Raw genomic sequence first — 42,626 nt, forward strand, 5'->3', positions numbered from 1 at the left:
AGTTCTCCCTGTTCGAAGGTTGATGTGCTCTGTTGCGTTTGATGTTGCTGGAGACCCCTCCCCTTTCATTCCTCCGGCGTTACCACAGGTACACGTAGCCGGGGATCCAGCCGAAACCCCAGGCCGCAGACTTGATCGCGGTGACGAGGCGGGTACCGCGGCCGACCAAGGTGTGGACTGAATAGCACGCCAGGTCCGTGATGGCCAGCCTCACCTGTCGCTACTCCCACCGAAGAGTGGCTGCGCTCACGGCGCTAAGCACGGCGGAAGCCGACAGATATCGCTTGAAAAGGACCTGCGCATATCGTCAGCGCAGCGGCTTGGGCACGGTCCACACCAACGAATCCCGGTTGTGGCAACCGCGTCCAATGACAAGACAGGAATACGCGCACAATGATCAAGAATCTGTTCGCCAAAGACTCGGCGCTCGTGGTGTTCGCCGCCGTCCCGCAGGGTGCGCCGGCCGATGACGCGTCGTCGCCAGGAAACACGGTGTGGGAGTAGCCGGGGAGGCGGCCCGGCCGACCTTCCGCCGCCAGCGAATCAATATCCTTGCCTCAGACAGGGGGACGCCATCCATAAGGACCCAGACCCGCATGCCAAAATGGCGATCTCGGTGCACATCTGTGATAGCACGATGTGCACGCCGGCGGCCGATCTGGGGGTCCGCCTCCGGCGCCGGATCGAGAACTGCCCGGATGAGTCATACGAGGGGCGCACCGACTCAGACGGCTTCCTGCGATTCGTCGTAGAGCCGGCCTCGTGGTCCCGTCTCTACCAGATCGAAGCCGATCTGGCGGCTTACTACGTGATCGCGGGCGTCATGCCGAGCCTTACGGCGGCGGCTGTAGAGCTCAGCGTGATGGGCTCGTCAGAGCCCTTGCACCTGTCACTACTGATCTCCCCCAGCTCGTTCATCGTCTACACGGCGAACCTCGTACAACAGTGATCGAAAATAGCAAGCCAGTCCCAACCTCCCGACTAACCATCACTGAAGGCTGTGCAGCGAATCAGGAGCGAGTAGATGCCGGTTGTCGCCCAAGATGAAGCACCTGTCCAGGCTGCGGCGCCGGTCGCGACTTCCGCACAACGGGCAGTGTGGCTTCTCGATCGAGTACATCCGGGCTCTTCGCTGTACAACGTGCCGTTCGCTGTGCACCTGATCGGCCCGCTGGATCTGGCGCGCCTGCGTAGCGCGCTCACGGATATCGCCGCACGCCACGCGGTGCTGCGAACCGTTTTTCCGGCCCCCGAAGGTATCCCGCAGCCTGTTGTGCAGACGGTTGCCGACGTGCCGATGCTCCATCACGATCTACGCGCGCTGCCACCAGGGGACCGTATGCCGGCGGCGATGCGTGTGTTGCGTGCGTGCGCCGAGGAGTCCTTCGATCTGGCTGTGGGACCCCTGTTTCGCGCCTGCGTCGTGAAGCTGGACGACCAGGAGCACATTCTCGGAGTCTTCCTGCACCACATCATCTGCGACGGGCCGTCGATCCAGCTGCTGTTCGACGAACTCGCCGTGTTGTACGCGGGCGGCGAGCTCCCGGCGTTGCCAGCGCAGTTCGCGGATTTCGCGGCCGGACAGAGCAGCCGTGTCGAACTCGGACTCGATCGCGGCGTGGCGTGGTGGCGCGAGCACCTTGCCGATGCGCCGACGAAACTCACTCTGCCCACCAGGCCGGCACCTGCCCGGCGCTCCTGGGCCGGAGCGACCCATACGAGCCGCCTTCCGGCTCAGCTTGTGCGCGCGGCGGGCGAGCTCGCGCGCGGGAGCAGGGCCACGCCGTTCATGGTCATGGCCACGGCGTACGCGGCGCTGCTCGGCAAGCTGACCGACACGGGTGAGTTGTTGCTGGGCACGCCGGTATCCCAGCGCTCAGCCGTGGAGTACGAGCCGCTGATCGGCTTCTTCGTCAACACTGTGCCGCTACGGATCACCATCGATCAATCGGGGTCGTTTCGGGAGCTGCTTCAACAGGTGCGTTCGGAGACCCTGAACGCCGCCGGGCACGCGGACACGCCTTTCGAGTCGCTGGTCGACGCGCTGGGGATCGACCATGACCCGGCGACGACCCCGCTGGTGCAGACGATGTTGACCTTCGAGCCGCGGCCGCTGGCCGAACCGCGGCTGGAAGGTCTCCAAGCTCGACTGCTGACACTGCTCCCGGACGCCGCCAAGTTCGACCTCGACGTCATGATCGTGCGCGCACCCGGCTCGGACGACTTCGATCTGCACATCACATACGCGACCGCGTTGTACGACGCCGAGACCGTGGCGCGCCTCGCGCAACGCTTCGAGGCTCTGCTCACCGCCGGTCTCGCGGACGCCGACACGCCCTTGCACCGCCTCCCGCTGCTCACCGAGGACGAGAGGCGCGACGCCGTCGAGCGGTGGAACGGCAGAGGAGGGGAATCAGCGGGGAAGACGGAGAAGCCGGTCTTCGTCCACGAGTGGGTGGCCCGGCACGCGCAGGCCCGTCCGACAGCCCCGGCCCTGTCCGTGCCAGGACGCAGCGTCTGTTATGCGGAGCTCGAGGAGGCCGCGGGCCTGGTCGCGGCGCAGCTCGTGGCGGCCGGGGTGGTGCCCGGCGACACCGTCGCGATCCTGCTGCCCCGAGGCCTGGATCTGGTCGCCGCCCTACTCGGCGTCCTCAAGTCGGGCGCGGCATATCTGCCGCTCGACCCGACCCATCCGCCGCGGCAGCACTCTCGCGTTATCGAGATGGCGGGAGCGCGCGTAGGTCTCGCGGACGCACGAACGGCCGCTCAGCTCTCAGAAGCCAGCGATATGAGTGTTCTGATAGTTGACCGCGGGCACCGGGAGCGCCGGGGAACAACCCGCCCGGGCCCGAGCCCGTCTCGTGCGATGTCTGCCCGCCCGGCGGCGGAGGATCTCGCGTACGTCATCCCCACCTCGGGGTCCACCGGGGAGCCGAAAGGCGTGGGTGTGCCGCACAGCGCGCTCGCCAACCATGCCGAAGCGGCGCGCGGCCGGTTCGAGCTCGGCCCGAACGACCGGGTCCTGCAATTCGCCACCATCGGTTTCGATGTCGCGGCCGAGGAGCTGTATCCGACCTGGGCCGCGGGCGGCTGCGTGGTGCTCGCGCCCGAACCGGTGCCCGCCCCGGAGGAGCTGGGTGCGGTCCTGAAGGCGGCAGCGGTCACCGTGGTGAACCTTCCGGCGAGTTACTGGCAGCAGTGGGTACGCGCCATCGAGACGGGCGCCGAGGTACCCGACTCCCTGCGGCTGCTCGTGGTCGGCAGCGAGAGCGTCGACCCGGGAGCGCTGGCCAGCTGGTCCGCTCGCACCGGGGTGCGGGCGATCAACGCTTACGGCCTGACCGAGACCGCCATCACGGCCTTGACGTATGACGCCGGTACTGCCTTCGCGCAAGGTTTCGTTCCGGTGGGCACGCCACTGCCGGGAGTCCGCGCGTACGTTCTCGACACCCACCTCGGCCAGACTCCCCCCGCGGTGATCGGCGAGTTGTTCATCGGGGGCGCCGGGCTCGCCCGGGGATATCTGGGCCGACCGGATTTGACGGCGGCGCGGTTCCTGCCCGACCCCTACGCCGAAGTTCCCGGCGCCCGAATGCACCGCACCGGGGACATCGCGCGGCGCGGCCGAGACGGCACGATCGAAGTGCTCGGCCGCGGCGACGACCAGATCAAGATCCGCGGCTATCGGATCGAGCCCGGCGCGGTCGAGGCGGCGATCTGCCTGCATCCCGGCGTCGCGCAGGCTGTTGTGGCGGCCAAGCCGGGGCCGGGCGGCGCACCGCGGCTCATCGGGTACGTGGTGCCGAGGACTGGAAGTGCGGTACCGCCCGATCTGCGTGCGCACCTCGCGGCCCGGCTTCCCGCCTATCTCGTGCCCTCGGGTTTTGTCCCCGTCACGGAACTCCCTCGCGCGGCGAGCGGGAAAGCCGACCGTCGCGCACTGCCGGACCCGCCCGCAGTCGAGCCACCGACCGCGGGCACGCCGCCGAGCACGCCGACGCAACGCTCTCTCGTCGAGATCTGGAGTTCGGTGCTCGCGCGCCGGCAGGTCGGCATCCACGAGAACTTTTTCGATCTTGGCGCCACGTCCCTGGGGCTGGCCGCTGTGCATCAACGGATCGCCGAATCTCTGAGCCGGAGGCTGCCGCTCGTCGCGCTGTACGAGTACCCGACGGTGGCGGCACTGGCCACGCATCTCGACGGCGATGGCGACGAGGACGGCGACGCCTTCGGCCGCGTCGCGGCAACGCCCCGTGCCGCGTCCGAAATCGCCGCGCGCGAGGCCGGCCTGGTGCGCTTGAGCCGCAGGCGTCGCAGCCGCGCCGTCCCAACGCCCAGACCCTCGAACGACCGGACGGAACACACGAAGACGACGCCATCTGGAGAAGGCCCCCATGTTCGATGACAGACATGCAGAGCATTGATATGGCAGCGAGCAACCTGTGGCGGCACCGGGACTTCCGCTCGCTCTGGGCGGCCATGACCGTGAGCCTGATCGGCACTCAGGTCACTGTGCTCGCCTTTCCGCTGATCGCCCTGATCGTGCTGCACGCCTCGGTCGAGGATGTGAGCCTGCTCTCGGCGGCCGAGTTCCTGCCTTCCCTGCTGCTGGGCCTGCCCGTCGGCGCATGGGTTGATCGGCTGCCGCGCCGTCGGACACTCCTCGCGTGCGATCTGGTGCGGGCGCTGGCCGTGCTGTCCATACCGATCGCACACTCGGCCGGCGTGCTCAGGCTCCCGCAGCTTTTCGTCGTCGCGTTCGTCATCGGCCTCGGCACGCTGTTCTTCGACGTGGCGCAGATGTCGTATCTGCCGGCTCTGATCGAGCGGGAGCACCTCGCCGACGGCAACGGGAAGATCGAGGGCTCACGGGCTTTCGCGCAGTTCTCCGGCCCGGGCCTCGGTGGCTTGCTGGCCCAAGTCTCCACCGCGACCGTCGCGATCAGTGTGAACGTCGGGACGTACGTCATCTCCGCGCTCTTCCTGTCCCGTATCCGGGTCCAGGGCACGCCGGCGAAGCGTGTCGAAAAACTCAGCCTCCGCAGGGACATCGCCGAAGGCGTGCACTTCGTGTTCCGGCATCCGCTGGTGCGTCCGCTGGCGCTGTGCGCAGGCGCCGCGGACCTTGCCTTCGCGATCGTGCTCGCGCTCCAGGTGCCGTTCGGCGTGCAGACGCTGCGCCTGGGCTCTGCCGCGGTCGGCCTGGCACTCGCCGTCGGCAGCCTCGGTGGCCTCGTCGGCGCGATGGCCGGTACCAAGGTCGAGCAGCGGCTGGGCACCGGCCCGGCGTTGCTGGTCGGCGTGGCGCTGTTCACCGTCGGCGCGGTCATCATCCCGATCTCCGGCAGCGGCGCGGTGTTCGCGATCGGTCTCTTCGTGGTCTACATCGGCGTGGTGATGTTCAACGTCGTGCAGACCACGCTCTGCCAGACGGTCACCGCGGCCCATCTGCTCGGCCGGATGAACGCGACGCTGCGCTTCATCTCCTGGGGCGCGGTGCCGATCGGTGCGACACTCGGCGCTCTGCTGGTCGCTCCGCTCGGACTGCGCGCGGTGATGTGGGTCGCGGCGGCCGTGTGCGCCGTGTCGATCCTGCCGCTGGCCTTCTCCGGCCTACCGTCCCTCACGCGCGACGCACCGTTGCCCAAGCCCCCGCCCGCAGTCCGACCTGAAGGATCGGCGTCATGACGACGTTTGCAGAGTCTGAGAGTGTTTCGCATCAGGGCGAGGCAGCCGACACCGGCGGCTTCGTCGCCGTCATCGGCATGGCTCTGCGGACGCCCGGTGCGCCGGACGTGGAGAGCTTCTGGAAGTTGGTGACCTCCGGGGCCGACTCGATCACCCGTGCGCCGCACGAGGGCCCCGGCAGTGCGCGTGGTCTGCTCGAAGGAGCGGACGCGTTCGACGCGTCCTTCTTCGGTTATTCCCCGCTCGAAGCGGTGATGCTCGACCCTCAGCACCGGGTCTTCCTGGAATGCTCGTGGGAGGCACTGGAGAATGCCGGTTACGACCCGGCGCACCAGCCCGGCCCGATCGGCGTGTTCGGTGGCAGTGGCGACAGCGACCACTTGCTGGCTCTGGAGAGGAACGCGGCACGCCTGCCCGGCGTCACCCGCTGGCAACTGCGCTTGTCGACCGGCGCGGCTTTCCTCACCAGCCGGGTTTCCTACAAGCTCGGGCTGACCGGGCCCGCGGTGACCGTGCAGACCGCATGCTCCACCTCGCTCGTCGCGGTCCATACCGCCGTACAGGCGTTGATCGCCGGCGAATGCGATCTCGCGCTGGCCGGCGGGGTGACGATACGGCCGTCGCCGGAAGGCGAGGACAGCGTGCTCTCGCCTTCCGGCCGGTGCCGGCCGTTCGACGCGGCAGCCGATGGGACCGTCTCGAGCGAAGGCGCCGGCGTCGTCGTCCTCAAGCGCTACGACGACGCCGTGGCCGACGGAGACCGCGTACGCGCGGTGATCCGCGGCTCGGCGGTCAACAACGACGGATCAGGCAAGGCGGGCTTCACGACCCCGAGTGTGCGCGGCCAGAGCGCGGCGGTGCAGGCGGCACTGTCGGTCGCGGGCGTCGATCCGGCGTCGATCGGTTACGTCGAGGCGCACGGCACCGGCACCGTGGTCGGCGACCCCATCGAGGTCGCGGCTCTGGCCAAGGCGTTCGGCATCGCGGCCGGTCCGGCGTCGTGCGTGCTGGGCTCGGTCAAAGGCAACATCGGGCACACCGACGCGGCCTCCGGAGTCCTGGGGCTGATCAAGGCGATACTCGCCGTCGAAACCGGATTGATCCCCGGCACCGCGCACTACACCACGCCCAATCCGGAGCTCGACCTCGACCGCACCCCGTTCGTCGTCGACAGCCGGGCGCGGGCCTGGCGGCGCGGTGTACAGCCCCGGCGGGCCTCGGTGAACTCGCTCGGGATCGGCGGTACCAACGCCCATGTCGTGCTCGAACAGGCCCCGGTGGCCGCGTCGCCCGATCCCGGCCGGCCCTACCAGCTGCTTCCCCTTTCCGCACGCACCCGCGCCGCGCTCGGCGCGGCCGCCGGACGCCTCGCCACGGCTTTGGACGGCAGCGCGGAGCCGTTGGAGGACGTGGCTTGGACGCTACAGACCGGGCGCGCCGAGTTCCCCCTCCGCGGCTTCGTCGTCGCGCGCGACCGGCGGGAGGCGATCAGTGCCCTCACCGACGCGACACCCGAGGCGTTCCCCGTCGTCCGGCACGGCGGCACCACGCGCCCGGTGGTCTTCCTCTATCCCGGGCAGGGCGGCCAGTACGTCGGTATGGGACGGGACCTTTACGAGCACGAACCGGTGTTTCGCCGAGCGTTCGAGGAGTGCGTGCCGCCGGCGCGCGAGGAAACCGGCGTCGACGTTTGTGAATCCTTGTACCCGACTGCTCCCGTCGGCTCTGCTGAGCACGCTGCGGCGTCCGAGCGACTCGACGGCACGCACATGGCGCAAATAGCCGTGTTCGCCGTACAGTACGCGCTCACTGAACTGTGGCGATCCTGGGGCGTGAGACCGAAGGCGGTGCTCGGCCACAGCCTCGGCGCGTACGCGGCCGCGACCGCGGCCGGCGTGTTCGACCTCGCTGAGGCGATTCATCTGGTCTCGGCCTGCGGCGCGCTGTTCGAACGCACGCCGGCCGGCGCGATGGCGGCCGTGCAGCTTTCCCGGGACGAGCTCGCGACCATGCTCCCGCCGGAACTCGACATCGCCGCGGTCAACGGGCCACGACAGTGTGTCGTCTCCGGTCCCCGGGAAGCGGTGCGGCGGCTCACCGGCCAGCTCACACGGCAGGGCCACGATGTACGGCTGCTGCGTATCACCACCGCGGGGCACTCCCGGCTGGTCGAGCCCGGGCTTGGGAGCTTCGAGAAGGCCGTCGCGCAGGTCGGGCCGCGCGCGCCGCGGCTCCCGTGGATCTCGGACCACACCGGCCTGCCGATGACCGCCGAACTGGCCTGCTCGCCCCAGTACTGGACCCGGCATTTGCGCCACACCGTCCGCTTCGACGCGGCGCTGGAGACGCTGCTGTCCGCCGAGGACGATGCCGTGTTGCTGGAGATCGGCCCGGGCCACACGCTCGGCTCGCTGGTTCGGCGAAACCCCTTGTGCGGGCCGGACCAGGTCGTTGTGCAGTCGCTGCCGCACGCCGCCGTCGAGCTCAGCGCGTCAGCGGCGATGTTGGCGGGCCTGGGCAGGCTGTGGCAGCACGGGGTCAGCGTCGATTGGACGGCCGTGCACAGCGGCGAGCAGCGGCTCCGTATCCCGCTGCCGACATATCCCTTCCAGCGGCAGGTGTTCCGGCTGCCGGACGAGCCGCAGTCCGCTGGATCGAGCATGGTGTCACAGCCCTCGGCGGCGGGAGCGATGGCCGCCGGCCTGGGAGGAACGGCCTCACTCGTAGTCGCGCACCGGGAGGACAACGGAACCTACGAGGCGCCCATCGGCGAGACCGAGGAGGCGCTCGCGGGCTTGTTCGCACGGCTGACCGGCATCGACCGGGCCGGTCGGCACGACCACTTTTTCGAGCTCGGCGGCGACTCACTGACCGCGAACAGGTTGTGCGCGGCGGCACGTGACATCGGGGTCCAGATCAGCGTGCGCGAGGTCTTCGCGGCTCCCACCGTCGCCCGGCTTGCGCAAGTGGCGCGGGAGGCAGGAGCGTGACGGCCTTCTCCGGCGCGGCCGGCGCCCGCTGGGTGCTGTGCGCCACGCGCAATCCGTTCGCCGCGGTCAGGATGTACTGCTTCCCACACAGCGGGGGCATGCCGGGCGAGTACATGCGGTGGTCCCAGCGCCTGCCCGAGGCCGAGGTGTGGGGTGTGCAACTGCCCGGCCGCGGAAGCCGCCTGGCCGAACCGTCCTTGACCGAGTTGCCGGACGTGGTCGGCGCTGTCGTCGAAGGGGTCGAATTCGGGGAGCCTTTTGTGCTGTTCGGGCACAGCCTCGGCGCGCTGCTCGCCTACGAGACGGCCGTGGAACTGGTCAGACGCGGCTTGCCACTGCCCGAAGCCCTTGTGCTCTCGGCCTCGCCGGCCCCGCACCTCCTCACCCGGCCGGTATCGGCGGCAGACCTCGACGACGACGAGCTCGCCGCCGCCATTGCGCGGGACTACGGCCCATTGCACATCGACCCCGACCCCGCGGTCAGGGCCCTGCTGTTCGGCGCGCTGCGGGCTGACCTGGAGGTGGTCAGTCGCTTCCGGGCGCGGCCGCCGCTGCCGCTGAATCTCCCCGTCACGGTCCTCGGCGGCTCAAAAGACAGCGACCCGCCCGCTTCGCTCGCGGCCTGGAACGAATACACCGCCGGTCCTTTCGAGCTTCGGATGTTCGAGGGAGACCACTTCTACTTCAGGGAGCAACCCCATGAGTTCTTCGCCTCGCTCGCCGAGGTCCTCCGTCAGTGCGTTGCACGCCGTCTTCAAAGGTGAGGTGCCCTGGGCGAGGCTGAGCGCGTTCCCGCGGCAGACAGACGGCGAACGCGAACGGGGCGACACGGTGGTGAACCAGACCGCTGCGCTGGTCATGGAGCACATCGATCCGGAAGCACTCGAACGCGAGGGGACGCTTCCCGCGGCTTTCACCGACGGGCTGCGCGCATACGGACTACTGGCGGTGACGGTGGACTGTGCGGCAGGCGGACTCGGCCTTGAGCCGTTGACCGCGTTCCGCATGATCGAGACGGCGGCGAGCTGGAGCCTCGCGTTGGCCTACTACGTAGGTCTCACGAACGCTTTCGGCTCCGGCACCTACCTGCCGCTACTGCCAGACGGTCCGCTGCGCTCCATGATCGGGCGGCACGTAGCCGAGGGCACCGTCTCCGCGGGCGCCGATGCGGAGGCGATCGGGACCGCGAACCAGCGTCGCGAGACTCGGGCAGTACTCGTGGACGACGGTGCCGCCTACGAGATCACCGGCGAGAAGGTCTTCATTGGAAATGGTGTGGCCGCAGGCGTTATGGACGTCTCGGCGACACTGGCTGAGCCCGACGGGTCGGAAGTCGTACGACTGTTCTTCGTCGAGGCCGACACGCCGGGATTCACCGTACAGCGGCAGGAATTCATGGGCCTGCACGGTTCGCCGATCGGGAGAGTGCTGCTCGACCAGGTCCGGGTGCCCGACTTCCATCTCATGGACACCGATGAGGACGGCTGGCGCATGCGGCCCGACCGCGCCGTGCGCCACCGCGATGACGCTCAAGCCGGGGAAGGTGCCTCGTCGTTCATCCCCCGCGATCTCGGACAGCTCGCCTCGCTGGGCCGACTGCTCGTGATCGGTTCGTGTTCGCTCGCCACCGCGAAGATGTGCCTTCACTGGTCTCGCAGCTTCGTGAACCGCCGGGCGATCGACGGCCGGGGGCTCGGTGAATACGACGAGATCCGGCGACTGGTGGCCGAGACCGCCGCCGACGTCTTCGCGATCGACAGCATCAGCGCCTGGGCGCTTCAGGCGTGGCGCGACGCCGAGGACGAGCCGGACCTGACCGCCGCGAAGAATCTGGCGTCCGTCGGATGCTGGCGGGCGGTGGACCGAACCGTCTCGCTCCTGGGCGGCGAGGGCTATGAGACCGCCGCGAGCAAGGCAGGACGCGGAGCGGAGCCATCGCCGGTAGAGCGGTTCTTCCGCGACGCCAGAGCTCTGCGGATCGCCGGCGGCGTCGATTTCATGATCGACCGGTGGTCGGCGCAGGGAGCACTGATCGCCTGTCATTTCGGTGCACGGGCGCTCGACCCCGACACGACGGACGAGCCAGAGTACAGCGAGGCACCCGAGCTGGACGATGCCTGCCGAGCGCACCTGCGTTACGTCGAGCGCCGCGCTCGCGTGCTGGCCCGGATCTGCGCGGAAGCCACCCACGGCCGGTCGCCGGAGGAGGTGTTCGCCCAACAGCGGCTGGTCGCCCTGATCGGCCGGATCGGTGGCGAGTTGCTCGGGATGTCGGTGGTACTCGGCCACGCGGCGGAGCTTGCGCGGCGAGACGTCGAGTGGGGCCTGGCCCTTGCCGACATCTCATGCGCGGCATCCCGCAGGCGGCTGGCAGACCTCGGATATCAGCTCACGCGCTTGTCCACCGCCGCATGGGGGGCGGGCTGCCCATGGCCCGGAGACGACGATCCCGCCGAAAGCCCCGTCGGCGAGCCCGACCACGCCGGTCTGACCCGGGCCTGGCTCGGGGCCGATCCCGGACTGGATTTCCTCCTCGACGACGTGATCACCACGACTGCGCCGATCGTCCGAACCGCCCCCTGAAAGGAGGGATCTCGGTGAGAGCCCGGAGCTCCTCTGGCAACCGCACCTCGTCCCCGGTCGAGCGGTGCGTGCACGAAATGTTCGCGGACCACGCGACCGCGTTCCCCGATCGGGTCGCGCTGACCGGCCCGCGGGGCGACTTGAGCTACGGCGAACTCGACGCGCGCGCCGAGCGACTCGCCACGCGACTGGTCCGCAGTGGGGCCGAGCGGGACACAGCGGTCGGAGTGCTTCTGGAGCGCTCGGAGGACTTCGTCCTGTCAGCGCTTGCCGTGCTGAAGGCAGGCGGCTGCTACGTTCCGCTGGACCCGAGCTATCCCGACTCACGCCTTCGTCTGATGCTCGACGCGGCGGGAGTCAGAACCGTCGTCACAAACTCAGAGTTCGCCGCTCGCGTGCCGAACACCGGTGCGGAAGTCGAGATCGTCGACTGCCGCGACCAGGACTCCGCGACGCGGGCAGTAGGCGCGGCAGCCCCGGACCGAGCGTCGGCGCGGGAGCCACATCCCGCAGTGGCGGGCAGCCATGGTGACTCGCTGGCCTACATCATGTTCACCTCGGGCTCCACCGGCACGCCCAAGGCCGCGGCGATCCGGCACGCCGGGGTTGCCCGCCTTGTGAACGAACCCGACTACGTACGGCTCGACGCGGATGTCGTCATGGCGAACATCTCGTCGGTGTCCTTCGACGCGGCCACCTTCGAGATCTGGGGCGCCCTGGCCAACGGCGGTCGGCTGGTGATCGGCCCGCCCGGGCCGTCTTCCGCGCTCGAACTGGGCCGATACTTCGTCCGGCACGGCATCAATTGCGCCTTCCTGACCTCGGGGCTGTTCAACCTCATAGTCGACGAATGCCTCGAAGACCTCGGCGGATTCACCCAGCTGATCACCGGCGGAGACGTGGTCTCGCCACGGCAGGCCCGGCGCTTCATCCAGGCCCATCCGCGCTGCCGCCTGGTCAACGGGTACGGGCCGACGGAGATGACGACGTTCACGGCCTGCCATCACATCACCCTGGAGGACACTCGGCACGAGCGGATCCCGATCGGCAAGCCGATCCGCGGCACCCGGGTCGAAATCCTCGACAAGGACCTCCGCCCCGCGGCCGTCGGAACTCCTGGGATGCTCTATGCAGGTGGTCCGGGGATCTTCCGCGGCTACCTCAATGACAAGAAACTGACAGCCGAACGAACCATCCCGGCTCCGCGGCCTCCCGGCGGCCGGCTCTATGCCACACAGGACCTCGCGATGTACCGGCCGGACGGGTCGATCGACTTCCTCGGCCGCCTCGACGGACAGATCAAGAAGCGCGGCTATCGGGTGGAACCCGGCGAGATCGAGGAGGCTCTGCGCGCCGATCCCGTGGTGCGCCAGGCGGCACTCGCCCTCATCGCACAGTCGACGGACGACGCCGTACTGGCGGCCTACGTGGTGCTCGACGGGGCGGGCGGCCGCCTCGACAGTCCGCGGGCCGATCCACGTGCGCAGATCGCGGGAATTCGCGAACGCCTCCGCCAACGGCTCCCGAGCCACCTCATCCCAGACCGTCTCGTCATCGTCGAAGCCCTTCCGCTCAGCGTGAACGGCAAGGTGGACCGCCGGGCTCTGGCCGCCCTGTCCGCCTCCGACGGCCGCGCGAGCGCCGACGACCACGCGGCACGCGCAACCGATCTCGGGGACACGAACTCAAGCCCGGCCACCCAGACCGAGCAGACCCTCATCGCCATCTGGCGCGAGGTGATGGCCGTGTCGGACATCGGCCGTGAAGATGACTTCTTCGACCTGGGCGGTCAGTCACTACAGGCCAGCAGAATGATTTCGCGTATACGCAGCGCCTTGGGCGTCGAAGTCCCGCTCAGCCTCTTCTTCGACCACCCCACCGTGGCCGACCTCGCGCGGCTCATCGACGAGGGCTGACAATCACGGCGAGTTCTTGGACATGTTGTCCGCCCCCGGCCTCGGCCAGGGGCTGACTCGTGGAGGCCGGTGTCGTTCCCCTGCGTTCCGCCCGATACCAGAACGCGGGAACGGAACGGGGTCGGATTGGGAATCACCGTCGCCAAGCTGACCGACATGACTTCGAAAGCGTCCGCTCCGGAGCAGATCGGGCCGATCACCCCGGCAGCGCCTGTCAAGCCGCAGGGCCCCGCCACGTCGACACGAAGCCGCGATTCGGCAGCACTTGCCGTTCGACGCACATGTGTCCGCTGTCGCAGACCTCGATCGGCCTGATGATGGTCGAGTTCCGCGTACTCGGCCCCCTCGAAGTTCTCCACGAGGGGCGACCGGTGAATATTGGCGGCCCACGGCAGGCGACCCTGCTGTCTGCGTTGTTGCTTGAGCAGGACAGCATCGTCCCGGTCAACCGGCTGTTCGAGGCCCTCTGGGACGAAGACCCACCGCGCACTGCCCGCAATCAGGTGCAGATCGCCGTCTCGTCCATCCGGCACTCCGTATCCGCCGCCAGCGGGCGGAACCTTATCAGCACCCAGCATCCGGGGTACGTCCTGCGACTGGGCGAGGACACGCTCGATTCGCGCGACTTCGAGACCTCCGTCGCCCAGGCGCGGCGGCTGGCCGCCGCCGGCGAGGACGCGCGGGCCGTCGAGGAGTACGACAGGGCACTGGCGATGTGGCGAGGCAGCGCGCTGTCCGGGATCGACAGTCCCCTGATCCAACGCGCGGTGGTGAACCTCGAGGAGCTGCGCATAGCGAGCGTCGAGGAGCGCGTCGAGGCCGAACTACGTGCCGAGCCGCGGCAGCAGACGATCGGCGAACTGATCAGCCTCACCCGCGAGTACCCGCTGCGCGAACACCTCCAGGCCCTGCTGATCACCGCCCTGCACGCCGCGGGCCGCCGGGCCGAAGCACTGGAGGTCTACCGCAGCACGCGCGCCACCCTGATCGATCAGCTCGGTATCGAGCCGGGCCCCGAGTTGCAGCGACTCCACCTTGCCATCCTGAACAACGACCATGTGCAGCGCTCTGACGCGCATCGGGCCCCGGCGGCGCCGTTCGAGCCCTCCATTGCCCACCGGCGCGTGGCCCAGACACAGCCGGCGGCCGCCCGCCCGGAGCAGCCGGGCCCAGCCGTGCCACGGATGCTGCCCGCCGCGATGCCCGACTTCACCGGTCGTCACACCCTGCTGGAGGCGCTGGTCGGGACCGGCGCACCGCCGACCGATTCGGTGCGCATCGTGTACGGGCGCGGCGGTGTCGGCAAGACGGCGCTGGCGGTGCAGGCCGCGCACCGGCTGGCCCCCTCCTACCCGGACGGACAACTGTTCGCCCGGCTGCGCTCCGGCAACGGCCCGGTCAACCCGGCCAACGTGTTCGAGCGCTTCCTGCGCCTACTCGGGGTCGACAGCTCCTCGATTCCAGAGGACCTGGAGCAGCGCGCCGAGCTGTACCGGAACCTGCTCGGCGACCGCCGAGTGCTGATCGTGCTCGACGACGCCGTCTCCGAACAGCAGGTCATGCAACTGCTGCCCGGCAATCCGAACTGCTCCGTCCTGGTCACCAGCCGTCGCCGGCTCGCCGGGATTCCCGCGACCAGTCGGCACGAAGTGCCGGCGATGAGCAGGGACACGGCGGTCGAACTGCTCACGCGCATCCTGGGTCCGCAGCGGATCGACGCCGAACCGGAGGCGGTCCACCGGCTGTGCGACCTGTGCGGGAACCTGCCGCTCGCGCTTCGGATCGCCGCCGCCCGGCTGGCCGACCGCCCGCACTGGGCCGTCGCCGACCAGGTCGAGCGGCTCCGGGACAGCTCACGCCGGCTCGAAGAGCTCAACCACGGTGGACTGGGCCTGCGCGCGAGTATCGCTCTCACCTACGACACGCTCTCTCCCGGCGCGCGTCGCCTCTTCCGGCTCCTGGCCATCTCCGACAGCCCCAGTTTCGCCTCCTGGGTCGCCGCCCCGCTGCTGCGAGCGGACGTGCATTACGCGCAGGAGCTCCTGGAAGAGCTGGCCGAGGCCTATCTCATCGACACCGAGCGGACCTCCGACGCGGCACCGGTCAGGTACCGCTTCCACGACATCGTGCGCCCGTTCGCCCGCGAGCGGCTCGTGATGGAGGAGGGCCCCCAAGACCGGCATGCGGCGCTGGAGCGGCTGACCGGGGCACTGGTCTTCCTGGCCCGCGAGGCACATATCCGCGAATACTCGGGCGATCATCTACTGCCGACCAGTGGCGCCGCGCGCTGGGCGCTGCCCCACCCACTGGTCGACCGCCTGCTGCACGATCCACTGGCCTGGTATGAGCAGGAGCGTCACTGCCTGTCCGCGACGGTGCGGCAAGCCGCGGCCGCCGGGTTGGCCGAGCACGCCTGGGAACTCGCGATCAGCTGCGTGGCGCTCTACGAGACGCGCTCGTACTTCGCGGACTGGCGCGAGACGCACGAGGCCGCACTCCGGGCGGTATGCCGCGCGCGGGACCAGCAGGGCGAGGCGGCGATCCGCTACTCGCTCGGCTCGCTGTTCATGTTCGAGCAGCAGAACAGCCATGCGATGCGGCACTTCCAGCAAGCTCTAGCGCTGTACCGGAAGCTGGGAGAGGACCACGGGGCGGCTCTGGTTCTGCGCAACATGGCCGTACTCGACCGGCGCGGCGGCAAGCTGGCCGAGGCGGTGGAACGCTGGGAGGAGGCGCTCGCGGTCTTCGAGGTCGTCGGCGATCAGATCGCCGAGGCGCATGTCCGGTACAGCCTGGCGCAGGTGCACCTGGACCGCGGCGACGACGGCGCGGCCGCCCACGTTCTGGAGCGCGCCGAGGAGATTTGCGAGCGCACCGGCAACCAACGCGTCGGCGCACAGGTGCAGAAGCAGATCGGCGAACTGCGTATCAGGGCCGGGGAACTCGATCGCGCCGCGCGAGCGTACACGAATGTGCTCGCGGCGACACGCACGACCGGAGACCAGGTCGGCGAGTGCTACGGGATGATCGGACTGGCGAGCGTGGATCTGCGCCGCGGCAACGGCGAGGCGGCGATGCGCGCCCTGCTCGATGCGCTGGCGCTGGCCGAGGTCACCGGCGATCACGTAGTGCGTTGCCGTTCCCTGCTAGCGCTGGTAGAGGCGGACATGGCATTGGGCAGACCGGAGATGGCGGCAACGCATGCCGAGACGGCGGTCCCTCTTGCCCGCGAGGTCGGGGCGAACCTGCTGATCGCGCAGACTCTCGTGGCCAGGGCCTGCGTGCACGAGGCCGCCGCCGAGCCCGAGCAGGCCCGGGAACTGCTCCACACCGCCTCGCGGATGAGCGGCGGAGCCGGCCCCAGCCCGGTCGCCGCACTGGTGAAGGAGGTCACCCGGCGGCTGGATGGATTATGACCGGCTACTTGTGGTTCCCGCGTCGCGACCCTGAGCCGACGCGCCGCGGCCGGGTCGCGGCAGCCCGGCAACAGCATCGCCTGCTCGACGAGTCTGCTCCGTAGGATCTCCAGCACCAGCACCAGCACCCGCACCCGCAGCCGACTGCCGCCGAATCCCACGGCGACCGACGGGGTTTCGACGCGAGGCACGATATCGCCCTTCTGCGATCGGAAGGTCATGACTAGGCGGTCACACTGGTGCGGCCGCGGTTGAAGCAACCTCGAGCGAGGCGCGGTCTGTCGCGGCCGGCGGTCCCTCGGCACCGAACTCACGCCACTGCCGAAGCGCCATCCCGATGCCGATGGCCACAGCGAGCATGCCTGCCGCGAGTGGGAAATAGGCTGCCGGCCCGAAGGCGCCGACCACACCGCCGGCGAACAGTGCTGACAGCGGGAAGACCCCGAAGCTCGCCAGCATCAGCAGCCCGGTGAGCCGGCCGAGCAGCTCCGGCGGCGCCCAGCGCTGGAACAAGGTGATCATCACGATGTTGCCGAAACCGTTGCCGAGGCCGAAGCCGGCGAGGGCGGCCGCGTCCGAGCCGACGCCGCCGGACCAGGGCGCCGCGGCGAGGCACACCGAGGCGAGGAGGAACGCGCCCGAACCGAGCATCGCCGGCCGTCGGACCCGGCGGGTACGGCCGGCCACAACTGTGCCGAGCAGCGAGCCCGCCGCGATGGCGGCGATGAGCACGCCGTAGCCCGCGGCGTCAGTATGCAGGGGGCCACGGGCCAACGCGGCGAGCGCCACCTGGCTCAAGCCGCCGGAGCCGAGGTTCGCCGCGACCGTGATCAGCAGCACGACAAGCAGGACCGGCGAGGTCCTCAGCAAGATGGCGAGCTTCGGCGGCGTTGCGGGGGGAGCCGATTCGGCGAGGGCGGGAGCCGGCTGGGCCCCGGCCGGAGCGGCGGCTGGAACGCCGGCCGTACCGCGCCGCGCGCCGCGGACACCGAGCAAGGTCAGCGCCGAGACGGCGAAGGTGAACGCGTCGAGTGCGAACGCCGACGAGGCGCCGACAGCTGCCACGAGCAGGCCGCCGAGCGCCGGGCCGACCAGCGCGGCTGCCTGCGTGCCACTGGACAGCAGGGCGTTGCCGGCCTGCAGGCCGGCGTCCGGCAGCAACGCGGGGACGATCGCGAACGAGCCGGGCAGGAACATCCCCTCGCCCGCGCCGATGACCGCGGCGATCGGCACCAGAATCCACAGATGGACGGGACCGAGCGCGGCCGTCACGGCCAGACCGGCGACCGCGACGGCCCGTACCGCGTCCGCACCCAGCATGACCGTCCAGGGCCGCCACCGGTCGCTCGCCTGCCCGCCGACGAGCAGCAGCGCGGTACGCGGCACCCCGTAGGCGAACAGCACTGTGCTGAGCATGAGCGAGCCGCCGTGCCCGGCCAATACGTACCAGGGCAGGGCCACCGCGTAGAAGGCGTCACCCAGGCTCGAAGCGAGCTGGCCGGCCGCCAGCAACCGGAAGTCCCGGTGCCGCAACGGTCTCGGCTCCGGCGGCTTCGTGTCCTGCGCAGGGTCCTTATACGCGCCCTCAATCTGCCCGACGTTCTTCTGCTTGTGCACAACGGAACCTACTTCCCGTCCCCCACGATGGTCCGCGCGGCTTCGTCGAGCATCGCGGCGGCCTCGGCCCAGCGGCCGCGCCGGGCGGCCAGCAGGCCGCGCGGGCCGCTCATCCGCTCACGGAGCAGGTCGACCGCGCGCACGACGGTGCCGCCTCCGGGACCGCCGCCATAGGCGCTGGCCGCAGCCACGGCCGCGGGGTCCAGGTCCGTGCCGGACGCGCCGTCGGCATCGAGCGGCGCCCCGGCGTCGAGGGCGGCGAGCACGCGGCGGCCGACCTCGTGGTGCGCGGTGCGGAACGGGACTCCGGCGGCCACCAGCCGCTCCGCCAGGTAGGTGGCCGCCGTGAAGCCGTCGGCGGCCCGCCGGTTCATCCGCTGCTCGTCCGGCGTGGCGCCATCGACGACCAGCCGCAGCAGGGTGGCCGCGGCGGCGCCTTCGCGAAGGCCCGGCCACAGTTGCCGCATCGCCTCGGTCCCGACGGCGATCGCGTTCGTGTACCCCGCGGAGGCCATCGCGGACGCGGCGCCGACGTAGTAGCCAAGGCTCGCCGATGCCTTTCCCTGGATGTATTCGAGCAGGAAGGGGTTGCGCTTCTGCGGCATCATCGAGCTCGAACCCACGAGATCGTCGGCCAGGTGCAGCAGGCCGGACTCCTCGCTCGTCCATACGCTCAGATCGCGCGCGACCCGCGTGACGGTGACCCCGAGGGTCGAGATCCCGGCAAGCAGGCGCAGCGCGAAGTCGCGCGAGGCGACGGCGTCCACCGAGTTCACCGCGACGCCGGTGAAGCCGAGCAGTTCGGCGGTGCGCGCGGGGTCGATCGGAACCGAGGTGCCGCCGACCGCGCCGGCCCCGAGCGGGTTGACCTCGATCTCGGCGCCCGCGGCCACCAGGTCGGTGTAGCCGCGCACCACCGAGGCGGCCACGCCGACGAGGTAGTGGCCGAACGTGATCGGCACCGCGGGCTGGCCGTGCGTGTAGGCCGGCATGACGACGTCCTGATACTTCACGGCCCGGTCGAGCAGGCTCTCGGCCAGGGCGTCCACGGCGTCCAGCAGCCCCACGCAGTGCTCGCGCGCCCGCAGCCGGACGGTGGTGGCGCCCAGGTCGTTGCGCGACCTGCCGGTGTGCAGGACGCCGCCGACCTCGTCGCCGAGCAGTTCGGACAGCAGTCCTTCGTAGGCGAGGTAGACCCCGCGGGGCATCGGCCGGTCGCGCAACTGCGCGAAGTCGGTGCCGCGCAGCCGTTCGATCTGCGCGAGCAGGCGCGCCGAGTGTGCAGCCGCGATGACGCCGCGCTCAGTGAGCATCACCAGATGGGCGCGGTCGACCTCGCTGATCAGGCGGAGTTCCTCGGCGGCGTCAGCGGCCGGATCCGCGCCGTACACGATGGCGTGAGCCTGCGGATTCAGCGCCGTGCTCAGTCGGCCCGTCCGCACGCCGTCGCCGTCATCGTCATCCGCCGCGTCCCGCACCGCCGAGCGCAACCGCGCCAGGCCGAGATCCGCGGCGGCCGGCGCCGCGCCATCGGTTCGCTCGGAGGCGCTGATGACGTGTCCGAACCGGCCGCGGAAGTCCTCAGCGGGCGCGACCGCGGCGCCGGCGCCACAGTAGAACTCGGCGGCGGCCACGCCGGCCACCGCGAGCGCGGCGGCCGTGGCCTGGACCGTGTCCCCGACCACACCGGGCCGTTCCGCCATCAGGAACCTGATGGACGCGGACCCCAGGGCGGGCCCGGGCGGCTCGGCCGGCAGCCCGACCGCGGCGCGGACCTGGGCCCGGACCAGGTCGACACCGTAGGCGCGGCGCAGTAGGTCGGGGATCATCCCGCCCGCCAACCGTGGATTGACCTCGACGATCCGCGCGCCGTCCGGGCCGAGGCGAAGCTCCACGTGGACCGCGCCCCAGTCCAGGCCCAGGGCCGCCACCGCCTCCTCGGCGGCCTCGACCAGCAGCCGTACCCGGTCCGCGGGCAGGCGCGACGGCGTGTCGTGCCCGGTCTCGACGAACCACGGCGGCGGCCCGAGGTGCTTGTCCACGGTCGCCACGGACCGGCCGCGGAACACCTCCACCGAATGCTCCGACCCGGTCAGGTACTGCTCGACCAGGATCTCGGCCGGTACCGGCAGACCGCGCTCGTTGCCGGCGGCCTGCAAAAGCCGCGCCGCGTGGGCGTCGGCCTGCTCCCGATCCGCGCAGAGCCGCACACCAACGCTGCCCGAACCCTGACACGGTTTGATGACGACGGGATACGGGATGCCCGCGGCGTGCACTTGGGCGACGGTGCGCGCGACGGCGAAGGCCGGCCCGGCCACACCCGCGGCACGCAGGATCTCGCGCTGTTCGCGCTTGTCCCGGCAGGCCCGCACCGCCTCCGGGGCGGGCCCCGGCAGGCCCAGCGCCCGGGCACACGCCGCGGCGGTCGCGATGTAGTACTCCGAACTCGACGTCACGCCGGCTATCTGCCAGTTCTCGGCCAGCGCCCGCACGCGGTCCAGCACGGTGCGCTCGTCCGAGGTGTCGACCAGCACGTGCTCAAGCCCGTCCTGCGCCACATACGCGTAGCGGCCGGGATCGGCGGTCAGCAGAACCGGGGTGACCCCCAGGTCCGCCGCGCACCGCGCGAACTGGCGTCCGGTGCCGGTGGTGTTGCTCTCGATCAGCAGCAGGACGCGCCTCATTGTGCTGTCCCCGCTCCCATGACCTCCGCGTAGGTGCGGCGCGCCCACGCCAGCCGCGTCCACTGCCCGGGAGCGTCGAGCGGGTGCGAGACCAGGACCGGCTCCTGCGGTCGCTCGGCCATATCCATGCCCTGCTTCCTCAGCCATTCGGCGTTGAAGACGGTCTGCTGGTAGCGGTACCCCTCGTCGGGCAGGACCGCCAGCACCTTGCGCTCGGGATGCAGTCGCGCCCACCAGGCTGCCGCCATGAACGACGCACCGCTGGTCGGACCCATGAACAGGGCGTGCCGGCGGTACAGCGCGTGGGTGGCGCGGAACGCCTCCTCGGCGGTGACCCAGTGCACTTCGTCGTAGGCGGTGTAGTGGACGTTGTCGGGCTGGATGCTGCTGCCGAGGCCGCGCAACACGCGGCGGGCGGCGGGCTGGCCGAAAATCGTGCTGCCGTGCGTGTCGACGCCGATCAGCCGCATCGACTCGCGTTCGGCCCGTAGCGCGCGGGCCAGACCGCCGCTGGAGCCGCCGGACCCGACCGGGCCGACCAGGCAGTCCACCGCGCCGACCGTATCGAGGACCAGGTCACCGACGATCTCGTAGGAGCGTCCGTTGTCCGGGTTGCCGTACTGGTTCGGCACGAAGCACCCCGGGTTCTCGCGGCGCAGCTGCTCCAGCCGGTCCAGGCGCGCGCCCTGGATACCGCCGGGGTGCCCGTTCTCGGCCACGATCTCGACGCGGGCGCCGAGCATCTCCAGCCGGGTCTTGAGCTCGGCGTCGACGGCGGCGTCGCCGACGATGGTGAGCGGGTAGCCACGCAGACCGCAGACCAGCGCGAGGCCGAGGCCGAAGGTGCCGGAGGAGGTCTCCAATACCGGGGTGCCCGGGGTAAGGAGCCCGGCGGCCTCCGCCCGGGCGATGATGTAGCGGGCGGGCAGCAGCTTCATGAGGGTGAACGCCGCCGCGTAGAAGTTGTCGCTGAGCCGAATGATCCGCGGCAGCTCTGTGGCCTCGACCACCGAGGAGAACGGCCGGCCGGTCCTGGGCGCCACGATCGCAGTTGAACTAGTCACCGGTGGTGAACCTCCATTGCTCGTCGTATCCGAGATCTCGCAGCAGCCTGCGAGCCGTCTCGACCCGCGGGCCCAGGTCCGGGATGTACCGGTCGAACATGAGACCGCCGATGTCGCCGCTGTGCGCGGTGTGGACGCCGACCGCGCCGACCTCGGTGGCGGCCGCGCAGACCGCTGCCAGGTGCGGGATCGGCAAGTGCTTCTGGTTGATCCAGGTACTCGCCGTGGCGACCTCGCCCATCAGGGCGGCGTCCTGGTCGGCCACAGCGTGGCGCAGCATGGACCGCAGCTCGTCGAAGCGGTCGATTTCCGACGTGTCGTAGCGGGCGGGCGTGAACGACAGGGTGTCGACCGGGTCACCGGTGCCGAAGCCGAGTACGTGCACCGGCGGCAGTTCGGCGCCGAAGTCCTCGATCAGCTCGCCCTCCCGGTGCGCGAACAACACGGCGGTCTGCTCGAACATCAGCGAGTCCGAGGCCCCCTCCGCCTCGACGGTGATCCTGGCGACCGTCTCGCGCGGCAGCACCAGGCCGAAGGCATCGGCGACCGCATAGATCGACGCGAGCACATCGCTGGTCGAGGAGCCGAAGCCGCGGCACAGCGGCACGTCGCTGTCCACTTCGAGGTAACCGCCGAACCGCTCACCGGTCAGCAGCCCGACCTCGCGCAGTGCGAGCTCGGCGCCGCGCAGCGCTTTGCGCCGCCAGGCCGGGCGCACGCGCACTTGGTCGGCCGCCTCAGGGGCGAACTTCGCCTGGGCGCGATAGAGCCGGCACGGGAGGGTGACCAGCCCCCTGCGGATCCGTCCGTCGACCCGAAAGGCCCCTTGCACGACTTCACCGTGGTGGACCGGGGCGAAGGCCGCGCCGACTCTCACAGTGGTCTGATTCATGGGGTCCTCGCCCTCCCAGGAGCGCTCGCCGCCTCGAACCCGGTCCGGCATCGCACGGCGGCTGTCCGCATAAGAGCGCGGACCGGGCGCCGGGCTCACGTCAGGCACCAATCGAGAACCGCCATGGCGGCGGTCATCTTGTGGTGGGCCTGGCGCCAGACCCGGCTGTCCGGGCCGTCGAGCACCGCGCCGTCGACCTCGTCGCCCCGGACGGCGGGCAGGTCGTGCAGGAACACCGTGTGCGGTCCGCGGAACCGGTCGATCAGCGCGGCGTCGACCTGGTACCCCTGGAAGGCCGTGAGCCAGTCCGGGTCGGCCTTGTCCACGCCCATGGTCTGCCAGCGGCTGGTATAGACCGCGTCGACTCGGCCGGTGACATCGTCGAAGCTCTCATGCTGGTCGACCTGGTGCCGGCCGCCGGACAGCTCGGCCGCGGCGTCCAGCAGGCTCTTGGGCAGCCCGTAGCCCGCGGGGCAGACCAGGGTGAACCGGAACCCGGGGGTCAGCGCGGCGGCCAGCGCGAGCGCCGCGGCGGTGCTGTTGCCCTCTCCGACGTAGAGCAGGTGCCGGCCGCCGAGCTCGCCGAACTCCTCGGTCAGCGTGGCCAGGTCGGCCACCGCCTGGGTGGGGTGCTCGTTCTCAGTCAGGGCATTGACGATGGCGGGGCGGCCGACGGCGCCGAGCCGCCGCAGGTCCGCGATGTCGCCGTTGGTCCGCACCACGAGAGCGTCGAGGTATTCGCCGAGCACCCGCGCGGTGTCCTCAAGGCTCTCGCCGGTGTTCAGCTGGAGATCCCCGGGCCCGTAGGTGATGACGCGGGCGCCGAGCCGGGTCGCCCCGGCCCAGAAGGAGGTTCGGGTCCGGGTCGAGGTCTTGAGGAACAGGATGCCGACGGCACGGTCCGCGAGGACCTTCTCGAACGGCCCCGGAGCCCCGTAGCGGACCGCGCGGCGGACCACGTCGTCGAGTTCCGCGGAGGTCAGGTCGGTCAGGGAAAGGAGATTGCGCATGATTAACCAATCAGTGGGGTTGGGTGGGGTGGCGACGCGGCCGGCGGGTCACGGCTCGGTCCGGACCGCCCGGGCCAGAACGTGGACCGGGCGGCGGTCGGCGCCGTCGTCCGGCAACTGGCGCCGGGCCCAGGTATCGAACAAAGCGCAGACCTGCTCGCGCAGCTCGCCGAGCTCACCTGGGCTGAGCCACAGCCAGGAGTCGGTGGTGAACGCGCTGGCCCGCCAAGCCTCGTCGAAGGATTCGCGCAGCACCGTCCACGTCTGGAGCAGGGTGTCGTGCCGGTCGCGGTTGACCGCCTGCATGGCCCGCACCACAGCCTTGCTGATCGGGTCACCGGGCAGTTCCTGGGTAAGCGTGCGGTACTGCGCTGAGACCCGCCGCCAGCGGACCAAGGCCTCGGCGCCGGACTCGGGCTCGACGAGCCCGCCGTCCTGTAAGACACCGAGATGCTCCTCGACCACGGGGAGGGGCATGCCCGTCCGTTCTGCCAGCCGCGCGGCGGAGGCCGGCCCATAGACGTCGATCAGGTCGAGCAACCGGTGGCGCAGCGGATGGGCCGTGGCAGCCACTGACCGAACACTGGTGAGGTGGTGCGGCCCTTGAGTCCCCGGGGCCGGCGCTGCGTCCGCCGCTTCGGGTGCGATGGTCATAATCGATTCAGCCTTTCGAGGTCGGGTCTCGCAGCGCAGGCAGTCGGCACCGGAGTCACCAGGTGTGCCGGCGTCGCAGGATGCGATATCTGGAGGTGGATGCGTCACAAAGCGCTGAGCGTCGTGCACGGATTTACATCAGCGGTCACCGGGACGGGGTGGCTTTCGCCAGCCGGGCGGACAGTTCTCCGGCCAGACCCACCACGTGCGGTCGGGTCAGCATCGACCAGTGGTCTCCCGCGGCGGACAAGACCTCGACGGTGCGGTAGAAGCCGGACAAGTCGCGGCGCAGCGCCTCGCGGGAAGCCGAGTCCGGCGCGCCGGACCGGAACACCACGACCGGGCAGTCCACCGGGCGCGGCCGGTAGCGCAGCAGGGCGCGTGCACATCGGGAGAGGTTGCGGCGAAGCTCGGGGGCCCGGCGCGCGAGCGCGCCGACCTGGCCGGAGCCGAACCGCACCGCGAATTCCAGCCGTACGACTTCGAGCAGCGCCGCCGGGACGGCGGCCAGCGGCCGGCCGCCGCGGCCTCGGACGAAGCCGTCGAAGCACAGCAGCACGTCGACGACCTCACCCTCCTGGAGCAGCAACCGGGCCATCTCGTGCGCGATCACCGCGCCGTAGGACCAGCCGGCGAGCGTATATGGGCCCTGCTTCTGTGCGCCGCGCACCGCATCGAGGTACTGCTCTGCCATCCGCTCGACCCGGGCTGTGGTGTATCGCCCGCCGGAAGGTTCCAGACCGAGCACCGGTCGGTCGACGTCGACCAGGTCGGCGAGCTCCAGGTAGCTGGACGCGCTGCCCATGCCGTCGGCAATCAGGAAGACCGGCCGGTCGGACGCCCCCTCACGCAGGGCGACCAGTCCCACGCTTCCCGCTGCGCGCTCGGCGCCGGACGCCGCCCCCACCAGCTCCGCCAGCCGGCCGAAGGTCGGCTGGCGGAGGAAGTCCGCGGCCGTGATCGCCGCGCCCGTGGCCTGGCTCACCTTGCTGATCAGGTGCACGGCCATCAACGACTCGCCGCCGATGGCGAAGAAATCGTCCGTCTCGTTGACCGAGGCGACGCCGAGCGAAGCGCACCACAGCTGCTCCAGGTCGCTCGGGCTGTCCGGGCTGTCCGGGCGCGGTGCGCCGTCCTGCCGGGGCGCCGCGGCGGCGGTCCGGCCGGAGTCGGGGTCCGAGGGCTCGAAGGGGTACGAGGGCAGCGCGACCACCAGCGGCTGCGCGTCGCGGGCCAGGTCGGCCACGTCGATGTCCGCGCCGCGCTCCCACAGCACGCCGACGGCGCGCAGGAGGCTGCGCTCCGGGTCCTCGGAGGCCCGGCCGAGCATCGGCACCGCGTGCCGCTCGGAGTCCCACGCCGAGTGCCGGCGCAGCGAGCCGCACATCGAAGTGCCGGCGCCCAGCTCCAGGAAAGTATCGCAGCCCTCTGCGATCAAGGTCGCTATACCGGAGTCGAGCTGCACGGTCCGGCACAGCTGGGCGGTCCAGTAGTCCGCCGTGCCGACGGCGTCCGGATCGGCCCACTCACCGGTCAGGTTGGAGACGAAGCGCAGTTCGGGCCGGCGCGCGGCCGCCTGCTCCACGGCCCGGGCCAGGCCCAGCGCCGCGGGCCGCATCATTTCGGAGTGCGCCGCGACGGACAAGTCGAGCACGGTGACGTCCAGCCCGTCCAGCGCGCCGGCGGCCAGGCAGGCGTCGATCGCCGCCCGCGGTCCGGACACGACGGTGTTGCCGGGTCCCATGACCGCCAGACCCACGCCGGGGAACGCCGCGATCCGCTCGGTCACCTGCGCGGCGCCCGCGCGGACCGCGACCATCCGACCCGGCGGGGTGTGCAGGGCGGTCCGCGCGCGCTCGTACACGACTTCCGCACAATCGGCCGGGGTCCACACACCCGCCACCGCGGCGGCGGCATACTCGCCGATGCTGTTACCGAGCATCCCGGCGGGTGTGATCCCCCAATCCAGCAGCTGCCGGGCCAGCGCGTAGCCGAGGGTCACGAGGCCGCACTGCTGGTTGACGAAGTCCGCCAGCCAGCCGGCGGCGACCGATCCGTCCCCCACGATCGGCGACAGGTCCAGTGCGTGCGCCCGGCGGAAGATCGCCGCCATCTCGTCGAAGTGGGCGGCGAACCGCGGCAGCAGCCGATAGGCCGCGCTGCCGGCGGCGTGGTCGAGCGTGCCGTGCCCGGGGAACAGGAAGGCGACGCGGTCGAGCCGATCGCGCCGGTCCGCAGGCGGCAAGACCGGTCCGGGCGCCTGGCGCAGCGATTGCGCCGCCTCGGCCGGCTGCTCGGCGACCACGACCGCGCGGTGGTCGAACCGGCGGCGCCGGGACAGCGTCCACGACACGTCGGCGAGCGAGGACTCCGGCTCGCCGTCCAGCCGCTCGGCCAGGTTCCCGCGCATCCGGTCGAGCGCCTCCGGCGAGCCGGCCGACAGGGCCAGCATCCGGGGAGCCGGGCGCGGCACAGGACGCGGGGACGACGGTGGCGCCTCGAGGATGACGTGCGCGTTCGTGCCGCCGATGCCGAAGGCACTGACCGCGGCCAGCGGGGTCCCGCGCTCGGGCCAGGGCTCGTGCCGCGTGCCGACCCGGAATGGGGTGGCCTCCAGATCCATCAGCGGATTCGGACGCTTGAAGTGCAACGACGGCACCAGCTCGCGGTGTTCGAGCATCAGCGCCGTCTTGATCAGCCCCACCACGCCCGCCGCGGCGCCGGTGTGGCCGAGGTTGCTCTTGACCGCCCCGAGCCGGCACCAGCCGGCCTCCTCGCGCGACAGGCGGAAGGCGTCGGTCAGCGCCTGCACCTCGACCGGGTCGCCCATCGGGGTGGCCGTGCCATGCGCCTCGACGTAGTCGATGTCCCAGGGGTCGACGTCGGCCACCTTCTGCGCCAGCAGGATCGCCTCGCGCTGCCCGGCGACGGACGGCGCGGCGAAGCCGATCTTCTCGGCACCGTCGTTGCTGAGCGCCGAGCCGCGGATGACCGCACTGACGTGGTCTCCGTCGCGCAGTGCGTCCTCCAGCCGCCTGAGCACGACCACGCCGACGCCTTCGGCCGGCACCATGCCGGACGCGTCCGCGTCGAAACTGCGGCTCCGGCCGTCGCGGGAATTGGTGCCACCCTCCATATAGAGGTAGCCGGTGCTGCCGAATCCGGCCAGGCCGACTCCGCCGGCGAGCACCGCGTCGGTCTCGTACGCCTGCAAGCTCTGGATCGCCAGGTGGACTGCGGTCAGTGAGGTCGAGCAGGCGCTCTGTACGGTGAACGCGGGTCCGCGCAGCCCGACCTTGTAGGCCACACGGGTGGCCAGCATGTCACGGCTGCTGCCCAGCGCCCGCAGCATCGGATCGCCGTCCGTGGGCGGGTCGCAGTCGTCGCTGCCGCCGTAGACGCCGATCGGGCCGGCGAAGCGGGCCGGGTCGATCCCGGCGTCGTCCAGCGCCGCGGCCGCGCACTCCAGGAAGATCCGCTGCTGCGGGTCGATCATCGCGGCCTCGGCGCGCGAGTAGCCGAAGAACCGCCAGTCGAAGGACCGAGCCGTCGGCAGCATGCCGCGCGAGGGGACGTAGTCAGGACGGCGGATGAGCGCCGGGTCGGCACCGGCGGCGAGCAGCGCGTCCTTGTCGTGGTGGGTGACACCCTCGGTACCGGACCGCAGCAACGACCAGAACGCGGCGAGGTCGCCCGCTCCCGGTACACGCACCGCCATCCCGGTGACCGCTACCGCTCCGTCGAGGTACGAGTTCATCGGTGCTCCCTCCTGGCCCGGATCCGATCGCGGCGGGCGGCCCCGCGGGCGCCGGCCTCGCTCGCTGCCCGGGGGTCGCCGACCGGTACGGGGCCGTCGCCCGGCCCGGCAGCCTTCTGTAGGTACAGCGCCATCGCGCGGATGCTGGAAATCTCGAACAGCCGCTGCACCGGTATGTCCACGCCGAAGGTCCGGCACAGCCGCGCGTGCAGGCCGATCAGCTTGAGCGAATTGCCGCCCCGGTCGAAGAAGCTGTCGTCGACGGCGATCCGATCGACGCCCAGCACCGCGGACCACAGCTCGGCCACCCGCGCCATGGTTTGGGCCGTCGCCGCGCTCTCCGGCGCGGTGTGCGCCACCGGCGCGGCCGGCCCGGCGTCGGCGGCGGCCAGCTCGGATATCAGTATTCTGTGATCCACTTTGTCGTGCGCGGTCAGCGGGAGGCCGGCGCGCACGACGATCCTCGCCGGGACCATGTGAGCGGGCAGCCGCTCGGCGAGGTAGCCGCGCAACGCCTCGGGGTCCGGGCGTCCGCCCGGCGCTGCCGGAACGACGACGGCCGCCAACTGGCCGCTGCCGTCCGGCGTCTTGCTGACGAGCAGCACGGCCCGGCTGACCTCGGGGTGCGCGGCCAGGACGGACTCGATCTCGCCGGGCTCGATCCGGAAGCCGTGGATCTTGACCTGGTCGTCCGCGCGGCCCAGGAGGCTCAGGCTGCCGTCCGGCGCGCGGCGGGCCACGTCGCCGGTGGCGTACATCCGCTCGCCGGGCACGCCGAAGATGTCGGGCAGAAAGCGCCGCGCGGTCAGCCCCGGCTGGCTCACATACCCGCGGGCCACGCCGTCGCCGGCCACATACACCTGTCCGCTCTCGCCCGGCTCCGTCAGCCGCAACCGGTCGTCCAGCAGGTACACGCGGGTGTTGTCCATCGGGCCGCCGATCGGCACGGGGCGGTCCTCGGGGTGGATCCGGGCGATCCGGTGGCGGGTCGCGAACGTCGTCGTCTCGGTCGGACCGTAGCCGTCATAAACGGTCAGACCCGGGCAGGCGCTCTGCACGCGCGCGACCGCGGCCGGCGGCACCACGTCTCCGCCGGTCCACACCTGCCGGATGCCCGCCAGGCACTCCGGGTCGGCCTCGGCCAACGCCCCGAACAGGCCGGCCCCCAGCCACACCGAGGTGATCCGGCCCGCCCCGCCGAGCCGGCGCAGCAGCGCGGCGTCGGCCTGGCCGGAGGCGACGACCACGGTGCCACCGGTCAGCAGCGGGACCCAGATCTCATAGGTCGAGGCGTCGAACGCGTGCGGAGAGTGGAACAGGATCCGGTCGTGATCGCCGGAGCGCCATATCCGGTCCAGGGCGAAGGACACGACGTTGCGGTGGGTGACGGCAACGCCCTTGGGTGCGCCGGTCGATCCCGAGGTGTGCATGATGTACAGCAGCGCTTCCGGTCCGGTCGTCCGGTCGCCGAAGGGGTCGGTTTCGAACGGCGCCCCGGGCGCCGGCGCGTCGGCGCCGATCGCCACGTCGGCTCGCAGGTACGCGAGGTGACGGGTCATCTCATGGTCCTGCGTCGTTTCGTCCACCAGCAGCAGGCGGCAGCCCGAGCCGGCGATCACGGCGTGCATCCGGGCCGCCGGGTCCCGGGTGGACAGCGGCACGAAGGCGGCGCCCGCCTTTGCCACGGCGAGCAACGCCGCGACGAGGTCCGAGGAGCGGCGCATCAGGACCGCGACATGGTCGCCGGGCGCCACCCCCTGCTCGACGAGCCGCCGGGCCAGCCGGTCGGATCGAGCGTCGAGCCGGGCGTAGGAGATCTCCTCGTCCTCGCTCTCCACCGCGATCGCGCCCGGCTCCTCAGCGACGCGCCTGGCGAACACCTCCGGCACGCTGGTCTGCGGGAGCAGCGTCGCGGCGTCGTCCCACTCCTGCCGCAGCTGGAGCTGGAGATCCCGCCGCTGCGGAGCCTCCCGCGTGTCCGCGGTCATGCGCTCACGTCCTCGGTGGTCCTCGCCTGGGCCGTCGCGTTCGCCGCCATGGCCGATTTGAGCGAGCGCGGCCGCATGTCGACCCAGTGCTCATCGACATACGCGGTGCACTCCGCGAGGTCACCGGAGGCCAACGGAGTCCAGCCGGCGGGAATGTCCAGGTCCTCAGGCCAGAGCGCGTACTGCTCCTCGCCGTTGACGACCACGTGGAAACGGCCGTCGGGGTCGTCGAAAGGACTGGTCATGATCTAAACACCTTCCAGGTCAGAGAGTTCGCCGAGCGGCGTATGGGAGTTTTGGGCGACTTGCGTGAGCAGGGTGCTGAGGTGGTGTGTCAGGGCTTGGATGGTGTGGGGGTTGAAGATGTCGGTGGCGTAGGTCAGTTGGATGGTGATGCCTGCCGGGCTGCCGTCGGGGTGGTGGTTCGGTTGGAAGACCAGGGCCAGGTCGAACTTGGCGGTGTCGGCAGGGACCTCGATGTTCTGGACGGTCAGGCCGGACAGGCTCGGCGGGACCGGGTCGGTCTGGTCGACGGTGAGCATGACTTGGAACAACGGGTGGCGTGCGGGAGTGCGCACGGGTGCCAGGTGGGCGACCAGTTCCTCGAAGGGGATGTCCTGATGGGCGTAGGCCCGCAGATCCGCATCGCGCACTCGCTCGATCAGGGTCTGGAAGTCTGGATTTCCGGACAGGTCAGTGCGCAGCACCAGGGTGTTGACGAAGAAACCGACCAGATCATCGAGCGCGTGATCGCTGCGGCCGGCCACCGCGGTACCCACCGCGACATCGGTGCCCGCGCCGTAGCGGTGCAGCACTGCGGCCACCGCCGCGTGCAGCACCATGAACAACGTGGCATTGCCGCCCTGTGCCAGGGCCTGAAGCTCGACATGCGTATCCTGATCGACCTCGAACCGCACCTCCGCGCCGAGCTGCGAACGGACCGCCGGACGCGGGCGGTCCAACGGCAGCACCGTCTCCTCCGGCGCGCCCCGAAGCTGCTCGACCCAGAACTCCAGATCCCGCTGCTCAGCCTCGCCAACCGCCTGCCATAGCGCGAAATCCGCGTACTGCACAGGCAACGGAACGAACTGCGGCGCGCTCCCCCGGACCCGGGCGTCATAGGCCTGCGCCAGATCCCGCAACAACGGGCCCTGTGACCAGCCGTCGGTAGCGATGTGATGCACCACCAACAACAACACGTGCTCATCCGGCCCGACCCGCCACAGCCGAGCCCGAATCGGCAGATCCACCGCCAACACAAACGGCTCATCGGCCGCGGCCTGTACCGCGTCAGCAAGATCTGACGGCGCGATGTCGGTAGCCGTCAGCTCGATACCGGCCGAACCCACGTCGACGACACACTGATACGGCTCACCGTCCCGATCAGGGAACACCGTGCGCAACGACTCATGCCGCCCGACCACGTCACCGATCGCGGCACGCAACGCCTGCACGTCCAAGGCACCGACCAGCCGCAACGCAACCGGCACGTTGTACACCGCACTCGGACCGCCGAGCCGATCGGTTATCCACAGCCGTAGTTGCGCCGAAGACAGGGGCAGCTCGGTCGGCCGCGGATCCGGGGCCGGCCGCAATGGCTCGCGGGATCCCCGGGCGCCGTCAGCCAAGGCTCCGGCTCCGTTTTCGATGTGGTGGGCGAGGGCCTGGATCGTCGGACGGTCGAACAGATCCCGGATCGCCACCTCCACCCCGAAAACCCCACGCACCCGATTCACCAAACGCATCGCCGACAACGAATGCCCACCAAGCCCGAAGAAATCCTCATCCACCCCCGGCACCACCGACGACCCCAACACCTGCGCAAACAACCCACCCAACAACTCCTCCACCACCGAACCAGCACCGGTACTGGAACCGGCACCCACCACCGGAGCCGGCAACGCCCGACGATCCACCTTCCGATGCGCCGTCAACGGCAACTCCGCCAACTCCACAAACGCCGACGGCACCATGAACCCCGGCAACCGACCCGACAAAAACCCTCGCAACGCCGCCCAATCAAAACCACCCACCACACCATCAGAGGGCACCACATAACCCACCAACCGCTTATCCCCCGGAGAATCCTCACGCACCGCCACCACCGCACGCGCCACCCCCGGAAACGCCACCAAATGCGCCTCCACCTCACCCAACTCAACCCGAAAACCACGAACCTTCACCTGACCATCAACCCGCCCCACAAACTCCAACACCCCCGAAGCACCCCACCGCACCAAATCACCCGTCCGATACATCCGCTCCCCCACACCACCAAACGGATCCGGCACAAACCGCGACGCCGTCACCCCCGACCGCCGGTGATAACCCCGCGCCAACCGATCACCACCCACATACAACTCCCCCACCACACCAACCGGCACCAACCCCAAACCCCCATCCAACACATAAACCCGCGTCCCATCCATCGGCACCCCCACCGGCACCGAATCCACAAACGGCACACCCCCACCCGTCACCTGAAACGTCGCAAACACCGTCGTCTCCGTCGGCCCCCACACATTCACCACCGACAACCCCGGACACACCACCGCCGCCCGATTCACCGACCCAACCGACGCCTCCTCACCACCCGTCCACACCTCCGACACACACCCCAACGCCCCCGGAATCTCCGCCACCGCCACATCAAACAAAGCCTTCGTCAAATACAACCCCGTCACCCCACGCCCCACCAACACACGCTCCAACCCCGCCAAATCCAACAACCCATCCTCAAACAACACCACCGTCCCACCCGCCAACAACGGCACCCACATCTCATACGTCACCGCATCAAACGAATGCGGAGAATGCATCAACACCCGAGAATGCCGACCACCCCGCCAACACCCATCATCCACCAACGCCAAAACATTCCGCTGACTAATCGACACACCCTTCGGCACACCCGTCGACCCAGACGTGAACATCACATAAGCAACCTGATCAAGACCCGCGAAACCACCACCAACCCCCGAACCACACGCCACCTGATGCTCAGCACACTCCAAGGCATCAGCACACTCCAAGGCATCCACCGTGAGAACCGGCAAACCCGTCTCGGCAATGCCAGCGACCACCTCACCATCCCGCAACGCCGCATCGGTCAACAACACGACCGGCTCCATATCCCGAACCACATCCAAAGCCAGCCCGAGCGGATACGCAGCAGGCAACGGAACATAAGCAGCACCAGCCTTCACAACCGCAAGAAACGCCACCACCAGATCCACAGAACGCCCCATCGCCACCGCGACAAACCGCTCCGGACCAGCCCCAGCCGCACGCAACAACCACGCCAACCGATCAGAACGCGCATCCAACTCCGCATACGTCACCACCGAACCATCAGCAGCCTCCACCGCAACCGCATCCGGAGTACGACCCGCCTGCAACCCAAACCGCTCCGCCAACCCCACCGACGACGACACCCCAGCCGGCCCAACACCCCACTCCAACAACCCCGCACGCTCCTGCACCGTCGTCATCTCAAGTTCACGCAGCGGGGCGTGGGGGTTTCGGGTGACGTCGGTGAGCAGGGTGCTGAGATGGTGTGTCAGGGCTTCGATGGTGTGGGGGTTGAAGATGTCGGTGGCATAGGTCAGCTGGACGGTGATGCCTGCCGGAGTGCCGTCGGGGTGCTGGTTCGGTTGGAAGACCAGGGCCAGGTCGAACTTCGCGGTGTCGGTAGGCACCGTGACGTTCTCGACGGTCAGGCCGGACAGGGCCGGCGGGACCGGATCGGTCTGGTCGACCGAGAGCATGACCTGGAACAACGGGTGACGCGCCGGAGTGCGCACGGGCGCCAAGTGAGCGACCAGTTCCTCGAAGGGGATGTCCTGGTGCGCGTAGGCCCGCAGATCCGCATCGCGCACCCGCTCGATCAGGGCCTGGAAGTCGGGATTTCCGGACAGGTCGGTACGCAGCACCAGAGTGTTGACGAAGAAACCGACCAGATCATCGAGCGCGTGATCACTGCGCCCGGCCACCGCGGTACCCACCACGACATCGGTGCCGGCCCCATAACGGTGCAGCACTGTGGCCACCGCCGCATGCAACACCATGAACAACGTGGCATTTCCGCCCTGCGCCAGGGCCTGAAGCGCGGCATGCGTATCCTGATCGACGTCAAACCGGATTTGCGCACCATGCTGGGAGCGCACCGCTGGACGCGGGCGGTCCAACGGCAGCACTGTCTCCTCCGGCACGCCTCGAAGCTGCTCGGCCCAGAACTCCAGGTCCTGCTGATCGGCCGCCCGATCCGCCTGCCACAACGCGAAATCCGCATACTGCACTGGCAACGGCGCAAACCCCGGCGCGCTCTCCTGCACCCGCGCCTCATACGCCTGCGCCAGATCACGCAACAGCGGACCCTGCGACCAGCCGTCGGTGGCGATGTGATGCACGACCAGCAACAGCACATGCTCATCGGGCCCGACCCGCCACAGCCGAGCCCGGATCGGCAGATCCTCCGCCAACACGAACGGCTCTCCAGAGACGGCCTGCACCGCGTCATCAAGATCTGACGGCGCGATATCGGCAACCGTCAGCTCGATGGCCGCCGAACCCACGTCGAGAACACGCTGATACGGCTCACCGTCCCGGTCAGGAAACACGGTGCGCAACGACTCATGCCGCCCGACCACATCGCCCAGCGCGGCACGCAACGCCTGCACGTCCAAGGCACCGGCCAACCGCAACGCGACAGGCACGTTGTACACCGCACTCGGACCGTCGAAGCAGTTCAGGAAGTGCAGGCGGCGCTGGGCCGAGGACAGTGGCGGATGACTCGGGCGCACCGCGGGTTCGATCTGTGATCGGGTGCTGCCGCCGGCTCCGTTTTCGATGTGGTGGGCGAGGGCCTGGATCGTCGGACGGTCGAACAGATCCCGGATCGCCACCTCCACCCCGAAAACCCCACGCACCCGATTCACCAAACGCATCGCCGACAACGAATGCCCACCAAGCCCGAAGAAATCCTCATCCACCCCCGGCACCACCGACGACCCCAACACCTGCGCGAACAAACCCCCCAACAACTCCTCCACCACCGAACCAGCACCGGTACTGGAACCGGCACCCACCACCGGAGCCGGCAACGCCCGACGATCCACCTTCCGATGCGCCGTCAACGGCAACTCCGCCAACTCCACAAACGCCGACGGCACCATGAACCCCGGCAACCGACCCGACAAAAACCCTCGCAACGCCGCCCAATCAAAACCACCCACCACACCATCAGAGGGCACCACATAACCCACCAACCGCTTATCCCCCGGAGAATCCTCACGCACCGCCACCACCGCACGCGCCACCCCCGGAAACGCCACCAAATGCGCCTCCACCTCACCCAACTCAACCCGAAAACCACGAACCTTCACCTGACCATCAACCCGCCCCACAAACTCCAACACCCCCGAAGCACCCCACCGCACCAAATCACCCGTCCGATACATCCGCTCCCCCACACCACCAAACGGATCCGGCACAAACCGCGACGCCGTCACCCCCGACCGCCGGTGATAACCCCGCGCCAACCGATCACCACCCACATACAACTCCCCCACCACACCAACCGGCACCAACCCCAAACCCCCATCCAACACATAAACCCGCGTCCCATCCATCGGCACCCCCACCGGCACCGAATCCACAAACGGCACACCCCCACCCGTCACCTGAAACGTCGCAAACACCGTCGTCTCCGTCGGCCCCCACACATTCACCACCGACAACCCCGGACACACCACCGCCGCCCGATTCACCGACCCAACCGACGCCTCCTCACCACCCGTCCACACCTCCGACACACACCCCAACGCCCCCGGAATCTCCGCCACCGCCACATCAAACAAAGCCTTCGTCAAATACAACCCCGTCACCCCACGCCCCACCAACACACGCTCCAACCCCGCCAAATCCAACAACCCATCCTCAAACAACACCACCGTCCCACCCGCCAACAACGGCACCCACATCTCATACGTCACCGCATCAAACGAATGCGGAGAATGCATCAACACCCGAGAATGCCGACCACCCCGCCAACACCCATCATCCACCAACGCCAAAACATTCCGCTGACTAATCGACACACCCTTCGGCACACCCGTCGAACCAGACGTGAACATCACATAAGCAACCTGATCAAGACCAGCAAAACCATCTTCCGAACCCCACACCACCGAATCGCAATCGCAGCCCGCACCATCACGATCCTGATGCTCGGCACACGCCAAGGCATCCACCGTGATAACCGGCAAACCCGTCTCGGCAATGCCACCGACCACCTCACTGTCCCGCAACGCCGCATCGGTCAACAACACGACCGGCTCCATATCGCGAACCACATCCAAAGCCAGCCCAAGCGGATACGCAGCAGGCAGCGGAACATAAGCAGCACCAGCCTTCACAACCGCAAGAAACGCCACCACCAGATCAACAGAACGCCCCATCGCCACCGCGACAAACCGCTCCGGACCAGCCCCAGCCGCACGCAACAACCACGCCAACCGATCAGAGCGCGCATCCAACTCCGCATACGTCACCGCCGAACCATCAGCAGCCTCCACCGCAACCGCCAGCGGCGTACGACGCACCTGCAACTCAAACCGCTCCGCCAACCCCGCCGAAGACGACACCCCAGCCGGCCCGGCACCCCACTCCAACAGCCCCGCACGCTCGCCGGGATCCAGCACGTCCACCGTGCCGACCGGAGCCTGGAGGTCGGTGAACTGGAGCAGGATGTGCTTGAGACGCTCGGCCAGTGACCGCGCCGCGGCGGCGTCGCCGCGGCGCCCGTCCAGGGTGACGGTGAGGTCGAGCCCATCACCGAGTTCCGCGGCGACGACAACCGGGTATCCGGTCCAGTTGATGGAGTCCATCCGGGTTTTGACCGTGTCGGGCAGCAGGTGCACCTTGGGCCGCGGCACACCCTCCACGACCAGGATCGACTCGATCGGCTCCCGGTCCCCGCTCTTGCGCCGCGCCAGCGCCCCGGTGTCCAGCACCGGCAGCTCCTCGTCGTCCCAGAGGTCGATCAGCCCGCCCTGGAGCTCTCGCAGCCAGTCGCGCATCGGCTTGGCGCGGTCGACCGTCACCCGCAGTGGCAGGGTGCTGAGGCACGGGCCGACCAGCGACTCCGCGTCGGCGACCGCGTCCGGACGGCTCACCGCGGTGAATCCGAATACGACGTCGTCGGTTCCGGTCAGCACGGAGAGCGCCAGCGCCCAGGCGGCGTTGACCACCGTGTTGAGCGAGACGCGGGCCGAGCGGGCGAAGCCCTCCAGCCGCGCCATCTCCTCCGTGCTCAGACACGCACGCGCACGCACGAACGGCGCGTCGGCGGGCGCGGCGCCGAGGCCGAGCGGCCAGGCCTCGGGCGCCCCCGCGAGGTAGTCGCGCCAGAAGGACCGCTTCTCCGCGCTCAGCGCCGCCCGCACGCCGGACTGCCACCGGACGTAGTCGCCAAAGGACGGAGCGGGCGGGAGCTCCGGCTCGCCGCCGGCGACCGCCGCCCGGTAGAACACGTCGAACTCCGCCTCTAGGACCGCCCAGGCCCAGTCGTCCACGAGGATGTGGTGGATGCTGAGCAGCGTCCACAGCTCATCCCCGGGCATGGTGACCACAGTCAGCCGCGCCAGCGGGGCGCACGCCATGTCGAAGGGAGTACGGCGGTCCTCGTCCACCAGCGCTGCCAGCTGCTGCTCGCAGCTCTGCGTGGGAACCGAGGACCAGTCGAGCCGGGTGACCGGCAGGTCCGCATGCGCCCGGACGAACTGCCGCGGCTCGTCCCCGTCCCATACGAAGCCCGTCCGAAGGATCGGATGCCGGCTCACGAGGGCCTCGTAGGCGCCGATCACCGCGTTGATATCAGCGCGACCGGTGTAGCGGTCGATCTGCTGGATGATGTACGGACGCGCCGCGGCCGCCTCAATGCCCATTTCCTCATAGAGCAGTCCGGTCTGAAGCACCGACAACTGATACGCATCCTGGGATTCAGAGTCGATCTCTGACATGATCCGGACCTTTCACTACGGCGGTGGGGAGCGGGGGCGACCGCGGACGGCGGCTGGGTTCAGGCGAAGCAGCGTCGTCGTTGATACCGCTTGCCATGACGGCGACGATCGCCCAGTGAGTCCACGCTGATCGCCCTTCCTCGCGTTCGGTTCGGTGGCCGGCCATACCGACTGCCAAGCCGAATATGAAGCGCCGCGCTTTGCGAGTGGTTTCGAATCCATTTCGGTACCGGCGGTACGGCGACGCGGTGCGCCGGGCCGCGGCCCGGCGGCCGAAAACAGCTCGGAAAGCACATCGAAACCGGGGCACAGGACAGTGGATGGAAGTGCATCGTCCGGAACACGGAACTTTCGAGTCGGGATGTGAAGCCAATCCATGGAGACTGCGACTGCGCGCTGGTGCCCGCCCGTCGAACGACCGGCCGAGCCGGTCGGCGAACGGGTCGCGCACCTGCTGGCCGAAGCTAAAAGGCTGGTCGATCAGGAATACGGCTCGGCGGCGGGCATGCTGCCGCGGGCCGCGAGCTATCTCATCGATACCGCGGCGAGCGCGGCGGCGTTGCTGCCCGACGCACGCAATTCGGTGCTGCACGACATGCACGGCCTGGCCCGCTCCGCCGTCGTCGTGGCGTCGATGGCCGTGCGCGACGCGGACAACCGGGCGCGCACCGCGGCGACGGAGGCCGAGCCGGTCGGTGGCGACGGGGGGACTCGGTGACAAGCTCAGGCTCAGTCCGCGAGTTCGAGGAGTTCTCGGGGACGATCCGCACGCTGCGCGCGGCCGAGTCCGCCGGCGCGGACGAGGGATCCTTCGCCCTCGATGCCTCCGTGTCCGAGCTGTTCGAACGGCAGGCGGCGCGGACCCCCGACGCTGTCGCGGTCATCGCCGAGGACGCGCAGCTTTCCTACGCCGCGCTCGACGCACTGGCCGAGGCGTGGGCACACCGCCTTCGTGGCCTCGGAGTGCGCCCCGGCGTCTTGGTCGGCGTGTGCCTGGAGCACTCTCCGACGCTGATCGCCGCGCTGCTCTCGGTGTGGAAAGCGGGCGGCGCCTTCGTACCACTGGATCCGGACTACCCGACCGACTCCCTAGTGCGCATGCTGGCTGACGCCGCACCCGCGGTGCTGCTCACCGCACGGGTTCAGGCGGACCGGCTGCCGAAGCTCGACACGGTCGTAGTGGCTCTCGACGCGCCCGAGGCAGACGGCTGGCCGGCACCGCCGGCCGCACCGGCCGCACCGCGAGAGGGCCCAAACCAGGACGCCGGGGACAGCTCACTTCTCGAGGAAGTGTGCCGGATCTGGGCCGAGGTGCTGGACGTCCCCTCGGTAGCACCGCAGGACAACTTCTTCGACCTCGGTGGGAACTCGATCGGCGCGATGAAGGTGGCGGCGCAGTGCCGACAACTCGGCCTGGCGATAACCAGCCGCCAGATCCTTCTCGCCGACACCGTCGCGCAACTGTTGGAGGAGGCGCAGCCCGCCCTTCCGGTTCGCCCGGCGTGCCCCGCGCCGTCGCCGACGCGGTGACTCGGCCGAAACGAAATGAGACTGAGCAAGATGACCCGACATCGACTCTACTGTTTCCCGCATGCGGGAGCCGGCGCCTCCTTCTTCGCATCCTGGCGAAAGCTGAGCGCGCCGGATCTCGACATCGTCGGCATACCTCTGCCCGGCCGCGAAAAGCGTTTCCTGGAACCGCCGCTGGAAAGTATGGCGGAGGTGGTGGAGACAGCCGCCCTCTGGATCCAGGAGCACCAGGCGGCGCACCCCGTGGACCATGTCCACCTCTTCGGGCACAGCGTCGGCGCGCTGCTCGCCTTCGAAACGTCGCGCCGACTGGCCGGAACCTCACTCCCGCTGCGAAGCCTGTTCGTGAGCGGGGCGAGCGGTCCGGCCGGCAGGCAGGGATTCGGGGCCGCGGACCTGCCCGACGACGAGTTCATCAAGCGCGTTGCGGACGCCGTCGGTTACAGTCACCCGGCCTTCGGCGACCCGGACCTGCGCGAAATGCTGCTGCCGCCGCTACGCGTCGACGTCACGATGCACGAGCGCTATAAGCCGCTCTCGGACGAAAAGCTGCGGATAGCGGTGACGGCACTGCGCGGGGACAAGGATCTGCTGATCGACACAGAGGACTGCGAACAGTGGGCAGAGGTCACCACGGCCGACTTCGAGCTGGTTCTACAGCAAGGCGGGCACATGTATCTGGCAGAGAATCCCGGAACGCTCATCGACGTCGTCCGGTCACGAATTGCAGCTCCCCGAATCGCAGCTCTCTGATAAACAGCACATGTCATAGTGCTTGGGGGAAAGGACCATCGCAATGCCTGCATCCATAGACGCAATGCCCGTATCCACAGACTCGACGGCCGACATGCTCTCGCACAGTTCAGTCGCGGGGCCAGTAGTGAAATTCGACGACGGCATGCGGATCGAGGGATTCCTGGCCGCCCAGGTGTCGGCCCAGCCCGACCGCACGGCCGTGACAAGCCGTGATGGCGCGCTGAGCTACAGAGAGCTGGATCGCAGAGCCAACCAACTCGCCCGAGGACTCCAGGAGAACGGCGTCGCCAGGGGCGACCTCGTAGCCGTGGCGGTCGAGCGGTCACTGGAGATGCTCGTCTCGATCGTTGCCGTCCTCAAGGCGGGAGCAGCCTACGTGCCCGTAGACCTGTCATACCCCGCGGCACGGATCCAGTACATACTCGACGACTGCGCGGCCAAGGTGGTGCTGGCCCGACCGGGCTCGATCCCGCCCGGGCCCGGCGCCACGACGGTCATCGACCCGTTCTCACCCGCTTCCTACTCGGATGACCACAGCGCTCTCGGGCAGGACCTCGACAGCGGCGACCTGGCCTACGTGATCTACACATCGGGCTCTACCGGCAAACCGAAGGGGGTGATGGTCGAGCATCGAGCGGTGGTGAACCGGCTGCTGTGGATGCAACGGGCCTATCCGCTCGGCAGCGACGACGTCATCCTCCAGAAGACACCCATCGCATTCGATGTGTCAGGCTGGGAACTCTTCTGGTGGTTGATCCCCGGGGCCAGTGTGCACCTGCTGGAACCGGGGGGCGAGAAGGACCCCGACGCGATCGCCTCGACAATCGCCTCGCGGCATGTCACCACCCTGCACTTCGTACCCTCGATGCTGCACGTCTTCCTGGACTACCTGGAAGCGACCAGCGACCGGCTCGACCAGATGAGCTCGCTCTGGCAGGTCTTCACCAGCGGCGAGGCGCTGACAACCCACCAAGTCCGCAGATTCCACTCCGCTCTGGGCCCGTCCGCCCCCGCACTCGTCAACCTCTACGGACCGACCGAAGCAGCGATCGACGTCACCCATCACGCCTGCTCGGACCGGGAGCCCGCGCTCGTCCCCCTCGGCAGACCCATCGACAACATCCGGCTGTACGTCCTCAACCAGGATCTCAGCCCCGTCCAGCCCGGTGGCACAGGCGAATTGTGCATCGCGGGGGTCGGCCTGGCTCGCGGCTATATCCGGCGCCCGGAGCTGACGCGGGAACGTTTCATCGACCATCCCTTCCCAGGCGAGAGCCGGATCTATCGCACCGGCGACCTGGCCCGCCTGCTGCCTGACGGAACGTTCGAGTACCTGGGCCGCAATGACGACCAAGTCAAGATCCGCGGCGTACGGATAGAGCTCGGCGAGATCGAAAGCGCCCTGAGGGACCACGCCGGAGTCACCGCGGCGGTCGCGATCGCGCGCAGGACGTCCGAAGCCGAGAACCTCCTGTACGGCTACGTGGTGGGCCCGGCCCCCGTTGCGCTCACGGCGCTGCGGGAACACCTGTGCCGCGTCCTGCCCCCGGTGGCAGTACCCAGCCACCTCATGCAGTTGGATCAGCTCCCACTGACAGCGAACGGGAAACTGGACCGGGCCGCGCTGCCCGAGCCGGCGCCCGCCGAGCCCTCAACGTCACGGAAACAGCAGCGGCCATGGGCTGAGCTTGTCATCGGCAAGGCCTGGGCGAAGGTGCTGGGCGTACAGGTGCACGACATCAAGGCGACGGACAACTTCTACGATCTCGGCGGCACATCGATCGGAATGGTCAGAGTGGCCACCGAACTGGGTGGGCTGCTGACGCTTCGCGATCTGATGGAAAGGTCCGAGTTCGGCTTGATCGTGCAAGAACTCGAGCGCCGGCAGGTACTACAGCGGCAGATCGTGTGACGCTCGCGCCTTTTCCAGCCCGCGGCCTGGGGTTTCGGCTGGATCCCCGGCTACGTGTACCTGTGGTAACGCCGGAGGAATGAAAGGGGAGGGGTCTCCAGCAACATCAAACGCAACAGAGCACATCAACCTTCGAACAGGGAGAACT

Annotated in this window: 23 protein-coding genes; 12 read left to right on the forward strand and 11 right to left on the reverse strand. The window is 69.4% G+C overall.

Annotated features, from left to right (window positions below; all coding sequences use genetic code 11):
• Nucleotides 1-79: 79 nt before the first annotated feature.
• The gene (locus IZR01_RS52450; RefSeq protein WP_267254858.1) at nt 80-214 is read right to left on the reverse strand and encodes a hypothetical protein; all 135 of its coding nucleotides are present in this window, start codon (nt 212-214) and stop codon (nt 80-82) included.
• A 390-nt stretch (nt 215-604) separates the two neighbouring features.
• Between IZR01_RS52450 and IZR01_RS21105 the strand changes: the two genes are divergently transcribed.
• From IZR01_RS21105 to IZR01_RS21140, 8 genes are all read left to right on the forward strand, one after another.
• Nucleotides 605-949: a hydroxyisourate hydrolase gene (locus IZR01_RS21105; RefSeq protein ID WP_194894830.1), complete on the forward strand. Its 345-nt coding sequence runs from the start codon at nt 605-607 to the stop codon at nt 947-949.
• A 75-nt stretch (nt 950-1,024) separates the two neighbouring features.
• Complete coding sequence (locus tag IZR01_RS21110; RefSeq protein WP_194924836.1) at nt 1,025-4,405, forward strand: non-ribosomal peptide synthetase; 3,381 nt, start codon at nt 1,025-1,027, stop codon at nt 4,403-4,405.
• Nucleotides 4,406-4,410: 5 nt separating this feature from the next.
• On the forward strand, nt 4,411-5,688 hold the full coding sequence (locus IZR01_RS21115; protein WP_194894828.1) for an MFS transporter: 1,278 nt from the start codon (nt 4,411-4,413) through the stop codon (nt 5,686-5,688).
• Entirely contained in the window at nt 5,685-8,678 is a 2,994-nt protein-coding gene (locus IZR01_RS21120; RefSeq protein ID WP_194924837.1) for a type I polyketide synthase, read from the forward strand. The genes IZR01_RS21115 and IZR01_RS21120 overlap by 4 nt, the downstream gene beginning before the upstream one ends.
• Complete coding sequence (locus IZR01_RS21125) at nt 8,675-9,442, forward strand: thioesterase II family protein (RefSeq protein WP_194894826.1); 768 nt, start codon at nt 8,675-8,677, stop codon at nt 9,440-9,442. Before IZR01_RS21120 ends, IZR01_RS21125 begins: the two co-directional genes overlap by 4 nt.
• A complete protein-coding gene (locus IZR01_RS21130) occupies nt 9,420-11,261 on the forward strand; it encodes an acyl-CoA dehydrogenase family protein (RefSeq protein ID WP_194924838.1) in 1,842 nt (613 codons plus the stop codon). Before IZR01_RS21125 ends, IZR01_RS21130 begins: the two co-directional genes overlap by 23 nt.
• A 14-nt stretch (nt 11,262-11,275) precedes the next feature.
• The gene (locus IZR01_RS21135) at nt 11,276-13,177 is read left to right on the forward strand and encodes an amino acid adenylation domain-containing protein (RefSeq protein ID WP_194924839.1); all 1,902 of its coding nucleotides are present in this window, start codon (nt 11,276-11,278) and stop codon (nt 13,175-13,177) included.
• Between the two features lie 371 nt (nt 13,178-13,548).
• Nucleotides 13,549-16,593, forward strand: coding sequence for an AfsR/SARP family transcriptional regulator (locus tag IZR01_RS21140; RefSeq protein ID WP_194894823.1), 3,045 nt, complete (start codon nt 13,549-13,551; stop codon nt 16,591-16,593).
• A gap of 231 nt (nt 16,594-16,824) precedes the next feature.
• Here IZR01_RS21140 and IZR01_RS21145 read toward each other — a convergent pair whose 3' ends face one another.
• The 10 genes from IZR01_RS21145 to IZR01_RS52455 form a co-directional block, all read right to left on the reverse strand.
• Nucleotides 16,825-18,210, reverse strand: coding sequence for an MFS transporter (locus IZR01_RS21145; RefSeq protein ID WP_194924841.1), 1,386 nt, complete (start codon nt 18,208-18,210; stop codon nt 16,825-16,827).
• Nucleotides 18,211-18,218: 8 nt separating this feature from the next.
• A complete protein-coding gene (locus IZR01_RS21150; RefSeq protein WP_194924842.1) occupies nt 18,219-20,894 on the reverse strand; it encodes a lyase family protein in 2,676 nt (891 codons plus the stop codon).
• Nucleotides 20,891-21,958, reverse strand: a complete 1,068-nt coding sequence (locus tag IZR01_RS21155; RefSeq protein WP_323747064.1) for a PLP-dependent cysteine synthase family protein — start codon at nt 21,956-21,958, stop codon at nt 20,891-20,893. The genes IZR01_RS21150 and IZR01_RS21155 overlap by 4 nt, the downstream gene beginning before the upstream one ends.
• Nucleotides 21,951-22,850, reverse strand: a complete 900-nt coding sequence (locus tag IZR01_RS21160) for a GHMP family kinase ATP-binding protein (RefSeq protein ID WP_194894820.1) — start codon at nt 22,848-22,850, stop codon at nt 21,951-21,953. Before IZR01_RS21160 ends, IZR01_RS21155 begins: the two co-directional genes overlap by 8 nt.
• 95 nt (nt 22,851-22,945) lie before the next feature.
• Nucleotides 22,946-23,860: an ornithine carbamoyltransferase gene (locus IZR01_RS21165; RefSeq protein WP_194924843.1), complete on the reverse strand. Its 915-nt coding sequence runs from the start codon at nt 23,858-23,860 to the stop codon at nt 22,946-22,948.
• A gap of 48 nt (nt 23,861-23,908) precedes the next feature.
• A complete protein-coding gene (locus IZR01_RS21170) occupies nt 23,909-24,433 on the reverse strand; it encodes a winged helix-turn-helix domain-containing protein (RefSeq protein ID WP_194894818.1) in 525 nt (174 codons plus the stop codon).
• A 226-nt stretch (nt 24,434-24,659) separates the two neighbouring features.
• A complete protein-coding gene (locus IZR01_RS21175) occupies nt 24,660-28,271 on the reverse strand; it encodes a type I polyketide synthase (protein ID WP_194924844.1) in 3,612 nt (1,203 codons plus the stop codon).
• Complete coding sequence (locus tag IZR01_RS21180) at nt 28,268-30,259, reverse strand: non-ribosomal peptide synthetase (protein ID WP_194924845.1); 1,992 nt, start codon at nt 30,257-30,259, stop codon at nt 28,268-28,270. Before IZR01_RS21180 ends, IZR01_RS21175 begins: the two co-directional genes overlap by 4 nt.
• Nucleotides 30,256-30,504 carry an MbtH family protein gene (locus IZR01_RS21185; RefSeq protein ID WP_228554714.1) on the reverse strand — a complete coding sequence of 83 codons (249 nt, stop codon included), beginning with the start codon at nt 30,502-30,504 and terminating at the stop codon, nt 30,256-30,258. Before IZR01_RS21185 ends, IZR01_RS21180 begins: the two co-directional genes overlap by 4 nt.
• 3 nt (nt 30,505-30,507) lie before the next feature.
• On the reverse strand, nt 30,508-38,280 hold the full coding sequence (locus IZR01_RS52455; RefSeq protein ID WP_194924846.1) for a non-ribosomal peptide synthetase: 7,773 nt from the start codon (nt 38,278-38,280) through the stop codon (nt 30,508-30,510).
• Nucleotides 38,281-38,656: 376 nt separating this feature from the next.
• Here IZR01_RS52455 and IZR01_RS50805 point away from each other — a divergent pair, with 376 nt between their 5' ends.
• From IZR01_RS50805 to IZR01_RS21205, 4 genes are read left to right on the forward strand one after another with little or no spacing between them, the layout of a single operon-like run.
• A complete protein-coding gene (locus IZR01_RS50805) occupies nt 38,657-38,998 on the forward strand; it encodes a hypothetical protein (protein WP_228556070.1) in 342 nt (113 codons plus the stop codon).
• Nucleotides 38,995-39,810, forward strand: a complete 816-nt coding sequence (locus IZR01_RS50810) for an acyl carrier protein (protein ID WP_323746733.1) — start codon at nt 38,995-38,997, stop codon at nt 39,808-39,810. The genes IZR01_RS50805 and IZR01_RS50810 overlap by 4 nt, the downstream gene beginning before the upstream one ends.
• A gap of 30 nt (nt 39,811-39,840) precedes the next feature.
• Nucleotides 39,841-40,563 carry a thioesterase II family protein gene (locus IZR01_RS21200; protein ID WP_194899322.1) on the forward strand — a complete coding sequence of 241 codons (723 nt, stop codon included), beginning with the start codon at nt 39,841-39,843 and terminating at the stop codon, nt 40,561-40,563.
• 22 nt (nt 40,564-40,585) lie between these two features.
• Entirely contained in the window at nt 40,586-42,478 is a 1,893-nt protein-coding gene (locus tag IZR01_RS21205; protein ID WP_194924847.1) for a non-ribosomal peptide synthetase, read from the forward strand.
• Nucleotides 42,479-42,626 lie beyond the last annotated feature (148 nt).

The organism is Catenulispora pinisilvae (assembly GCF_015356865.1).
GTDB classification, from domain to species: domain Bacteria; phylum Actinomycetota; class Actinomycetes; order Streptomycetales; family Catenulisporaceae; genus Catenulispora; species Catenulispora pinisilvae.

Coding starts and splice junctions, on each gene's coding strand:
- IZR01_RS21160 (WP_194894820.1), bottom strand. CDS start 22,850: ATGAATCAGACCACTGTGAGAGTCGGCGCGGCCTTCGCCCCGGTCCAC.
- IZR01_RS21150 (WP_194924842.1), bottom strand. CDS start 20,894: ATGAGGCGCGTCCTGCTGCTGATCGAGAGCAACACCACCGGCACCGGA.
- IZR01_RS21185 (WP_228554714.1), bottom strand. CDS start 30,504: ATGACCAGTCCTTTCGACGACCCCGACGGCCGTTTCCACGTGGTCGTC.
- IZR01_RS21115 (WP_194894828.1), top strand. CDS start 4,411: ATGCAGAGCATTGATATGGCAGCGAGCAACCTGTGGCGGCACCGGGAC.
- IZR01_RS21175 (WP_194924844.1), bottom strand. CDS start 28,271: ATGAACTCGTACCTCGACGGAGCGGTAGCGGTCACCGGGATGGCGGTG.
- IZR01_RS21120 (WP_194924837.1), top strand. CDS start 5,685: ATGACGACGTTTGCAGAGTCTGAGAGTGTTTCGCATCAGGGCGAGGCA.
- IZR01_RS21180 (WP_194924845.1), bottom strand. CDS start 30,259: ATGACCGCGGACACGCGGGAGGCTCCGCAGCGGCGGGATCTCCAGCTC.
- IZR01_RS21110 (WP_194924836.1), top strand. CDS start 1,025: ATGCCGGTTGTCGCCCAAGATGAAGCACCTGTCCAGGCTGCGGCGCCG.
- IZR01_RS21105 (WP_194894830.1), top strand. CDS start 605: ATGGCGATCTCGGTGCACATCTGTGATAGCACGATGTGCACGCCGGCG.
- IZR01_RS50805 (WP_228556070.1), top strand. CDS start 38,657: ATGGAGACTGCGACTGCGCGCTGGTGCCCGCCCGTCGAACGACCGGCC.
- IZR01_RS21200 (WP_194899322.1), top strand. CDS start 39,841: ATGACCCGACATCGACTCTACTGTTTCCCGCATGCGGGAGCCGGCGCC.
- IZR01_RS21165 (WP_194924843.1), bottom strand. CDS start 23,860: ATGCGCAATCTCCTTTCCCTGACCGACCTGACCTCCGCGGAACTCGAC.
- IZR01_RS52455 (WP_194924846.1), bottom strand. CDS start 38,280: ATGTCAGAGATCGACTCTGAATCCCAGGATGCGTATCAGTTGTCGGTG.